Annotated in this window: 56 protein-coding genes and 1 riboswitch (1 of these 57 running past the window's edge); of the genes, 11 read left to right on the top strand and 45 right to left on the bottom strand. The window is 38.8% G+C overall.

Annotated features, from left to right (window positions below; all coding sequences use genetic code 11):
- The 9 genes from AU377_RS03240 to AU377_RS15825 form a co-directional block, all read right to left on the bottom strand.
- Positions 1–660: the 5' portion of a hypothetical protein gene (locus AU377_RS03240; protein ID WP_067404106.1), read on the bottom strand. The gene continues 3 nt to the left of window position 1, outside the view; 660 of the gene's 663 nt are visible here — the first part of the coding sequence; it begins with the start codon at positions 658–660; its stop codon lies beyond the left edge, outside the window.
- 15 nt (positions 661–675) lie between these two features.
- Positions 676–1,818, bottom strand: a complete 1,143-nt coding sequence (locus AU377_RS03235) for a PD-(D/E)XK nuclease family protein (protein ID WP_067404102.1) — start codon at positions 1,816–1,818, stop codon at positions 676–678.
- 559 nt (positions 1,819–2,377) lie between these two features.
- Positions 2,378–5,245, bottom strand: a complete 2,868-nt coding sequence (locus AU377_RS03230; protein WP_067404101.1) for an AAA family ATPase — start codon at positions 5,243–5,245, stop codon at positions 2,378–2,380.
- Positions 5,246–5,247: 2 nt separating this feature from the next.
- Positions 5,248–5,844 carry an ABC-three component system middle component 1 gene (locus AU377_RS03225; protein WP_067404099.1) on the bottom strand — a complete coding sequence of 199 codons (597 nt, stop codon included), beginning with the start codon at positions 5,842–5,844 and terminating at the stop codon, positions 5,248–5,250.
- Positions 5,813–7,249 carry a hypothetical protein gene (locus tag AU377_RS03220; protein ID WP_067404096.1) on the bottom strand — a complete coding sequence of 479 codons (1,437 nt, stop codon included), beginning with the start codon at positions 7,247–7,249 and terminating at the stop codon, positions 5,813–5,815. The genes AU377_RS03225 and AU377_RS03220 overlap by 32 nt, the downstream gene beginning before the upstream one ends.
- Positions 7,250–7,445: 196 nt before the next feature.
- Positions 7,446–8,255, bottom strand: coding sequence for a DUF3387 domain-containing protein (locus tag AU377_RS03215; RefSeq protein ID WP_256381691.1), 810 nt, complete (start codon positions 8,253–8,255; stop codon positions 7,446–7,448).
- A gap of 35 nt (positions 8,256–8,290) precedes the next feature.
- Positions 8,291–9,091 (bottom strand): hypothetical protein, encoded by an 801-nt coding sequence (locus AU377_RS03210; RefSeq protein ID WP_253724369.1) that lies wholly within the window; start codon positions 9,089–9,091, stop codon positions 8,291–8,293.
- Between the two features lie 28 nt (positions 9,092–9,119).
- Positions 9,120–9,263 carry a hypothetical protein gene (locus AU377_RS15435; RefSeq protein ID WP_156450366.1) on the bottom strand — a complete coding sequence of 48 codons (144 nt, stop codon included), beginning with the start codon at positions 9,261–9,263 and terminating at the stop codon, positions 9,120–9,122.
- Between the two features lie 257 nt (positions 9,264–9,520).
- Positions 9,521–9,652: a hypothetical protein gene (locus AU377_RS15825; RefSeq protein ID WP_256381689.1), complete on the bottom strand. Its 132-nt coding sequence runs from the start codon at positions 9,650–9,652 to the stop codon at positions 9,521–9,523.
- 84 nt (positions 9,653–9,736) lie between these two features.
- Here AU377_RS15825 and AU377_RS03205 point away from each other — a divergent pair, with 84 nt between their 5' ends.
- The 3 genes from AU377_RS03205 (at position 9,737) to AU377_RS03195 (ending at position 13,575) form a co-directional block, all read left to right on the top strand.
- The gene (locus AU377_RS03205) at positions 9,737–10,726 is read left to right on the top strand and encodes a hypothetical protein (protein ID WP_067404092.1); all 990 of its coding nucleotides are present in this window, start codon (positions 9,737–9,739) and stop codon (positions 10,724–10,726) included.
- 820 nt (positions 10,727–11,546) lie between these two features.
- On the top strand, positions 11,547–11,930 hold the full coding sequence (locus AU377_RS03200; RefSeq protein WP_067404089.1) for a hypothetical protein: 384 nt from the start codon (positions 11,547–11,549) through the stop codon (positions 11,928–11,930).
- 28 nt (positions 11,931–11,958) lie between these two features.
- Entirely contained in the window at positions 11,959–13,575 is a 1,617-nt protein-coding gene (locus AU377_RS03195; RefSeq protein WP_216635641.1) for a hypothetical protein, read from the top strand.
- A gap of 163 nt (positions 13,576–13,738) precedes the next feature.
- On the opposite strand, the gene proC is transcribed toward AU377_RS03195, so the two are convergent.
- Positions 13,739–14,551 (bottom strand): pyrroline-5-carboxylate reductase, encoded by an 813-nt coding sequence (proC, locus tag AU377_RS03190; protein WP_067404086.1) that lies wholly within the window; start codon positions 14,549–14,551, stop codon positions 13,739–13,741.
- 416 nt (positions 14,552–14,967) lie between these two features.
- Between proC and fabI the strand changes: the two genes are divergently transcribed.
- Positions 14,968–15,744 (top strand): enoyl-ACP reductase FabI, encoded by a 777-nt coding sequence (gene fabI / locus AU377_RS03185; RefSeq protein ID WP_067404080.1) that lies wholly within the window; start codon positions 14,968–14,970, stop codon positions 15,742–15,744.
- Between the two features lie 660 nt (positions 15,745–16,404).
- Here the strand turns inward: fabI and AU377_RS03180 are convergent.
- The 8 genes from AU377_RS03180 to AU377_RS03145 all read right to left on the bottom strand — a co-directional run bounded on the left by AU377_RS03180 (position 16,405) and on the right by AU377_RS03145 (position 26,629).
- A complete protein-coding gene (locus AU377_RS03180; protein ID WP_067404077.1) occupies positions 16,405–17,241 on the bottom strand; it encodes a YitT family protein in 837 nt (278 codons plus the stop codon).
- Positions 17,242–17,558: 317 nt separating this feature from the next.
- Positions 17,559–18,854 (bottom strand): hypothetical protein, encoded by a 1,296-nt coding sequence (locus AU377_RS03175; protein WP_067404074.1) that lies wholly within the window; start codon positions 18,852–18,854, stop codon positions 17,559–17,561.
- 140 nt (positions 18,855–18,994) lie between these two features.
- Positions 18,995–20,401 (bottom strand): M20 family metallopeptidase, encoded by a 1,407-nt coding sequence (locus AU377_RS03170; protein WP_082731907.1) that lies wholly within the window; start codon positions 20,399–20,401, stop codon positions 18,995–18,997.
- A 39-nt stretch (positions 20,402–20,440) separates the two neighbouring features.
- Positions 20,441–21,658 (bottom strand): MFS transporter, encoded by a 1,218-nt coding sequence (locus AU377_RS03165; protein ID WP_067404072.1) that lies wholly within the window; start codon positions 21,656–21,658, stop codon positions 20,441–20,443.
- A gap of 468 nt (positions 21,659–22,126) precedes the next feature.
- Positions 22,127–23,506: an amino acid permease gene (locus tag AU377_RS03160; protein ID WP_067404069.1), complete on the bottom strand. Its 1,380-nt coding sequence runs from the start codon at positions 23,504–23,506 to the stop codon at positions 22,127–22,129.
- 297 nt (positions 23,507–23,803) lie between these two features.
- Positions 23,804–23,900, bottom strand: a riboswitch (glycine riboswitch).
- A gap of 125 nt (positions 23,901–24,025) precedes the next feature.
- On the bottom strand, positions 24,026–24,535 hold the full coding sequence (locus AU377_RS03155) for a hypothetical protein (protein ID WP_067404063.1): 510 nt from the start codon (positions 24,533–24,535) through the stop codon (positions 24,026–24,028).
- 51 nt (positions 24,536–24,586) lie between these two features.
- Positions 24,587–25,840: a DnaB-like helicase C-terminal domain-containing protein gene (locus AU377_RS03150; RefSeq protein WP_067404061.1), complete on the bottom strand. Its 1,254-nt coding sequence runs from the start codon at positions 25,838–25,840 to the stop codon at positions 24,587–24,589.
- 3 nt (positions 25,841–25,843) lie between these two features.
- Positions 25,844–26,629 (bottom strand): conserved phage C-terminal domain-containing protein, encoded by a 786-nt coding sequence (locus AU377_RS03145; protein WP_067404058.1) that lies wholly within the window; start codon positions 26,627–26,629, stop codon positions 25,844–25,846.
- Positions 26,630–27,234: 605 nt separating this feature from the next.
- Here AU377_RS03145 and AU377_RS03140 point away from each other — a divergent pair.
- Positions 27,235–27,600 carry an SLAP domain-containing protein gene (locus tag AU377_RS03140; RefSeq protein ID WP_172794013.1) on the top strand — a complete coding sequence of 122 codons (366 nt, stop codon included), beginning with the start codon at positions 27,235–27,237 and terminating at the stop codon, positions 27,598–27,600.
- A gap of 72 nt (positions 27,601–27,672) precedes the next feature.
- On the opposite strand, the gene AU377_RS03135 is transcribed toward AU377_RS03140, so the two are convergent.
- On the bottom strand, positions 27,673–28,152 hold the full coding sequence (locus AU377_RS03135) for a CoxG family protein (RefSeq protein WP_253724368.1): 480 nt from the start codon (positions 28,150–28,152) through the stop codon (positions 27,673–27,675).
- 390 nt (positions 28,153–28,542) lie between these two features.
- Here AU377_RS03135 and AU377_RS03130 point away from each other — a divergent pair, with 390 nt between their 5' ends.
- Positions 28,543–29,385: a malate synthase gene (locus AU377_RS03130; RefSeq protein WP_067404047.1), complete on the top strand. Its 843-nt coding sequence runs from the start codon at positions 28,543–28,545 to the stop codon at positions 29,383–29,385.
- Between the two features lie 222 nt (positions 29,386–29,607).
- A complete protein-coding gene (locus AU377_RS03125) occupies positions 29,608–30,147 on the top strand; it encodes a hydrolase (protein WP_067404045.1) in 540 nt (179 codons plus the stop codon).
- Between the two features lie 58 nt (positions 30,148–30,205).
- Here AU377_RS03125 and AU377_RS03120 read toward each other — a convergent pair whose 3' ends face one another.
- The 3 genes from AU377_RS03120 to AU377_RS03110 form a co-directional block, all read right to left on the bottom strand.
- Entirely contained in the window at positions 30,206–30,406 is a 201-nt protein-coding gene (locus tag AU377_RS03120; protein WP_025783429.1) for a cold-shock protein, read from the bottom strand.
- A 162-nt stretch (positions 30,407–30,568) separates the two neighbouring features.
- Positions 30,569–31,189 carry a hypothetical protein gene (locus AU377_RS03115; protein ID WP_067404043.1) on the bottom strand — a complete coding sequence of 207 codons (621 nt, stop codon included), beginning with the start codon at positions 31,187–31,189 and terminating at the stop codon, positions 30,569–30,571.
- A 123-nt stretch (positions 31,190–31,312) separates the two neighbouring features.
- Positions 31,313–32,017 carry a CBS domain-containing protein gene (locus tag AU377_RS03110; RefSeq protein ID WP_172794012.1) on the bottom strand — a complete coding sequence of 235 codons (705 nt, stop codon included), beginning with the start codon at positions 32,015–32,017 and terminating at the stop codon, positions 31,313–31,315.
- Positions 32,018–32,669: 652 nt separating this feature from the next.
- On the opposite strand from AU377_RS03110, the gene AU377_RS03105 reads away from it, so the two are divergent.
- Complete coding sequence (locus AU377_RS03105; protein WP_067404036.1) at positions 32,670–33,815, top strand: YsnF/AvaK domain-containing protein; 1,146 nt, start codon at positions 32,670–32,672, stop codon at positions 33,813–33,815.
- 428 nt (positions 33,816–34,243) lie between these two features.
- Here the strand turns inward: AU377_RS03105 and AU377_RS03100 are convergent, their stop codons facing one another.
- The 8 genes from AU377_RS03100 to AU377_RS03065 all read right to left on the bottom strand — a co-directional run bounded on the left by AU377_RS03100 (position 34,244) and on the right by AU377_RS03065 (position 39,450).
- Positions 34,244–34,681, bottom strand: coding sequence for a cell wall hydrolase (locus AU377_RS03100; protein ID WP_067404034.1), 438 nt, complete (start codon positions 34,679–34,681; stop codon positions 34,244–34,246).
- Positions 34,682–34,928: 247 nt separating this feature from the next.
- A complete protein-coding gene (locus AU377_RS03095; protein ID WP_082731904.1) occupies positions 34,929–35,324 on the bottom strand; it encodes an SET domain-containing protein in 396 nt (131 codons plus the stop codon).
- Between the two features lie 296 nt (positions 35,325–35,620).
- Positions 35,621–35,920 (bottom strand): thiamine pyrophosphate-dependent enzyme, encoded by a 300-nt coding sequence (locus tag AU377_RS03090; protein ID WP_067404030.1) that lies wholly within the window; start codon positions 35,918–35,920, stop codon positions 35,621–35,623.
- Between the two features lie 200 nt (positions 35,921–36,120).
- Complete coding sequence (locus AU377_RS03085; protein WP_067404027.1) at positions 36,121–36,609, bottom strand: pyridoxamine 5'-phosphate oxidase family protein; 489 nt, start codon at positions 36,607–36,609, stop codon at positions 36,121–36,123.
- 188 nt (positions 36,610–36,797) lie between these two features.
- Positions 36,798–37,067 carry a hypothetical protein gene (locus tag AU377_RS03080; protein ID WP_067404025.1) on the bottom strand — a complete coding sequence of 90 codons (270 nt, stop codon included), beginning with the start codon at positions 37,065–37,067 and terminating at the stop codon, positions 36,798–36,800.
- Positions 37,068–37,443: 376 nt separating this feature from the next.
- Complete coding sequence (locus tag AU377_RS03075; protein ID WP_067404022.1) at positions 37,444–38,691, bottom strand: DUF4153 domain-containing protein; 1,248 nt, start codon at positions 38,689–38,691, stop codon at positions 37,444–37,446.
- Between the two features lie 49 nt (positions 38,692–38,740).
- On the bottom strand, positions 38,741–38,956 hold the full coding sequence (locus AU377_RS03070; RefSeq protein ID WP_017153334.1) for a helix-turn-helix transcriptional regulator: 216 nt from the start codon (positions 38,954–38,956) through the stop codon (positions 38,741–38,743).
- An 11-nt stretch (positions 38,957–38,967) separates the two neighbouring features.
- Complete coding sequence (locus AU377_RS03065; RefSeq protein WP_067404019.1) at positions 38,968–39,450, bottom strand: DUF2975 domain-containing protein; 483 nt, start codon at positions 39,448–39,450, stop codon at positions 38,968–38,970.
- A 354-nt stretch (positions 39,451–39,804) separates the two neighbouring features.
- Here AU377_RS03065 and AU377_RS03060 point away from each other — a divergent pair, with 354 nt between their 5' ends.
- Positions 39,805–40,302: a DUF1456 family protein gene (locus AU377_RS03060; RefSeq protein ID WP_067404016.1), complete on the top strand. Its 498-nt coding sequence runs from the start codon at positions 39,805–39,807 to the stop codon at positions 40,300–40,302.
- A gap of 683 nt (positions 40,303–40,985) precedes the next feature.
- The gene (arr, locus tag AU377_RS03055) at positions 40,986–41,402 is read left to right on the top strand and encodes an NAD(+)--rifampin ADP-ribosyltransferase (protein ID WP_067404014.1); all 417 of its coding nucleotides are present in this window, start codon (positions 40,986–40,988) and stop codon (positions 41,400–41,402) included.
- 124 nt (positions 41,403–41,526) lie between these two features.
- Here the strand turns inward: arr and AU377_RS03050 are convergent, their stop codons facing one another.
- The 3 genes from AU377_RS03050 to AU377_RS03040 form a co-directional block, all read right to left on the bottom strand.
- Positions 41,527–41,925 (bottom strand): staygreen family protein, encoded by a 399-nt coding sequence (locus tag AU377_RS03050; protein ID WP_253724370.1) that lies wholly within the window; start codon positions 41,923–41,925, stop codon positions 41,527–41,529.
- An 85-nt stretch (positions 41,926–42,010) separates the two neighbouring features.
- Positions 42,011–43,033 carry a DMT family transporter gene (locus AU377_RS03045; protein WP_067404010.1) on the bottom strand — a complete coding sequence of 341 codons (1,023 nt, stop codon included), beginning with the start codon at positions 43,031–43,033 and terminating at the stop codon, positions 42,011–42,013.
- Positions 43,034–43,631: 598 nt separating this feature from the next.
- Positions 43,632–44,177, bottom strand: coding sequence for a hypothetical protein (locus AU377_RS03040; protein WP_082731903.1), 546 nt, complete (start codon positions 44,175–44,177; stop codon positions 43,632–43,634).
- Between the two features lie 238 nt (positions 44,178–44,415).
- On the opposite strand from AU377_RS03040, the gene AU377_RS03035 reads away from it, so the two are divergent.
- Positions 44,416–45,606, top strand: coding sequence for a M14 family metallopeptidase (locus AU377_RS03035; protein WP_067404006.1), 1,191 nt, complete (start codon positions 44,416–44,418; stop codon positions 45,604–45,606).
- Positions 45,607–45,841: 235 nt separating this feature from the next.
- Here the strand turns inward: AU377_RS03035 and AU377_RS03030 are convergent, their stop codons facing one another.
- The 12 genes from AU377_RS03030 to AU377_RS02985 form a co-directional block, all read right to left on the bottom strand.
- The gene (locus AU377_RS03030) at positions 45,842–46,750 is read right to left on the bottom strand and encodes an RluA family pseudouridine synthase (protein ID WP_067404004.1); all 909 of its coding nucleotides are present in this window, start codon (positions 46,748–46,750) and stop codon (positions 45,842–45,844) included.
- A 236-nt stretch (positions 46,751–46,986) separates the two neighbouring features.
- A complete protein-coding gene (locus tag AU377_RS03025; RefSeq protein ID WP_067404002.1) occupies positions 46,987–48,375 on the bottom strand; it encodes an LAGLIDADG family homing endonuclease in 1,389 nt (462 codons plus the stop codon).
- Between the two features lie 295 nt (positions 48,376–48,670).
- A complete protein-coding gene (locus tag AU377_RS03020) occupies positions 48,671–49,213 on the bottom strand; it encodes a hypothetical protein (protein ID WP_067403993.1) in 543 nt (180 codons plus the stop codon).
- Between the two features lie 199 nt (positions 49,214–49,412).
- Positions 49,413–50,177, bottom strand: coding sequence for a hypothetical protein (locus tag AU377_RS03015; protein WP_067403986.1), 765 nt, complete (start codon positions 50,175–50,177; stop codon positions 49,413–49,415).
- Positions 50,178–50,573: 396 nt separating this feature from the next.
- Entirely contained in the window at positions 50,574–51,638 is a 1,065-nt protein-coding gene (locus tag AU377_RS03010; protein WP_067403981.1) for a DNA sulfur modification protein DndB, read from the bottom strand.
- Positions 51,631–52,716 carry a DNA sulfur modification protein DndB gene (locus tag AU377_RS03005; RefSeq protein WP_156450365.1) on the bottom strand — a complete coding sequence of 362 codons (1,086 nt, stop codon included), beginning with the start codon at positions 52,714–52,716 and terminating at the stop codon, positions 51,631–51,633. The genes AU377_RS03010 and AU377_RS03005 overlap by 8 nt, the downstream gene beginning before the upstream one ends.
- Before the next feature lie 615 nt (positions 52,717–53,331).
- A complete protein-coding gene (locus AU377_RS15205) occupies positions 53,332–53,583 on the bottom strand; it encodes a YgjP-like metallopeptidase domain-containing protein (protein WP_253724367.1) in 252 nt (83 codons plus the stop codon).
- 28 nt (positions 53,584–53,611) lie between these two features.
- On the bottom strand, positions 53,612–53,854 hold the full coding sequence (locus AU377_RS03000) for a DUF3006 family protein (RefSeq protein WP_067403978.1): 243 nt from the start codon (positions 53,852–53,854) through the stop codon (positions 53,612–53,614).
- Positions 53,854–55,464 (bottom strand): S-layer homology domain-containing protein, encoded by a 1,611-nt coding sequence (locus AU377_RS02995; RefSeq protein ID WP_305809676.1) that lies wholly within the window; start codon positions 55,462–55,464, stop codon positions 53,854–53,856. The genes AU377_RS03000 and AU377_RS02995 overlap by 1 nt, the downstream gene beginning before the upstream one ends.
- Before the next feature lie 351 nt (positions 55,465–55,815).
- Positions 55,816–55,944 carry a hypothetical protein gene (locus tag AU377_RS15820; RefSeq protein ID WP_256381688.1) on the bottom strand — a complete coding sequence of 43 codons (129 nt, stop codon included), beginning with the start codon at positions 55,942–55,944 and terminating at the stop codon, positions 55,816–55,818.
- 419 nt (positions 55,945–56,363) lie between these two features.
- Positions 56,364–56,687: a hypothetical protein gene (locus AU377_RS02990; RefSeq protein ID WP_067403972.1), complete on the bottom strand. Its 324-nt coding sequence runs from the start codon at positions 56,685–56,687 to the stop codon at positions 56,364–56,366.
- Between the two features lie 386 nt (positions 56,688–57,073).
- Positions 57,074–57,671, bottom strand: a 598-nt coding sequence (locus AU377_RS02985; protein WP_156450364.1) for a transposase, incomplete at its 5' end; no start/stop codon positions are given.

The following is a 57,671-nucleotide window of genomic DNA, read 5'->3' as shown; positions in this document are numbered from 1 at the left end:
GTCCATATCACTTAAAGTGTATGTCGTTTGGCGTAAAGCCGCAATTGCCCGCGCCATTCCTTCCCGCGCAGATCTATACTTCTGATCAGAAACCAACTGATCCATCGCCGTTTTCAGTTCTCCGGCATCTTCCATATTCTCAACAGAAACAGCCTGAGAATAAATCCGTGTAAAACTTCTTCCTTCTTCATAGGCCAGCGCCCGCACCGGGATTCCTTGTTCTTCTAGGCTCTTTAATAAACGAGTCCTTCCTATGTACGGTAGTGGTCCTACTTCAACAATTAGCCGAACCTTCAAATTCTGCCTCTCGAACCATGCAATGAGCGGATAACCGAGCCAATACTTTTCTGTCACTTTGTATGCAGAAGGCAGCTCCGTCCACTCCTGCTCTACAAAGCTCGGGATACTCGGATGATTATTGTAATAGCCAGGAGAAAGGCGTTGTTCATTGACATACGCAGCAAATGCCTGTTCTAATGGGGACTGATCCTTTATTATGAAAGGTTCAACTAACGGAATGCTATCAGCGTTGTCCCCCATCTTCACAGCCTCGTTACTTAATCGCAATAAGGACTGGAAGGAGTCTTTGCGGTATAGCCGCAGCATGGATTCAACCAACGCATCAATATCCTCCCAAGAAGTCGGATGATCGGTATCCATATAGATTCTCGTATACTACCGGCCTTCTTCAAAAGCCTGCTCCTTCACATCGACCCCTCTTACCTTCAACGCCTGTAAAAGTCGGACGCGATTTTCATGATGTAAAGGTCCAACTTCCATCTTCAGTTTCAACCGCTCGTCCGCTTGTTCGAACCAAGCGATCAGCCCCTTATTCATCCACCAATTCTTGCGCAAGTCATCCTTGTCAAACTGCTCATCCCACGTCTGCTCAATGAAGTGCGGCACACGGAAATGCGGCGTATATAACTGTTCCGGCCATTCCAACTTCCGGGCAAACCGAATGAAAGCCTCCCGTAAGAAGCTATTGCCAACTTTCACGATGAAATCGATCGTTTCTTTATATTGACTGTAAATAGGCAGTAATTGATTCGCAAAGCTTTTCCCCCTCCCTACCTTTCCTTTTCCAACGTTAGAAAGGAGTTCAACAGCTTCCTTATGATTTGTATACAGCGCCATCCCCTTCTCATTCAGTTCATCATTTTGAACCAACTGATCCTCCAAAATGTCGATGTAATAAGAAATGAAGGAGTGCACGTCTGGATGCATATACGCTTGGTTTGCAGCCGGCATATTTTTGAGGATGTCCAATACATCCGAATAGCCCAGCATCAGATAGTCCTCATGCGTAGGCTCCTCATCCTGCAACGTCAAAAATACCGGGATGATTTTATATCCTTCATATGTCGTTCGAACAAACTCGATATATTCTTCTAGCTGCCCTTCGGATTCATTGGACCAAAACTTGTTTTCAATTAAAATCGCAACTTGATGCAAGCGGGAGACAGCCAACAAATCGATCCGCTTCCTGTTCGGTTTCGCCACCTCTTTAGACACAACGAGATCGTGATAAGCATGACGGCTCAACTGAAGGACATCATAATTGGCAAGCTTGTCCTCATCCTCAAAATTCGCGGGATTCACAAAGACCTTCGCAATAAGCTTCTTTATAAAATACGCACCCAAATCATGATTCTGCTTTGGATCGATCAACCAGGCCAACACATTGGAATGACGAATTTCATAATTATCAACTTGAAGAACTTTGAATGGATTGAAACGATTAAAATGGTTATGTAAATAGGTGAAATCCTGAGAATCCTCAATGAGGGAGAGGATTTGTTGTTGGTAGTTTGGCATGGCGCTTCCCTCCTGAATTTTAAAAGACACTGTAGCCTCATAGTAGCATGGTTTTTCTTTTCACTAACTTTCTGGACAGCAGTCCCACTATCTCCTGAAAGTAGCGGGCATTCGCCAGCTATTTTCACGCCATAAACAAAAAGATAAACAGGCGAAGAAAACGTGTCGTTTTTCTTCACCTGTTTTATTTTGGGGACTTATTAAACAGCCCCTTCGACATTTATTGAAGCTCAATAAAATCGTAATATGGAGACAACAGGAGTCGAACTGTCGTCTCTTCAAAACATTATAATAGTAGTGTTTACAAGGGTTTCAAGCTAGTATTAAAATTGTTTGACTACGTTTGATAAAAATTAGGTTGCGGAGGCAAGGTGTTTTCTTTAATAAACCTAGAGTTTGAGCAACTCAAGTTATTCAAAAAACTTTATTGTAAGGCTACATTTCCACCTCCAACCTAACCCCACACTCCACATGGGCAGGATGGTAATGGCAGATGAAAACAGATGTGGCAGTGTTTACCTAACTTTATTCCCAAAAAAATTCAAAAGGTGAATCTTTTTTATGATTTATTAGATAAATTATACACAGGACCAACATCACTATACTCGTTAAACAATATTGTACCGTTATTATAAAACCTAAATTTCTTTTTCATCAATCTATATATTTTTTCATCATGTGTGGATAAAACAAACTGCTTTTTTAATTCATTAAATACCCCTTCGCTTGCAAATCCCCTTATAATATCTATAAAGGAGAAAACATTTAAATCATCCATACTCTGTATGGGGTCATCCATTAGTATGGTACTTAAATTTGTACACTGTTGTCTTAACGCCATGGCTAAAAATATACTAATAGCCACTACATTAATTTGTGCAGAACTAAATGTATATGCAGGATTGATTTCTTTTCCATCCGCATCTCGGAGAACCTTTAAAGTTAAAACCTTGTTATTATTTCGGTTATTTTCAAGGCCAAACTTTATTTTTCTGTAAAATGGATGGGGGTAAATACGATTAAAAATATTATTGATGAATTGTTCATTCCCATCTAATAATTTTTGGTTCATCTCCCCAACAACCCCACTGACGGAATTGTTCAACCCATCAAGTTGGCTAATAATAAAATTTAAGTTACTTATTTCTTCATCTTTCTCTTTTAGATCCTTATACAAAGATCTTACTTTACGTTGATTATTATCATTCTCGATATGAGTGTTAATCCTTAGCAATTCCTCTTCCACATATTTATATTTTGATAACTCTGTTTGTTTTACATCCTTTTCTAACTTAATTTCTTTAATATACCCTTCTATGGTTTTAGAAATATTGTCGCCTTTTATTCGATAATTTAGTAATAACCTTTCGAAGTTAGTAGCCTTTTCTCTCAATTTTGATAGTTTTGATTCGGCTACTTCCATATCCATGTTGTCTAAATCAATATTGTCTTTATAATTATCTAGTTGCCCATTTAATCTATTGAGTTGCTTTTGAATTGTAATATCGATTTTATCAAAATCAGCTTCATTTAAATTCAAGTCGGATTTGACAATATCATTTAATTCTTTACTTTTAAGAGTTATTTCATTTAGTTTTTTTTCAAGGACTAGCTTTTCACTAGAATAACCTTTCCGTTGAATTTCCAATTTCTCCATTTTTGTTTCTAGTAATATCATAGTCCCTTTTACTACTTCCAGGGTTTTCCCAAATGATATTTTTCCATTTTCAAATAGTTCACCCAAACTTAAATCTATATTGTGTATCTGACTTTTTATATTATCGATATCATTAAGTTTTTTGGTTATTAGTTCATTTTCCGAGGTTAACTGAGCATCAATCTTTGATAGTAGTTGACCAGTTCCATGTTCAGTTGCACAAACCGGACATTTCTCTACATTGTTACTTTCATTAAGTTTTTCTAAAAGAAAACTCCTCGCTGACTGTAAAAGGCTTTTCTTTTCCTCCTCCATATTACTTAAACTATCCAATTCACCATTAATTTCATTTAGGGTTGTGGTTAAATCATTTTTCTTCTTTATTAGCCGATTAGTAGCTTGCACAACCTGATTCAATACTAGTGTGATATCGCTTAACTCACGCGCAATAGAGACATTCCGACTTTCGTTGGAGGTATTTGTAATATATCCTTCTAAAACTTTGTCTACATTTGTAAATGTAACATAAAAGCTCTCTGTTAAATTGGTGATATTCATTTCCCCGATATTATCAATATTCCGAATCCCTTTTTGCTTATTTAGTAAAATATCGTAATAGTTCCCCAATAAGTTATATTCACTGCCAACATATTCCCTTTCTTGGGCGGCGGATCCTTCGTTTTCGGTAGTTAATCGTATATCATCATTTAGCTTTTTTCTTAAATCAGAAAATGTTATAAATGACTTTAATTCGTTGGAAAGAAAAGTAATCCTTTTAATCTTCTTTATTAAGGGGATGCTTTTCTCCAAATGTTCAATCACCCTTAAATTTAACAAATACTCCCCTTGACCTTCATTCAATTCATACATTTCTTTTTGTTTATTTTCTACTAAATTAATTTCATTTTGAATTTTCCTTTTTGATGTTAATATATTTTCAAGCAGGGTATTTGTATATTCCCTGACATCATCATCCTGCGCAACCTTCAAATTCATATTCAAGTTATTTTTGGCATATAACTCATTGATATACTCCAATAAATTATTGCTGTTACCAATATTTATACCCTTTTCCGCTGAAATATGATTCTCTATACTTCTAATTTCCACCTTCAAAAGTTCAGACTCATTTCTTACTTTGGATAAATTCGAATCCAAATCTTTCTTTATTACCCCGAATTCTGATCCATACTTTAAGAACCTATGGGTACCAATTAAAGATGATATCTGATTATAACGCTCTGGTCCTTTTAAGCCATTTACAAAAGTTTTTAACTTATCCTGGGTTAAAACATGATATTGAGAAAATACATCCTTAAAGTCTACTTTATTTTTCCATTCATCTTTTATTAAAATTTCATTTAAGAAATCATCTGCCTGTTGCCCTTCTAATAACCCAACATCTTCTACATACACAGATAGGCTTGATTTGCCCGAACCGTAATCTGTATCTCGCCCCACAAAATTAGTGGCTTTGCGGGTTAAAGTATAGTTTTTAACATCATTACCGAACTCAATTTTCACCTCGGCTGGCGCTTCATAAGGTTGAAAATTTATAAAATGGCTTTTTCCCTTTTCTTCATTTGGTTCCTCGAATCGAAATAACCTTCCTGTAAAACCCCATTCTATTGCATCGAAAAATGATGTTTTCCCCATTCCATTGGGTCCAGCAAGGATTAGTAAATCATTACTTTTTATATTAAAAAGAGCCTGCTGTCTATATCCCCTAAAATGGTCGATACTAATTTTATTTAGTCTTAACTCAGACATAGTTAATCTATCCTTTCTTTTTCCTTCTGTTCTAGCAGCCTTTTTATTAACTCCTCTTTTTGCCCCGGAAGGTCATTTAACAAGTCTAGGGTTAAAACGTTGTTTTCCAAACCACTTTTATTATTTAGCTCTTTTAGAAAAGTAGCGTCATTAAATACATCCGTTATATCTCCCAACCTAAAATAATCCCTAGAAAAGGGCAACTTATTGTTAAGCGCAGCAATAATATCGGAATTACTGCTCATATCTATTATCAACTTTTTACAGCAGAATTTATCCTGTTCTATCAAATCAAAAGTATATTTATCCAAATTCTCATTACCTAAATAAATAACAACAAAATACATATCCCAGCGAATATCGCTATTGGCATATTTCTCTTGTTGTAGATATAATGCTATGTCCTCATCCTGCGATCTTTCCCATTCTAATATTACGTCGCTAATACTTGTAAAAACCTTACAAATAAATATATACTTTTTCGCCTCTTCATCAATATAATAACAATCGCATTTCTTTAGCATATCATCATCGACTCTATACAAACCGAAACCTTCAAAGTATTTGTCAATCTCCAAGTAAAGCTTTTCGATGTCCAACGGTGTTCCCCCTTATATTTTCTGTTAATTTTTCCTCAAGCTCCTGTACAGAGCTTAATGTTTTAAAACTAAAAGAGTTTTGACAGTGATAAGTAAACTTGAATCTATTTTTTAAATTTGTGAACTCCTCTTTATAATTCTCGGATCCTATATCAACAATTTGGTCAATGATATATTCGTAATCTATTTGCGCTCCGCCCCCTCCTAAAATGCAGGTTTTAGGTGCGCTGTTACCAACAATAACGGTAGTTATTTCCCCTAGGTCATCTGTAATATTATTGAAGTACTTCAACAATTGCAAAACCACCAAATCATACTCCTCATTGCCTTCTGAAAATATTAATGAAACTATTTCATCGGATGCTATTTTGATTGCCCTTCCTTTTTCCGATGAAAGTTCAAGGTTTGGTCTTACGAATGACATCACTATCACCTTAATTACAATATCCGTTAATAAAGGAAGGTTTTCCTCAAAAGTTAACATTCCCCTATCGGCAAATCTATTTTTAAATGGAACTTGGATTGCTTTGATAAACTGAGTGAATTTATCTTCGCCGATATCATATAATTGTTCAAGAATATCATCTGTTCTGTTAACTAGTTTTCTCTTTATCTCGGGACTCCGTATGTATTCCATGTTTAACACAGTTTCATTTACATGATTAAGAAAATCCGAATAACTCATTCTGTTTTTCTTCATAACTTCTTCCCTTAGTTTTACTATCTCATCCTCACTTGTAACGACATGTAAACTAAAAAAACGCTTGGCAATTGATGGGTTTTCATCCACCATTACATTTAATTCCTCCGGGGTAAGTCTTTTCACTTTTATTTTTTTAAGTACGGCAACCAGTTCATCCTTAATTCCTTCATAAGTCAGTTTTGCATTTTTGAAGGTTTCATATCCCTCAATTACTTCGTTTATCCATTTCTCCAAGTCCTCTTCATGTTCAATATTTGTATTAAATGCACTAAGGAAAAGGGAGGTCCTTTGATTAAATCCACTTGCCGCTACTAGTAAGTAAGTAAAGTTGTCAATATCCGAAATTAGATTGTTGTCAAGAAGGTAATACAGCGAAAACTTAATTATTTCCCGCACAGCATCGGGCTTATTAATGGGGGTTTTATAATTTTTACATTGTATTAATCCTGCACTTTTTCCCTTGTAATGCAAAACACAATCTCTACCTTGTTCACCAACGCCTTGCATTAATGTAATATCATCGAAATTCCCCAAATGTTTTTTATCCCTAATTTCCCTTTGGTAAATTAAAAACAATAGGATCTCAAATATTCTGTCGTCTAACTCTGTATAGGGATAAGAATTATAAGCTGGTGGCTTTATAGAATGCTCTTGGTTCATAATTTGTTTTTCTACAAATGCCGGATCTACCATCTGGTACATTTTATCACCACAAATCCTTTTAAATTTTTGTTTTATTAAATCAAGTTTTCTTTATATAGAATAAATAGCATTTACAAATTTGACATAGAAATTATTTCCGCATGGCAGTTTTCCCCTAGTCATTTTTCCAGTAGTTCTAATTCAAAGCACAGCCATTGAAAGAGGGCAGATCGCCCCCCTTTTTTAATTATAACAATTACACCCTATACTTCTTAAAATTCTCTGCCTGCTCAAATATCTCCTTAAATATTTCATCCTTGGGAACAGGGGGATAATCGTTCTCTGCAAGCGTCAGAATAAGATCTACTTTTAATTCCGCTTTAATATCATCTCGGCTAGACCAGTCTGTATATCTTGCTTTGTCCGCGATAATCGCTTTAATTTCCCGTGATAATTTAATAAGTTTTTCGTGTGGGTACTCAAATTGGTGTTTTTCAGAAATTGCTTTCAGTATGTCGTAAAAGGCTTTTTCCTCATAATCAATTCCCAAGTCTTTAAAGGAATCCCGCTCTTTAACCAGCTCTGAAAACAAATCGGCAAATTGTTCCGCAACGTCATCCAACACATCACTTTGCAAGGTTTGAAAGTCCTTTCTTTCATTATAGTAGTCTACCAACTCCTTGAATCTCTTTGAAAAGTCTACACCTTGCATTCTATTGGTCTTCTTATATTCCTCTATTGCCTTTGACAATAACTTTTGTAGAAGCTTAATCTTGGTATTCGGCAGTTTGATTTTATCAATTTTGGCTAAATACTCATCACTGAAGAGATCCGCATTATTTTTTGGATCGTTCTTATCCAGCTTGAATACTTCCTCCACACCTTCACTAATCAGTGCTTCTTCCATCATTTGTCTCACTTTTTCATTCATTTGGGCGGTATCTGGAGCATCACCTTTGGTCAGTTTATGAATGATGGATCTAATGGCTAGGTAGTAGTGAATATAATCCCTTTCCATTTGGCTTATATCATCACTTGATACACATGTGTAGAGTGCTTTTAACAGACATGCAATGATAAAGCGACTATACCTACTTTAATCTAAAGGAGCGGATGTTCATCCCTCTCCTCATGTATTTCAACAGCTGTTTTTTTATTCTTTGAAGGTTCTTCTACATCTTTAGTAATCTGCCAAACTATCAATCCGGAAATGACCCCGCCTATAATTGCCCCTAGAATTGCTACAATCAGCGGAAACCAAAAAGTCTGCTTAAACTCCTTTTTTTGCCGAATAGTCTCTTTTTCTTCTTTTGTGTAATCTTCTATAAAATCTTTATAACTTTGAGAATTAAGCATAGCCTGTCTTAACCCTTCAAAAGAGCGATTTGATTCTTTACGTAGTTCCTCTTGTACCTTGGGGGATATATTAAAATTATTAGCAAGGTCTTGTCTACTGCCAGCATTTTCATTCAATCCTTTAGTAGAATCAGTTTTCAAATAATATAGCATCACCGTAACAAATGTATGGCCGATATAAATTTCAACTGGTTTACAGGTTGGATTATTTATAGCTATTAATGACATGCCGAACCATTGAGGGTCTAGTGTAGTAGAAATATGACCCAGTCCTTTTGTCACTAACGAAACTTTAGAATGATAAGTACCACCTATTCTTCGAGAGACCCATATAGATTCTTCAGTATAAACACATACTGTGTCCTGTGGTGGTACAACTATCTTGTCACCTTCTACGGCTGACTTTTTGTCCGACACTCTCCAAGCATATTTACTCGCAGTTAAGTTTATCGAACTGCCTTTTATCTTAGTAATGTCTAAAGGGTAAATCATTATATTTTCCCCATCTACAAGTTCCTTCTTAACATCTATATCGCTTAACAGCATAAGTTCACAGCCCCCCTACAAATCTATTTCAAAAGTATTCATGAACCAAAGTAATTAAAGGATTTGCTTTAGAAATTGTATTTCTAATCTTTGTGAGACTTCCCCCTATGTTTTTCTCTAATTCTGATATATCCGTAAAAGGCAATACATCTAATGAATCATTTAAAAACATCTCTCCATCTCCTTTTCCCAACTGAAATGTGTTGTTTGTAAAAAGAGTGAACAGGTTTATGATGTCCCTCCTTTAACCGCCCATAATCGGTGTTATGGGCGGTTATTTTTCCACTCATCATAGAGCGGCGGCTACTTTTACTATTTCAAATTAATGATTCTACAAATGTCGTTTGAATATTAACTAGCATTCAACCCTTAAAAATCTAAGTGGAACGTTAATTCTAAGTTTCAAAATAACTTATTGATTCCATTGTCTTATAATTCCACATTTACCGCAAGACTATATTCCCAATAGTATGGCATATTGCGGATGAGTTGTGCATGACCATTTTTGAACGTCGTTTCTATTAAAAAGAACTCTCCAATAGAATCCTTTACGCTGATCATCTAAAAAACCAACCCCCTCCCAACTTCCCATAAAATATGATATGGTCAAATTACAAGACAACCCATTTTCAGGAGGGATCTACTTTGTACAAAATAACCGACACCCATGCAGTAAAAATAGACAAGACGACTTTCGCCAGTTTAAATTACCGGGAAAGCGATATTGAGGAATTACTTAGAAAAAATATAGACATGATCTGTGATGAAGAAGAATCAATGCTGATTGTGGGGAAACAAGTGCGAAATGCCAACCATGGGATCAGTGATTTGACAGCAATTGATCACGAAGGAAATATTGTACTAATTGAAATCAAAAGAGATCGAAAAGATATCGAGGGGCGTAAAGAAGCGTTTGAATTCCAGGCAATCCGTTACGCAGCAAGCTATGCAACGATTGAAGATATAGAAGACTTGGTCAATAAAATTTACGCTCCCTATATCGAAAAATATGATAAAAGTGAGCTTGAGAGCAGTCCCCTTACGAGCGCGGAATTAGCTACCCGAAAGGTAATGGAATTTCTCCACGAAAATGGGACAGAGAGCACTAATTTTAACAAGAAGCAGAAAATCATTTTAGTGGCTGCTGATTATGATGAGCAGACTCTATCAGCAGTGGCATGGCTAAACAGCAACAATGTTGATATTAGCTGTTACAAACTGACTCCGTATACAATTAACGATGACATTTTTATAAGTACTGAGAAGGTGTTACCGGTAAACACCTATCACGACTTCTACGTGAATTTATTGGAGACACCATTGAAATCGAGCTCACAGAAGAAAAAGAGTACTCGAAGAAATCTTCCTAAAATCAGCGAGATGCTCCAATGGGGAGTTGTCAAGGCTGGCGATATTATTGTCGCCAAAGGGAAGAAAGATGAAGGGATATTGCTGGCTAATGGGAATGCACAAGTTAACGGTGAAGAGCTTTCTATGCAAAAATGGTTGAAGGAAGTCTTTGATTGGTCCAGTGTACAGACCTATATGTTTGCTGTTCATAAAGAAACCAACAAGACCCTTTCCCAAATACGGGCAGAATACATAGAGAAAGAGAATCTGAAGAGTTTTTTATAATCGTTTCTTTCTTACGCCAACAGTTAAAGAAAAGGTCTTCCACCGGGTGTTGTAACCGTGGAAGACCTTTTACTTATTTCATATCGATTGCTGCTTGGAATGGCGAGCCAATTAGATTTCGATAGTTTCTTTCCACTCGCATCAACACCGGATCCCCCGCCCTGGCATAACCCAAATCAGACGGAGTAGCGACGACTTTGTTACGGTGGAACTATAAAATATTCATAGCGCTCGTTTCATCAAAAGTAAAAAGTTTCTTCATTATAAAACGCATTCGTCACTTTTCATTCATTTCTTGATCCCGAACAAACGCGATCCATTATAATACAACCCTAGTCGTACACTTGAAACGTTAATAGATCAAAGCTTAATAATGTATCGTTAGGGTATACTCAAAAAGAACAAAAGTAGTGTTAAAATTCACCTTGGGTATCACCCATTACTATTTGCTAAACTTTTTAGGTTACATTAAACGCCTACTGAATATCCATTTGAAAATTGGAGGACTGCATAAGTTCTAAATGATGGCCTTTTGCATTTTCTCCAGTTCAAATAGCAACTGCCTCTAAGCTATGGGAAATTGAAGAGCCTAGTCAAATCTCTAGGTACCCTAATAGACTGAGCAAGGGAGGCGATTACCGTGAAAAAAGCATGGTTGTTCATGTTATTGACTTCGTTACTTATTTTAGGAGCCTGCGATTAAGATCCCGGAACTGGCGGAGGTCTTAAAGAAAATCCGGAAGAAAAAATCGAAGAAAAAGAAAAAACGAAAGAGGAGAAAAAAGTTACTCCGCCTAGCGTGGAAGATGAGATTAGCACTATGCTTGAAACAAATACAGATTTCCTGCCATTTGTTGAAAAGTACTACTCCCTTCCGGAAACTGAGCAAATAAAAATATACGAGAAAAGCGTGCATGGAAAATCGGTTTTGAATTGGTCGGGTGTTGTAGTCGATATTTTCGGAAATCAAATCATCATCTATGCTGGTGATCCAGTTCTCTATAACAATGAAGATTGGGGTACCATCACTCTCGTAAGACCAGAACTCGTGCCTTATTCACTCGTTGTTTCAATGCAAGAAAACGAACAGATTGCAGAGGTTAATCCGGGTGATGTCGTATCAATCACTGGGCAAATTGCTGTACAAGGAAGTGAACAGGAGCAATCAGTTTGGGTATTAGAAAAAGGGTTAATAATTCAGTAGATATTTGGGAATTTAAGGAGTGAAAAATATGTACAATAATTATAGGCTATATTCAAATTCCTACTATCTTTATCCCTCACTTGCTCACTCACATCCTACGTACAATGCTTTTCATGGGTATCCTAATCCATACGGGCACTACAGACCCGTATATAATCAAGAAGGCTCTACGATTTATGGAGGTCTCAATACATTTATATCTACATTGAACAAAAGAGGATATATTGTTCAAGAAGGAAAATTAAATTATGTAGATATTCTACAATTAGCCAGTGAAGGAAAAGTTCCTTCGTGTTTCGGAAATAATGCAAATGCGCCATACGCGGTTTTAACCTTGCCGCCGGCTCCCAACCAGGATCCATCTCAAGGACAAGATCCTCCCATCGTATATAATCCGAATAACCCCAATAATTACCCAGAAAACATAAACGCTATCATACCAGGCGCAACGTTTAAACTGAGGCCTGATGAGGCGATTGTACTGATTGGCCAGACACCTCCACCTGCCTATTATTTTAGCTTTAGAAGCTACCTTGGATTAACAGAAAATAAACCACTAAAAGACTATAGTGATGCTGTTACAGCAGGTAACGATCAGACTGGTTTTTACCACATGCTCTTTGCAAGTCTAGGTGATTCATTGAGTAATCGGGGAATATGGACGGAACAAACGCCTCAAGGTTTGAGCGGGTCCCCTTTTAACAGCTCCACCATTATCATTAGTACAGCTGACAGATCTGTTAATCAACAAGTCCGTGATGCCCTAGGAGTTGCCGGATATAGCTCCAACATTATGAATAATGACAACATACCGTTGGAACTGGTCAACATGGGACTAGAGAAAGGAAAGGATACCTTTTTGTTTGTGATGAGAGCTCAATTATGGGCACAACAGGAAATTGGCGATGCCTATATCCAGAATGTCGATAAATTTTTCAAGGTATTACGCATTACGCCTAACATTCCCCTTGCGAATCGAAACCCATGGCCGATCCCAACCCTTAAATTTAGGGAAACAAATACGACTGAATATCAAGTTTTGCCTCATGCGCGAAAGGATCTTGATCATTTACGCAATGAGATTATTCAAAAATATGGAGGCTCAGAATATGACCACGTTGACTTGAATACAGATAAATGGGTTATGGAAGGTTTTCAAGGAATTATGCAGGACGTGACTTGTCTAGGGGATAATAATGATGCGCTCTATTTAAGAACAGACAATTTCCAATTAAAAACCGATGATGATTTTGTCATCATATATGGGGTAAATCATGAAAAAACTGGAAAAGCAACATTATGCCAGGCTAGTTTCTATGGTGCAGAGTTATTAAATGGCGTTGTCGGAACTTTCAATAGCGTTGAGTTTCCTCATTCTGCTTCTGAATTTTTCCCTGAAAGCTATGAGAACACTAACGACTATTATGTATTCAAAATGGGAAGAAAGATTGATCAAGATCGTGTTGTTGTTGTACCGTACAGTGAAGGCAACCCCTTAGGAAGTGCATATGGTGTTGATAATAATCAAGATGCCTTTATAGGTTTTAGGATTTACCAAGACAAAGAAACAGGGGTTGGCCCAGACCTCTACGATATTATCTGGGATCACGCCATCTTATTTACGAAAAAAGAAAAAAATCTTTAAGATTTTGTAATCGATTATTTTTTCTTACGCTAACATTAGTAGAAAAGGTCTTCCACCGGATATTGTCCCCATGGAAGACCTTTTGTTTCGTTCCGATCAATTGCTAATTCGAATCGCTAGCAAAATAGATGTCACTCATTATTCCATTAAATAGACGAACCCATCACTTCTCATTCATCTCTTTATCCCGATTAATCGTCGCATCAATTCCCTTTACGATTGTCCCTGTAAAAGCTTCCTCTTCTAAAGCTAACAGTCCAGCTACCGTTGTGCCTCCCGGCGAACAAACGCGGTCAATTAATGTCCACGGGTTCTCCCCACTCTCTAAGATCATTTGCGCACTCCCTAGAACAGCTTGTGCAGCAAACTGTGTCGCCAGCTCTTTTGGTAAACCATGTTTTACGCCGGCTCTTGCCAGGCTATCTATAAAAAGATAGGCATAGGCAGGAGAACTGCCGGCTAAGGCTGTAAAGTTGGAAAAGTGGCTTTCCTCTACAACCCAAGCCTTCCCAACGGATTCAAACAGTCGAACAACATAATCTAATTGCTGCTCGGTCACATACTCATTTCCACATACCGCAGCTGCCCCTAGACCAATTGTTGCGTTCACATTCGGCATCACCCGAACAATCGCTAATGGGTCAGACACATTGAGATAGCCAGAAATTTTAGCTAATGGTGTGCCCGCCGCAATTGAAACGATTAATGGCTTTCGCTCTAAAATGATACTTTTGGATTCTACGAGTACTTTTTCAATGATATCCGGTTTGACTGATAAAACAACGACATCCACTTCCTGAAGCAATTGTTTAGTCGAGTTGCAAACTTGTCCGCCAATTTCTTGACCAAGCGCTTTGACCTTATCTGACAGTACATCAAACAGGTATACTTTTTCCCCTTCTACAAAATGGTTTGTTACCATACCGCGGGCGATGGCAGTCGCCATATTTCCAGTTCCAATAAACCCAATTTTCATTATGATTCTCCTTCAGACCGTCATAATTTTTCAGGCCAAATTGATGAATTGCAAAGAGGTACTATGCTCTTGTGAAGACTTTCACACAAAAATACATAAAATAGCTATTCGTGAATGAATCTGGTCTTATTATACAGAAGTTAAACGGGGCTATCAAATGTTCCAGGGATATGCGTAAAGTACTTTAAGCTAAAATATAAAAGAACGGAAATCAGAAAAACAAAACCACTCTTTACAGTTGGTTTTTCAATGATAATGTTTTACTCTCGACTTCGACTAAGATTTCAATTAATATTAAACTGAAAACCCGAATAAATTCTCTAATTGACCTTTTTCTATTTCCGATGATAAAAGGAAAGTTCTTCAATTAAGAATCATTCAATGGATAACAAATAAAGACAAGCGAGGTACGATGCATGAACAATCTATTAACAGGTAAAAACTTCATTATTATGGGTGTGGCGAACAAACGAAGCATTGCTTGGGGAATCGCTAAAGCGCTAAACGGAGCAGGTGCTAATTTAATCTTCACTTATCAAGGTGAACGTCTCAAAAAAGAAGTAGAACGACTCGTCCCTGAATTAAATCAAGAAAATACATTACTCGTAGAATGTGATGTAACAAGCGATGAAAGCATTGAAGATGCTTTTGGAACGATCGCAGCACAATACCCGGTTGTGGATGGGTTAGCACACTGTATCGCTTTCGCGAAAACAGAAGAACTGACAGGCGAATACGCAAATACGAGCCGCGATGGTTTTAAACTTGCACACGACATTAGTGCATACTCTTTAGTGGCTGTTTCTAAAGCTGTCAAACCACTTCTAAAAGAAGGCGGCTCAATCCTTACAATGACTTATCTAGGCGGAGAACGCGTTGTGAAAAACTACAACATCATGGGTGTTGCGAAAGCTTCCCTCGATGCAAGTGTTAAATACCTCGCGAATGACCTTGGGCAGTACAACATTCGTGTGAATTCTATTTCTGCTGGACCGATCCGCACGCTTGCCGCGAAAGGCATCGCTGGCTTTAATGAAAACCTCAAAGTGATTGAAGAGAAAGCACCTTTAAGAAGAACGACGAACCCAGAAGAAGTCGGTAAAGCTGCGATCTTCTTACTGAGCGACCTTGCGAGCGGTGTTACAGGTGAAAACCTGCATGTTGACTCTGGCTACCATATCATCGGTTATTAATATCTTGTTTCTTTATCAACACAAAGAGAGAGGCGGCACTGCCGCTTCTCTCTTTGTTATATAGTCGAACTTTATAACAGATTAAACTCATTCGCCCCCATCATGCAAATGTTCAATAGTGCCAGGCTATTTATTTTTAAAACGGTGAGTGATTGTGCGGGAATTTATGAAGTTTAAAGTTACAATAAGTTGCGTGGGATGCTAATTAAATATGCACTATCAAGGTTTAATTTTTAATTGAAAATCGAATAGATACTTTTGAATCATTCGTGAAGTGTATACTGGGAGTGATTGCCTCTCCGGATGAAGAGACTGGCGGATTTGAGATCGCCTCTCTCCTAACTCAAGGCGTGATTAAGGGAGATGCGTGTCTAATTGGTGAACCATCGCATCCTGATGAGGTTTAAGGGTTTTTACCATCCGAAAAACGCCCCCTGGATAATTGGAGTTGAAGAAATTGAAACCGGGGCCTTATCATTTGTTTTTTGAAGTCAAATGAAAAAATGGAACCCGATTCTGAAATAATATGAAATTGTTCAGAACCGGGTCGCCTGTATTATTATCAGATCCTTTCGGTAATAAATAAGGAAAGAGAAAAATCTCACCTGGTCAGAACTTTAGTGTCTGCAATAATATATTGAAGCAGTTTAACAACGCTGCTTAATTGGCCAGCTTCATAAAACCTTCTCCAAAAACATCGCGTACGTCATGGATGGCGACAAATGCGCCTGCATCTGCATCCTTAACAATTTGCTTTAACCTTACAACTTCCCGGTTACTAATGATAATATAAAGAATGTCCTTTTTTTCTTTTGTGAAATAGCCATGGCCTGAATAAACCGTCACACCTCTGCCCATCACCTCGTTTACTTGCATAGCAATTTGATCTGCATTGCTGGAAATGATCGTTACAGCTTTTCTCGAATTCAACCCTTCAATGAGAAACTCCATCACTTTTGTAGCGATATAGAGCATAATGATGGTCAGCATCAGTTTTTCGGCACCAATAATAAAATAAGAAAAGAATACGACAATTAAGTCAAAAAATAGCAAAGCATAACTGATACTCCAACCAAAATACTTATTTGCAATACTGGCAAGAATCGCAGAGCCGGCAGTCGTGCCGCCCACTCGAATGATCAGTCCAATTCCGACACCTATAAATACACCGCCAAAAATGGTATTGACGACGATTTCATTCGATGAAACGCTCCAGTCCTTTGTAAAATGCAAAAACAAAGAATTGAATAGGACGGCAATAATCGTATAAACTGTTGTGTTCTTACTTAAAAAATTATAACCTACAATAAGCAAAATACCATTCAGAACTAAATTCACTAGTCCCGGTGACCATTCATAAAGATAGTACGCGATAATCGTCAATCCCGTAACCCCACCCTCGCCTAATTCGTTTGGGATTACAAAAAGATTAATTGCTAGTGCGAAAATAAAAGAACCGACTAGTAAAAAAAGAAAATCAACAACTCTCCTTTTCATAGTGCACCACCTTTCTTCAAAAATAATACTTGGTTTTAAAACAATTCGATCGTTGTGTGAGAACCCAAGTTAAACGTTAAGGGCATCATTCAGTTTAATTCTGAAATGGTAAATCCGCAACCCCGATATCTCTCCACTCATTAGCTGTTTCCCAAGTTTGCATACAACGAAGCGAGTGATACCAATTGCGGTTTGTACCATTCATAGGCGTATTTTGCCTAGACAATGGACGCTTTTTCCTTTGAATTTGAAACGTGCGGAGTAACCAAAAACGGCACCAATTTCTAACGCGATCCATTAGAACGTGGTGCCGCTGATCATGTCAGCTGGTACACTTTCACCGGTCTTCCCCTCGAATAATGTGATTCTTCCCCGACGCATACAGCTAGATCCACTTTGCACAAATCGGAAACGATCCGCTGGGCATTCCGCTCACTCATGTTCAAGTGTATTGCCAAATCCTTCGTTGTGAAATGGGCCCAATCCATTTTCCGAATGAGCGACTCAATTCGTTTAAATGTCTTAACGCTGATTTTTCCTTCTTGTAGTTTCTTCACGAATTCATGATCGTCCGTACGGTAGGAATAAACGAGCTCTTCACCCTTCCCCGCTGCATCAATCATCGTGCCGTCTTCTTGAATAATGACAATTTCCTGCTTCCCTTTATCCTTCGACTCCCGAATGGCACGGTTTGCATTTACCTCAGCCGTAAAGGCGGTTTGGCCAAAACCAATTCCGACAGCAACAGTCGAGTCCGCTTCAAGCGAGAGATAATTCACTTTTTCCTTCAATGTCCCGATTTCCCGCTCCACTGCTCCTCTTGTACTAAAGATCGCATACCGCCCATCTCCTTGTTCAATTAGCAAGCCATCCAATGTTTCACACAGTTGGATAAATGTTTTCTTTAAATGCAGCTCCAGATATTCCAGTTGATAGGATTCCTTCATTTTTTCCTTTATGGCATCATACTCCACGATTTCAATCATGTTGAAACTGATTTGTGTGTCTTTGTAGTATGATGTCTTAATCTTTTCGAAGAACATCCGGATCGTCTGGTAGATTTCATTGCGTGAAGGTGATAGCCAATATGCCGGTACACCTGCCTCCCGCAAGCTTTCATAGACAGTCGGATAGCACGTTAACGCCACTTCAATTTCATTCCGTTTCCACAACCCGTAATGAAAATCCAATAATTCCTCCGCCTCAATCTCCACATCAAATTCTTTAATAAATGCCTTCCCCAGCTCCTTTTCCAACTGGGTAAATTCTTCATCAAAATGAAACGACGAAACCATATCTATGCTAACCCGTTCCGGAATTTTACCAATCTCATTGGAAAGATTCAAGATTCCCTTATAAATACTCAACTCGCTTGAATCGATAAATACAAACGCTTCGTTCATCCCCGTCGCATTGACTGCAATTTGATATGGGATATAGCCTGAAAACAGCCAAAAATCCACCGGTCTGTCCGGATTCAATACGAAGTCTTTTACTTCGTTCGTTTTCGAATAAATATACGGAACGAACTCTAACTCCTTTTCAATCTCTCTTGCCAACGTAAGAATCCTGTCGACCGACTGACTCGGACCAACCACCGCTACTTTGTACATGACATTACCTACTTTCTCAACGCCGATAAGCCCATTTTACTAGTAATCTTAAAATGGAGGAAATTCTTTTGCAACTTCGCCCGAAACAATATAACAAAAAGTATCGGGAGTGTGTCCTCACGATACTTTTGTCAAATAAATTATTTTACTGAATCAGGAATTAAAGAATGATACGTTTTGCCACCCAAACGTTCCTGCAACTCGGCTTTCGCCTGTTCAATGATCGTCGGGTTTTCCATAACTTGCAGCGCGGTGGACGCGATTACTTTCGCTGCCTGCAGCATTCCTTTATGCGCAATCGGCGTCGCTCCTTGCGAGACGACCTGCCATGTATGGAGCGGCGTGCCGAGAGCAAAACAAGTTGTGAGACATTGCATCGTTGGCACGACCCAGCTGACATCTCCTACATCCGTTGAGCCTGATAAAATGGCTTCCGTAGAGGAATGGGGCGGAATCAGATCGGCAATAACCTTTTCCTTCAGCTTTTTCACTGTTTCCCGGTCCCGTCCTGCATATGCATTGTTCAGATCTTCCTCTGACAATGTATTTTGGATCTTCTTCGCAAATTCCATATCCGTTTCATCATAGGAAGGAACCCCGACATTCACTAAGTTTTCATACATCACATCAGCAAGGACAGAATTAGGGATCAGATTGGACGCAGTTCCCACAAATTCAACGTCAAACGTCGTCCCCGTCATCAATGCAGCTCCGCGTGCAATGTCATGAACCCTTTCGTAAAGCGATTCTACTTCATCTTTTTCTGCTGCCCGGATCAAATAGACGACTTCGGCATTCGCCTGAACCACGTTCGGCGAAGTGCCACCTGTATCCGTAACCGCATAATGGATTCGTGCGTCCGGCACCATATGCTCCCGTAAATAATTGACACCGACATTCATTAACTCTACTGCGTCAAGCGCACTTCTACCTAAATGAGGCGTTGCTGCTGCGTGGGCGCTCTTCCCTTTGAACTTGAAGCGCGCAGAGTAATTGGCAAGTGTTTTCACATTCATGAGTCCTGGTACATCCCAAGGGTGCCACGAGAACGCGACATCTACATCGTCAAACAGACCAGCCCGCGACATGAAGGCTTTACCAGATCCATTTTCCTCTGCAGGGCAACCATAATAACGGACCGTCCCTTGCAAACCATTCTGTTCCATATACTCTTTAACGGCGACAGCAGCTGCAAAGGCGCCTGTCCCAAGAAGATTATGGCCGCAGCCATGTCCATTTCCATTCTCAACGACCGGATCATGATGGGAAAGTCCTTTTTTCTGACTGAGACCTGGCAAAGCGTCAAATTCACCTAAAATCGCAACGACCGGCTTCCCCGTCCCAAAACTCCCGACAAAAGCGGTGCTAAGACCCGCGACTCCCCGCTCGACATGAAACCCTTCTTCTTCTAACGCCCCAATTAAGTAGGCGGATGATTGATGTTCTTCGAAATACAATTCGGGTACTTCCCATATTTTATCGCTTAACGCAATGAATTTATCCTTTTTTTGTTCAATCAAACTTGAAATCGTTTTCATTAATTCCATCATTTATCTCTCCTTATCTACACGGGTTGCCGTTAGCGTTTATGCGTTAGCTTGAAGTAGATCGCCCTTCCGGAAATTCAACGTCAAAAGTGAAATCATACAGATGATGGCGAAAATGATCAGCATCCAAAAAGCCGCATTATACGAACCGTTAAATGTCTGCACAATAAACCCAATAGCAAGCGGGGTAATAAAACCGGCTAGCTGACCTCCTGTGTTCGCAACACCCATGCTTGTCCCTGTAACAGAGGATGGAAGCCTTTTCAAAATAATTGCTGGCAACAGAAGCATGACAAAGGAAATAAAGATAATCACAATCGTCTGGTATGCAATGAACATTGTTACACTTGGCGCATTGTACATGAGATAGAGAAGGATACCGACAACAATACAAGACATTGCGCCAACCACTTTTTCCTTGCCAAGCGGAAGTTTGTCGATGACATATCCTGCTAAATACATTGCGAAAATCATTGCTAAACCTGGAATTGTTTGCACCCATCCAAGTGAAATCAAGTCAAGTCCTCTCACATTCACGAGGTACGTCGGCAACCATGTCGCCAAGCCCCAGTTAATGGCATAAATGCTGTAATAGGCGATAAACAGATTCAACATGAGTGGTGTTTTTATTATTTGTTTAAAAATTCCTTGCTGGGAATCCCCCGCCGGTTTCATCTCCTCATCTTTGAGATCAGCAGGCAGTTTGATGAAGACCCAGAAGAGGATCGTGATAAGAATTCCAATACCACCGAGAATCAAGAACGATGTACGCCAACCTATTGTTGTTAGCATATAGGCGGAAAGAAGTGGTACGATTAACGCCACAATCCCTCCCGACGATAACATGACCGACATGGCCCAAGCTCTTTTATCCGTTGGAAACGTTTGCGAAATCAATTTCGAGCTTGCCGGCTGGAATCCACCTTCCCCGATTCCGAATAAGAAACGGATGATGATCATCGAACCCAATGACCACACTGCCCCAGTCAAAGCTGTAAAGATTGACCACATTAGAACGGAGGCGATCAGGACCCTTCTTGACCCCAATCTATCAGCCAACCAGCCCCCGGGAATTTGCATAAGCGCGTACCCTGCAAAAAAACTACTAAGAATCAATCCCGTACTGGTCGGATTTAATTGTAAATCCTTTGTTATGGACAGTACTGCGTAGTTAATAAAATAACGATCGAAATTCCCAATCGCCCATCCAATGAAAAGTAATAACAAAATCATGTTTCTTTGTTTCACAGCAACCATAGGGAAACCTCCTCTTTCAAAACTTCTTTTTTCATTTTACGTATATTTAACGAAATATGCGCTATATTATCTACTATAAATAATATTTAAAAGTTGTGCAATACTTTTCGAGTCCCCGCATTCTAAAAGTTCACTCCTTTCCTTCTCTATAAGTTGTCCAAAAAAGAAGCTCCTTTGTGAACGGATGCTTTCAGCTTTCCATTTTTAGATACGATCCATTCCACAACAATAAAAAAGAACTCTAGCTGAAATTGCTTTGGGCTCTACAAGATTGATAGTTAGATTCTGTTAAACGTTGAGGGCATCATCCAGTTTAATTCCGAAGATGATAATATTCATCTTCATGGACCTTTGTTAACAAAAAAAGACAGCCTAATGCGCGAACATCAGGCTGTCTGTCACAGCAGATCCCTTACATCATCTATTCTATTGGGTATTCAGTGTTGCGTTAGAACTTCGCTCCCTCAATTAGCTTTTCGCCGCTTCTGGCTGTTCAACTTGATTCATTTTCACTTTCTGTGCCTTATAAAGGCCGATCAGTATAACAAACCAGGCAGGTGTGACGAACAAGGCAATACGCGTATCTTCCGCAAGCGAAAGCACAACAAGAACGAACGCTAGGAAAAGAAGGATGGCGTAATTCGCAACCGGGTAAAGCGGCATTTTGAATTTGTTTGCTTTCGCCAACTCCGGTCTTGTTTTACGATATTTCATATGGCAGATAACCGTAATTCCCCAAATAAAGATGAAGCAGACAGTGGAAATACTTGTAATGAGTGTAAATACGCCTTCCGGCATGACATAGTTCAAAATAACGGCAATTAAAATGACGATGGTTGAAAAGAACAATGCGTTGGAAGGTACTTTGCGTTTATCCAGTTTTGCCAATCTTGCAGGTGCATTTTTGTCTTTCGCAAGTGAATACATCATTCTGCTTGTACTAAAGATGGCACTATTACATGCCGAAGCTGCGGATGTTAGGACGACAAAATTGACGATCCCAGCGGCTGCCACGATGCCAACACCTACGAAGACTTGAACAAATGGGCTTTCCGCAGGTTTGACTGCCGTCCACGGATAAATACTCATGATAACAATCAGTGCGCCGATATAGAAAACAATAATCCGAATAGGGATATTATTGATCGCTTTTGGAATAACCTTTTCCGGATCCTTTGTTTCGCCGGCCATAAGACCAACCAATTCAATACCGACAAAAGCAAATACAACCATCTGGAATGAGAGAACGAATCCTTTCATCCCATTTGGGAACATTCCCCCGTGGCTCCATAGATTCGTAAAACTAGATGGACCTTCACTCGTTGAAAAACCTTTAATGATCATGAAAGTACCAATGACGATTAATCCCAAAATCGCAATCACTTTAATTAATGCGAACCAGAATTCCATTTCGCCAAACAGTTTTACAGTAGCAAGGTTCATCATTAACAAAACGACGAGTGCTATTAACCCCGGCATCCACTGTGGCACTTCCGGAAACCAATACTGGGCATAAAGACCAACAGCTGTAATATCAGCCATTGCGATTGAAATCCAGCAAAACCAGTAGGTCCATCCAGTGATAAAGGCTGCCATATTGCCTAAATAATCTTGGACAAAGTCAACGAAAGAATGATAATTCAAATTGGATAAAAGCAGCTCTCCAAGTGATCGCATAATTAAAAAGCAAATAATACCCGTAATTGTGTAGGCAAATAATATAGAAGGGCCTGCCAGATGAATAGATTTTCCAGCTCCTAGAAACAATCCGGTTCCGATTGCGCCCCCAATCGCGATGAGTTGTACGTGTCGATTTTTCAGTCCTCGTTCCAATTGTTGTACGGCCATAAACTTTCCACTCCTTAAATTCTAGGTGTCTGGTATTGAGTGTTCTGTAGTTATTTCGCAATTCCATCATTTCTCGATAAAGCGCTTACATTTCAATTTTTTCCAAATCCCTAACAAACTGCTGATCAATTTTAAAAAATGAATCTTTGCATGAGTTAGGGGACTATTCCCCTCCCTTTGTATTTCACACCAACAAAAGGACAGGGGTAATACAGGTGTTGTGTTCACCTATACTTCCTCTGTCCTTTTACCTGAGAGTATAACTCCTTTGGTGGCACATGGCGCTCTCCAGAGGCGCGTCCTATTATGGTCCTTTTACCTGAGAGATTAATTCTTTTCAGAACTTGCTCCTTCGGTGCTAAACAATTCGTTTAGTCTCTCCCGTAATATTCATCCGCATCTATTTAATTAATTTATATAATACACCTAGAAAGGTATTTTTTCTAGTTTTTTTTTAGAATTTAGCTATTATTGTAACCTCGAGTGAAACTATGTAAAATTGTGTCAAAATACGGTAACTCATTTTCTATCTGACCGTTTCCTAAACAAAGCACAAAGCGGTCCCCCCCTTCTTAACACCCGCTCCCCCGCCCTGGCATAACCCAAATAATACGGATAGGCGACGACTTTAGTACGGTGAAAGTATAAAATGTCCGCAGCACTCGTTTCATCGAAGTGAAAAAGCTTTTTCATTAAATGTGAGGCATTCGTCAATCGTTTCGGCGTTTCCCGAAATAGGTCTTGGTGGAGTGCATGGGCCTCCAAGATATTTTCGCTGTAATAAAATGAAAATAGATCCGGTTCTTTCATTTCGGCGACATATAGTTTGATCTTGCCAATCTGTAACTTGTTTTCTTCGACCATCGCCGAAATGGCTTCGACGTCGTAGTCGATGACTTCAAGCTGTTCGGCATCATCATCCAGTTGGACCTTTCCATTCACAACCGCCCAAAAAATCCGGTGTGCCAGCTGAATCATGTCTGTTTCAATGGCGAATTGAAGCACTTCTTTTACGAATACTCTATTCATGCCATCCCTCCCTTTCGTCTAGGCTCCAGGCGCCTTGTGCTTTAGCGATGTTCAACCGATATAACGTAGAACACCTGTCTCCTTCACATAACTGACCGTAATTGTTCCCGTGGGGCCGTTACGATTTTTTGCGATCTGGATTTCTAACAGGTCCGGCGCTTTGGAGTTTTTGTTATAGTAGTCGTCGCGGTATAGAAAACCGATCACATCCGCGTCTTGTTCAATATTGCCTGAGTCACGCAGGTCACTCATGACAGGGCGTTTGTTATCACGATTTTCGACACTGCGATTCAGTTGGGACAGACAAACGACAGGACAGTCAAATTCTTTTGCCATTTGTTTTAAATCGTTGCTAATTTGACCGATCATTTCGGTGCGGTTGTAGCTTTTTCCACCGTCATGGATAATTTGCAAATAGTCGATGAAAATAATTGGCTTTAGCTTTGGCCCTGTATGCATCATTTTCCTCGTTGCGGCACGCATTTGCGATACGGTCAGTCCGGCGCGATCGTCAATATGAATGTTCGCTTCATTTAGCCTCGTGAGTGTCGGGAGCCAGTCCGATTTTTGTTTGTCTGTAAAGTGCTTGTAAGGGTTTCGCATTCGCAGCCGGCTATAGCCGCCCGTTACAGCGACGAGCCGGTTAATCATCGCAGGCTTGCTCATCTCCAATGAAAAAATAATTGGCCGATAACCGGCGTATCCCGCATGGAGCGCAAAATGGTTCAATGTGTCCGTCTTTCCCATCGATGGACGTGCCGCGATGACGGTTAATTCGGCGGGTTGGAAACCATCAAGTAATTCATCCAATTCTTTTAATCCTGTCGGAACGCCAGGTACGTGCGCTGTCTCTTCATAAGGCCTTTCACTCATTTGGACTAAATCCATTTGGATGCTTGTATCACACCCGCCGTTCCCTTCCTGTTCCAACTCTTCAAACGCTCGTTGGATCGTTCCGATTTCCCAATCCCCTTCTTGCGCTTGGAAAAGAATTTTGTTTTTTTCACGCTTCTTCCATGCTTCGCGCATCATATCCACATAATGATCGAACTTCACCGGGTTTGCGTATTTTTCTAATTCGGCCACGTAATTCACGCCGCCAAGTGCGGCAGGTTCCATCATCGTGAGCAGCATCACGTAATCGAGGGGGCGTTTCTTTGCCAGTAACGCCTGCATGCAGCTAAAAATATTTTTGTGAATTTGATTGATGAAAAAATCTTGCTTCACGCCGCTATCTGCGATTAAATACTGTTCCGCAAGCATTGTTCCTAACACACTTTTTTCGGTCTGCTCAAAACGTCTCATCCCCTATACCTCCCCTTTGCTGTAATCCAATTTAAACGGCTCTGGCGGACTGTATTCCAAGGGTTCACTACCCCTTAACTCCCTTGATTGCTCCAAGTAGTTTTCAAAATTCGTCGCGTTGAATAACGTGGAAGGACGTAAATACTTCTGCCAATAAGGATCATCCCGCCATTCTTCCGCCTTCGCATCAATCACCTTTTTAAAATCTGCTACCGTATATCCTTCACTAAAACGCCCCCTTACCAACCGTGCTGTCGCTTTCGAAGTGGCTCTGAATTGCTTGTTTGCTTTGGTATTCAAATAATCAATAACAGACACAACGTCGAGATCGTTCTCGACTGTATATTTTTTATTTCCTTTATTCTTTTTAGTGATTGTTAGGGGCATGTTGCCTTCTGTAGAAAAAGCATCTTGCATTTCCTCTTCGGCTAATTGTGCAGTCGCCGGCATTGCATCTTGCACCATCAGAAGTTGCAGCTTTTCATAATTGATGCGGTACCATTTCGTCTTGTCCATTTTCATCCGATTGTACGAATCGGTCGAAAGGATGTAACCGCTTTTTTCAAGCCTGCGAATCGCCCGTTTAATCGTATCGACGGACCAAAATGGACATTCTTCGTTTTTCCACTCTTCGTATGTTTTGCAAATCCACTTATGTCCATCCCGGACACTGGTCGAGATGAGCAATCTAAAATGCAGTTGTTGGAGTAAAATTGCTTCATTTAATCCGACTTGCACAGCAAGCGATGGCAGCACTTGAAGCGGTGACTCTTGAATTAATAAATGCATGGCTATTCCCCCTTCGTTGAATACAATTCTTCTTTACTAGATCGACCATGCAGAAAGTGTTTTTGGAAGATCGTACGGCGTTTTTGCCAAGATGCACGATGCAGTCACACATTATATAGACCGCGCATTCGAAAAGGTGGACAACGTAGTTGCATTTGTTTTTCAGTAAGTTTCAACCCGCAACAGACACAACGTTGAAATCGCTCTCGACTATCTATTTTTAATTCTTTTATTCTTTTAAGTTATTGCTAGGGGCATGTTGCCCTCGGTAGAGGAAGCATCTTGCATTTCCTCTTCGACTGATTATGCAGTCATCGGCATTGCATCTTGCACCATCAGAAGCTGCTGCTTTTCATAATTGATGCGGCACCCTTTTGTGTTGTCCAATTTCATCCAGTTAGACGAATCGATTGAGTGAGTTTGCGGGGGGTGAATATAAAATTTATAGGTTGGTTCGGTTGCGTGTAAGTTATTTGTATATGTACTGGCAAGGTTTATTTTAATTCCATACAATGCATGTTTTGCAGTGCGATTCAGAAAATAAAAAAGGATCTTCATTAATGTGTTATGATAAATCTATTGAAAAATTCACGGGAGATGATGGGGTGCAAAAACTCTATTTTGAACCTGCATGGGATCGAACCATTTCCCCTGCCGATCGCGAAAAAGTGATAAATCATTTTCAAAAACAAACAAAACAGCCGCAAGACGGCGTCCAGTTTTCATTTTTATGGAAAGCCCTCAATTATAAAGGTGAACAGCTGATCACTGTCCTGATTCACAATTATGAAGACATGAATTTCCACTTACAACATACAGCCATTGCCTACTTTGAACAAGGCAAACAACAGGCCAATGCAACGTTCAGCCTGCCTTGTGAAATTCCCGGCAATACTTCCATGCCATGGACGTTTATCTTTTCCAAAACAAATGAAACAACTGATTGTCCGCAGTATACGATTGAGAATTAAATAAAAATACCTGCCAGCTATACAGATCTGTATAGTTGGCAGGCATTTTGCAATTTTATTTAGTTGTAAAAACTAAGCTAGCACCTTGTCCCCTTTAATTTGACGCGCAATTTTCTCAGTTAGGCGCGATGTTACTTTCGGCAGCACCATTTTTAGAACTGGTGATAACACAGCACCTGATAAGCCGCCCGCATTGACCTCAATTGTTCCTGTCATCGTTGTGTGTTCTGCTTTTTCTTCGGCAGTAAACGTCCCGCTACCTGTGAAATTATCCGTCAACCCTTTTATTTCAAAACGAATTGTCGATGGTGCTTGAAATTCAGTAATGTCCAGCTCCATTTTCACCGTCTTTGTGAGGCCTTTGAAATTCCCTTCAAATGTCCAAACCGACTTTTGTTCGTCAATTTGTTCGTGCTCCTTATAAGCTGGAACCATCGTTGCCCAGTTTTCAATTTGACTCACATATTCCCATACGTTCTCTACCGATGCTGGAATGTTTACAGAATGCGATGCGATTGCCATATGCTTCACTACTTTCTTTTCTAGTTTCAATTGGGTGCCAATTGAATAGATTCACCAAGTAGTATTATACCGCAACTGCCTATTTTGAAGAAACACCTAAATGGATCTGCCGTTTCTTTCGTCCCTTCTAATTACTTTTACATTAAATAACATAATAATATACAACAGTCAAACCATGCTTGTCAACCCCGAAAATTGCAATATTTTAGATTATATGGTATTATAAAGTTATAACAGTTTTAAGATGGCACTCGGTAGACGTACGCAATTTCTTCTGGACAGAATTTGAGTGCGGTTTTTTTATTCAAAAACTTATTTTCAACCAATTCGGTCAAATGGATTTTATGGAAAGTAGGCTAATTGGAAAACAATAGGTGTCCACATAAACACCTAAATATTGTATGCGAGGAGAATCGGTTAATGAATTTAATTAATGAAGAAATAACCCATAAAGTTTTTGGTGAAGGTAATATCGTGGGTCAGGAAGATTCGATCATCACCGTTGATTTTAATGAGGGTATTAAAAAATTCGTTTATCCTGATGCATTTGGAACTTTTATCACACTGAACGACCGGAATACTGCAAAGTCTTTGAAAAGCATTATTTTGAAAAAGGAAATGGAAGAAGAAGCACTTGAAAAGAAACGTGAAGAAGTAAAAATGCGGCAGGCACTTGAACAGCAGCGCAAAGAGATCCTAAAAAATCGCAGCATTCATGAAAGCTCACAAATTGTTTTATGGCTAGAGGAAGAAGAGCAACAAAGTGTATTTGTCGACTGGCAAGTATTTACCGGCAAGGTTCAAAGCGGAAAAAATAAAGGTCAGCCAAACAACGCAGCTCGTTTGCGTCCGAACAGCGCGGCCCTCCTCACCGCAAGAGAATCGGATCAGGCAGAAACTGAAAGACGGATTCTTGGCCTCTATATGGTAAATGAAACGTTTTCCGGAAACCTCAGCAATGATGGAATGATCCCGTCTCATGCAGAATTCAGAATCGAGCTCACGGATCAAGAAGCAGAAAAAATGCTTTTCTGGAATTATTATAGTAATAAGAGCCACCCTCATCGAACGACATGGAATTCCGGTAAATACCGTTATTTTGATAATATTTGGACTGCTCAAATCTTAAAAGATCTCATTGCCTTAAAAACGGATGAAGAGCAAATCAAAGAAGCTACAAACTTTCTGGAATACTTCTGTGAAGTGAATGCCCTTGACATGGAGAACATCCCGGAGGCAAACGGCGCTTTAAAACAATCATAATCAGTTAACATGCAGAGTACCAAGTTCCTAAGCAATTTAAATTTGCTTGGAACCTGGCACTTTTATTTTTTAGGGCCATTAAATACAAGTGATAATAGGTACCAGGTACCCATTTGATGGGGTCTTAGATTGCACCGCTTCCACTGGTGAAATATGGTATGATTGAATAAAGAACATTCAAACAACTTCACCGGAAGTTTATGAAAGGGGCTTGGGAGTCAGATGTTCACAAAAGATCAAACAGTGTTTGTGCTAGTAGACGTACAAGGAAAATTAGCTAGGATCGTACATGACAGTGAAGCGTTCATCGACAATTTAGGGAAACTGATTAATTGTTTACGGGTGCTGGACGTTCCAATCATCTGGCTTGAACAATATCCAGATGGATTGGGGCCGACTGTAGAAGAAATTTCCAAGCAATTAGAAGGGCTTGAACCGATTCCTAAAATGACGTTTAGTGCTTGTAAAACTGTGGCATTTATGAACGCACTGAAAGCAACGGAGAGGCAGAAAATCCTCATTGCGGGCATCGAAACGCATATATGTGTCTACCAAACGGCTGCCGAGTTAAAAGAATTGAACTATGATGTACAAGTCGTTGAAGATGCGGTATCTTCCCGCACACTAGCAAATAAACAGCTTGGACTTGAGAAAATGAAAGCGCTAGGCATTTTTGGAACAAGTGTTGAAATGGCCATCTATGAATTATTGGAAACTGCAGATGCGAAAGAATTTAAGCAAATATTGAAGATTATAAAATAGGTTCATTTGTAGGCAAATAAAAAAAGACCCTATACGTAGGGTCTTTTTCCGACGATTATTAAGCTTTTTGAACGTTTGTAGCTTGTAGGCCGCGTTGTCCTTGTTCAATTTCAAATGTTACACTTTGACCTTCGTCTAAAGATTTGAAACCTTCACTTTGGATTGCTGAGAAATGTACGAATACGTCCTCGCCTGCTTCACGCTCGATGAATCCAAAACCTTTTTCTGCATTGAACCACTTAACTGTACCTTGTTCCATAATTATTGCCTCCTAGTGCAGATCTCCGCACAATATGTTACTATCCTTGCTCAAATACCTTAGACGAAAAACAAAATCCATTTTTAATCTGAAATAGAACAAAAATAATTCTTCTTAAGAATAACAGATAGAGGATGAAATAGCAATACATTAGCTAAATGATTATTGTACCGTAATCGATTTTCGTAAGGACGCCAAAAGTGGATACATCCCATCCCCGCCCACTTCCGGATATTGATACGTAATAACGAGTACATGTTCATCCACCTCATAAGCAATAAATCCTTTTACGGGATAGCCAAAAAACTGCATTTTTCCCCTTAACCCATTTTCTTCTAGCGGTAGGCTTTCCAATTCAAAACTTTCTTCGTACCCTTCTGTTTCAAATCCTTCTTGTAAGTCCGATACAACCTCTTCAAGATTTGTGCGTTCTAGCATTTCTATGATGATTTGATAACCATCATTGTCAGAGGAATAAGTAATTTGATTTTGTTTTACTTCGGGGACACCGAATGATTCGTCTACTTGATAAGCAATATGATAGGGCTGGATTTGATAATTAATAACTTTCACTTCCTGATCCGCACCTTCAATTTTTCTAATGACTGTTTCGGCAGCGCCTGTATGAAGCACCAGGTTAGCTTCATTGTCTTCTAAAGCCTTCTCTTCCTTTTCGTCGGGAACCTCTTCATTGGCATTTTTTACAGGATCACGTGTCTGATCACAACCAAACAAAATCATACCCAAAATGAATATTAACCCGATAGAACATACTTTTTTCAAAGCATTTCCCTCCTGATGTTAGTGATTGCTTGACAGTGCGCATTCAAGGCATGCGGTATTTTTATCCGCAACTAACGGAAGATCGTGTTCAATCATCAGTTTGAATCAATTATACATTGAAGCTTATTTTATTTTCAGCAAATCAAAAGGTCTAAGGACTCCAATCAATTCCCCATCAGATTGTGCGTTATCTGTAATGAGCAATGCTTCCAAACGTACACCTTTGGAAATTGCCCGTTTGAAATAGTCTTCGGCTTCATACACAGATAGATCTTTGTCGACAAATTCATACGACTCTTTACGATTCTCATAATTATAAACATCAGAAAGCGTCGGCATCTCCCGAGGTATGACGTCTTCCGTCGACTGACCGGCCAACCAATAGGTTATGCCAGCAGCTGTCATCAAGCCTTTGAATTTCCCATTCTCATAAATAGGGACTTGAGTAAACTTCGTATCGGACATCAGTTTCAAGGCAGCAGTCAAAGGATCCCCTGCTTGCAATGTATGCACTTTACAGCCGAAAAGCGCACCTACAGTAAGGGGATTACCTAGTTTCTGTTCAATAAGTTCGATACGCTCCACAATTTCATCATGGGGTTCAGCAATGACGTAGTCGACGTCTGTTCGGCTATGGACAATCGCATTACGCAAATCTCCAAACTCTCGTAAATCATCTTCGTATTTGCGAACAACGGAGTTTGTAATCTTCACCTTATCAATTAGGCGATAAAACGGAGAATAGTCACTGCTATCCGCTTTATCAGCAAGTATTTTTTCAATCCGGTTATATGCGACAATAAAACGTTCCGAATTTTTCACAGTCATCAGTTCATACATCTCCTTTGAAAGAAGTATACCCATTATTATTTCATCCACAAACTACTAATTGTTCCTGTCCCACTTTTATTTCATTCACGCATATGAAAATCTTTAAAGATCACGGATTGCTTGGCAATCTGATCTTATTTAACTAAACTGTCCCGTAAGTTGAACAAGAAAAAAGTAGAGGCTGGGACATAACTAGCTTCAAATAAAGAAAAAGTGAAGTCTGTTTCAGCACAACATCCATTCATAAGAGTGCTCTCCTGCCCCACTACTTTTGTTTACTCAGTTTTTCTGGACTACTGCAGGATCATTATTTCCTCTATATCTGTATAAAGACTATTACTATTAAGTGTCTCAGGTAATTCAGTAACATTTTATATTCCCTCTATCCCAGGACTGTTTCTACTAGAGCCATTTTTCATTTGACTGCAGGCCGGTCCACGTTTTTCTACTCTTTATAAGCGGTAGTTGTCTATTTTTCATGTCAATTTTAGCTTTAGAAATGGATAGGTAATAGTTAAAGAAATTGTAAATTGTTGTATTATTTAATCTTTAAATGTTTCAAGTGAAGTTCTCTCGGGTAGAAATCTACTACATGTGAATGTTAGTTACTTTTCATATGGAATCGATTTTGGAGGAGGATCAACTAAGTATGGAAAAAAGAATTGTTGGAAGCTTCCATTCAGATGAAGACGTCTTGTATGCAATTGAAGGATTGAAACGTCAAGGGTATCGTGAAACAGATATGATGGTCATCGCAGAAAATAGAAGTGCTATTCCATTAGTCACTTCCCGCACCGGAGTCCTTGTAGAGGCAGATCGACAAGTGAGTACCTTAGTAGGCGCTATGATGAACAGCTATTTTTCCATGTGGTCAGCGGGAATGGGCGGCGCGCAGGCTACTACCCTGTCCAGCAGGCTAATTGAAAGGGGCCTGCCAGACTATACAGCAAAACAGTGCGAAGAGGAAATCAATAAGGGCAAAATACTGTTGCTAGTTGATGCGAATACAACTTACGACGGTCCTGTCTATCAAACACACTATGAAACTGAAAACTCAAAAGCAGTCCGACTCCATGAAGAACAGCTTGATATTACAAAAGAACGTGTCCAAGTTGGAGAATTACAGCTCCGTAAAGAAGTAGTGGAAGAACAGAGAACCGTTCACGTTCCGTTACTTCGAGAAGAAGTCTATGTAGAGCGCCGTCCTGTCATAGATGGAAAGTTTGATGGCAGCCCGTTTACAGAGGATGAAATTATTCGCATCCCCATTACGGAAGAAAGAATAGAAGTGACGAAAAGACCCGTAATTGTTGAAGAAGTTATTGTAGGCAAGAGAAAAATTCAAGAAACCAAACAGGTACAGGATATCGTTCGAAAAGAAGAAGCTCGGATTGAGCGCTCCGTCCCTTCAGCAATGGTAACAGGGAAACTAGCTCACCAAGCCACAGTAGAGTACGTAGAAGATCCGACAGATAGCCTGGATATTTTGATCGTGGAAGGCAATCCCGATATTGAAAACATACTAGCGGAGGTTGAAAAGGAAGAAACCCGCGAAAAACGCGCAGGTTCCCTCGCTGTACAAGGAGAGAAAAACAAACCAGAATCAGCTGTCAGTAAAAAGGACGAGGCAAGCGGGACACTAACAGATTCTCCTGTTCGTAAAGAAAGTAAAAGTGCTGCACCCAGTTCAACAGCTACTGTAAAAAAGGAAGAAGCGATCCACAACAAAGAAAATTCCTCAAGCGATGAGGATGATAATAAAAGTAATAAAAATCAAGTGAAAAAGAAAAAATAATTATTCTCGGTAATAGATTTGGAGAGGCTATGCGATTCTTAGATAGTGTACAAAGGTGGCTGACTTCAAAGAGCACTAGAAGGTGACCTCTTGAAGTCAGCCGCTTTCGCTCTTCTTGCGATAGGTCATTGACATTGGCTGGAGTGAAGAATGTGTAGTGCATTGATAACATCGGCCGTGATCGCAGTGATTGTATTCTATACCCATCAAAAAAAGGTACCGCCCATTCCCTTTTCTACGGGATGAATGGGCGGTACTGTTCTTATATTGTGTTAATTCATCATATTTATTCTTTCATTTCAGGTGCCTATACGCAGTGCATTGATAACAATTCAAACACACAGTAAAAAATCACCACATAGCGTTCGTATCAGTAAGAAGGCGAAGCTTCAATAAAACACCAGCATGACTATTAGCTCCTAGACAACCTAGCTATAAACACTTGGACATGTTCCCCCTACTGGTTCATAAAAACAATGATTTTTAAATTGACCGGTAAATGGTTGACCGTACCACGTTGGCGGACAGGGCCCGAATGGATTAAAATACCAAAGGGCATATTTCGCTGGATGTTGTCGCCAATGATCCAAATTCTGTTTAGCCAATCTTTTTTCAGTAGATCTTGCCCTTTGATAAAATAAATTCCCTTTTTGAACAGCTTCAAAGGAATAATTGTTGCCTTGTACTTGAAAAATGACATCGTTAATTGTTCGTATATCTCTAAAGTCTAAACAATCTGCTACCGCACGATTCACAATGACATTACCAACATATAACATCCCTTGTTTTCCTTCACCTTCAGCTTCTGCCCGCATCATTCTTGCCATTAAATCAACATCTGCATCTCGGTATTTAACTCTCGCCATTTATCCACCCCAAATATATCGTATGAAAAAAAGCCTGCAGGAATGTCATTTTTAAAAAAATAAGAATGCATATTCGTGATCCCCCACCAAATCACGGATTTGGAAGGTATGAATGGTCTAGTTTAGTTCAAAAAGAAAGCGGCTATAAAATATGAACTGCACCGCCAATTGTTAGAATATGTCCAACAATTGGGGTGCAGTTCAAATGAATCGGCTGTTTTTCTTTTTGCAATAACGTTCGTGTTGTCTATCCTTCTGACTTCTGATCAAACCACAACAGTTCTTTGTCATCTACGTCACCATTATAATTGATCAAAATTTCTTCACCAGCTTTAATATCTTTATGCGCATAAAAGTCAAACGTATGCTTTTCAAAACTGATCTCATACGTTGCATTCGGTTCATAGGAATGGTTGAACAACATCCCATATCCAAGGAGGATCGCGGAATGATTGCTGCCATACTCAAAAGCATAATCGGCGATTAGCGTTTGCTCAATGTGCGAATGTTGCTCGTTCGGATACGCAATAACTGGCGCTTCGTGTACCATCGTTCCTTTGGTAATATCACACGTCGCAAATACACCTCTATTAAATTCTCCCTCACTGAGCGAAGATATTTTCACTTCAATCATGTTGCTCACCTACTCATCTATAAAATATACTTTCTCACTATAACACGAATCTGTTCATTAAGCTGAAAGAGAGTTTGCCTTGCAACAACCAGGCGAGCACATGATTGGAAGGTTGAACTACCCACCACTTAAAATGTTCCGTGTTTTGAATTGTCAATTAAGGTATCACAAATTAAAGATATTTTTAAAAAGGAAATTAAAAAGAGAACCCACAGAAATGTTGGAGTAACTAAATTTATAATTATAAAACTGTCCGCAGCCTCATTAAAAAATGTGGTGACCGACCATTCGATCACCACATCTTTTTATTTTGTTTCCGGGAAGAACACCTGAGCTGTGCGGATGTCCACCAGCGTGGGCGCATTCGTATGGAGTGCTTCTTCCAGCACCGCTTCGAGCTCGGTATCTGAGGCGGCGCGTAATCCAATCCAACCGCAAGCTTCTGCCAATTTCACAAAATCAGGATTGGTTAAATCGATCCCAACCTCTTTCTTATTTGCAGCTTTGATTTTGTCTCTCTCCATTTGCAGGCTCCCATTATTTAAAACAATGACTGTGATATTGAGTTCATAGCGGGTAGCTGTCAATAAATCAGCAAGCACCATTTGAAGTCCCCGTCCCCCACTACCCCATAGATCCGTTGTACGCCAAACAAAGACAGTTGATCCAGCATCAATTCAGCAACTGTTCGCGCTGTTTTTCCCAAGACATATGAACCTCCTTGATAGATCTCTCTACAAATGGATCAATATAACCCAAACATAGCAAAATGGATTGTCCTTGAACCAGACAACCCTTTTTGCTGTTATTGATTCAATTGAATCGTTTCATTTATATCTGTTGATTGAGCACTTTGCCCGGTCATGCGTTTATAGAAATAGGCGATTTTCTTCGTGAAATTACCGGTTTCCCAATATTCGGCTGCTTCCGCTTTAACCTTGATCAAGACAACGTTCGGATCATCATAAGAAGTTTGCATGATTTTCTCATACATTTTGCTCCACAATTCCTTTTTCTTCTCTACATCATTGACGATTTCTGCTCTTCCACGGACGGACACATAGGATTTACCCGCATAAGCTACATTTACGGCCTGATCATGTGAAATTTCTTCATATTTATTCGTTTCTTTTTTAGTGAAAAACCATAAGTCCCCATCAAACTCTACTTCTTGTGTTTTCATCGGACGAGAAACAAGCCCTTCTTCAGTCACCGTCGTTAGCATGGCTGTGTCTACGTCTTTGATTAACTCTCGTAATGTTTCCATTTCTTCTTGGTTCATCCCGTTAGACATTTCCATCACCTCATCGTTGTTTATAGAGGTAATGTACCCTTTACACTAACTTTTAATCAAAGGCGGCGGATTGTTCAACTACGCCGCTCCGTTAGTTGAACAAGAAAAAGAAACCGTCTAAACAGCTCAATGATCTTCAAGTAAATCCCCCAGTTAGTTCAACAAGGGGAGACAATGATTTAACAATTCTATTCAAATAAATTAGTCGAAAAAATACCAACGACAATTAACAAAGATATGCTCCAAAACAGTAAACTTACAAAACGGTTATTGAGTGCATAAATTGTCAGTGCTAAAGAAGGTAAGTATATAGCAATAGCTAGGACCATCATAGGATTAAGTAACGTCCCTTGAAGCCAGTGTTCATTTAACTCATAATTCATTTTAATTAATAAAGCAGCTAATACACTTAAAATAATAGCAATAATTCCACTTAAAGATCGTTTTGCTACTCTCATCATTCTTCACCTCAATTACTACTTTACTATCCTGCTTCTTTTGTTAAATGCTTCTTTTAATGATTTTATCACTAAAATTTATATAAATCTGAAGATTCTTTTCGGAAATAGGAAATCCTGAATACAAAGCATTTAGGAGTAATTCAATTGTTGTTATTGGATGTTGCTAACTCATACGAAGCAGACAAAAGAATTGAAGGATTTTCCTCACAGACACTGAGAGCATACTCTCTTCAAATGCAATTACTAATTAAATATTTTAGTAATGAAACTAAGCCAAAACTATGCAGCTCTGTATAAAGATCTGCATCATTTTGGCTCTAAAGGTTTCATACGTTATAGAAGATTAGCTGATCGTTACATGAATGAGGCCTTTCTAATTAAAAATTAAAGGGAAAACAAATGTAACAAAAGCTGCCCAAAGTCCGTAGACTGGCAAATACTTAGTTACCGCATCTTGAATCGTTGAAGGTCCGGTTTTGTTTTGTAAAAAACGCATATAGGAGATCATAATCCAAATTAGATTTGCCCAGATCAGTATGTTTACACCTAAAACAGCAAGTCTGTTGGGGGTAATCCCATAAGAAGAAAGTCTGAATGCTATAGCTGACAATGCCACGCTGTCAATGATCAGCGCAAGTACAATTAGAGCAAAATTTATGTAATCTGAAATGTTCTTTTTCTTGTCTTTGTCGCTTTCGGTAATGGAAAATATGGTAACGGCCAATACACCAAGGAGTATTCCGTTGAAAGCGATTAGGAAATCGCGGTCCAAGAATGGATTTTTTCCAACCCATATAACCGTTATCAGATAGACCAACAATGTGACCAGGACAAGAGGACTAAAAATTTTAGCTAGATAGGGTGTAATATTCTTAGCTAGTTTAAGATTCATAGATACCAGGTATGCAGCCACAATAGCGAGAGCGGCAGCACCAAATAAAACGACATTACTAAAATAGAAGTCTTCTATATCCAAGCCAACAAAGCTAAATAACTGCATCGTTAATGCTGCTAGTACCATTCCGCTAACTGCCATGCTGGCGTAGAGAATACAATATTCCACATTAAATTTAAGATAGGCTAATCTTGTACTACCTTTTGAATATTCATTTCCTGTAAACGCAAGCCCTACCAATACCCATAAGAATATGGGAAGGTGTAAATAAGCAAGGATCATACTGTCTTTATCATTTAATGGCAGCATATTAAGATAAAACCCAGAAACTAGGAATAACGCTGCAAGGGAATAAATCACACTTTTTTTCGGCGTATTATTGTATACAAAATAAGCAGCAATAAAGGGAATGATACCAAAAGCCAAGTTAATTGGAGCAATTGCTCCCTGTTCGACAAAATGGAAAATGATCCTGGTGCTGATCCCGGCCAGAATGGTTAAAATGCCCATGAATAAGAAACCTTTCTGAAGCATGGAAGGTTTCCCCGTATTTGCTGTCTCCTTGAAATGCAATCTTTCATACCAAACGCCAAGAACCGCAGAATCAGGATTTTGTTCCCATGCGTGTGAGAATGACTTTTTAAAAGCTTTGGGGTCTTTTCTATACATCCTCTCCAGCTCATGATGGTTAGCAATATTTTCAATAATAAAATTGTTACTGTCCATAGTTATACCTCCCCTAATCATTCTACTATTAAGTTTTCCACCACAATGTTTAACTGTCTTCGTCACTTTTGTATTCTAAAATATCTCCAGGCTGACATTCTAAAGCCTTACAAATTGCCTCTAAAGTAGATAATCGAATCGCTTTTGCCTTTCCATTTTTCAATATAGAAAGGTTCGCCATTGTGATTCCAACCTTCTCCGAAAGTTCTGTTACGCTCATTTTCCTTTTTGCCAACATCACATCAATATTGATGATAATCGCCATTGTTATTCACCTCAGACCGTTAAATCATTTTCTGATTTTATATCAATTGCTTCTTGTAAAAGTTTTTGGAGAACAGCCGCAAAGACTGCGATCACCATCGAAGCGAAAGGAACGACCAATCCGACAAAGACAACTCCTGGTGCGTCGTCTGCTTCCGCAAAGATATAGAAGAGCGGCCAAACGAGCACATGCAAAATACTGATTGTGATTGCACAGTGTTTGATTTTCTTTAAAGAGTTTACAGATAAACCGGAAAAGGCTTTATTTTTGTCAATATAGCGCAAGAGTTTGAAAGCCTGATACAAAGCAAAGTAAAAAGGTATGGCCGATACATCAAAAACGATGAAAACGAGATATTTTATAAAAGCAAACTCTGGAAGCAATTTTGCTGCAAGATTCGCCATCTCAGGCACCAAAAAGATGCACAGAGCAAGAACTGGGACTCCTAAAAGAAGTACAGCAATTTTTAAAAACAACGTTGTTACTTTTTCCATAAAAAGCACCTCACTTATTTATTCTGTTTTTAATCTTATTACAATTTTTATCGATTTACAATAAATATTTATTAAATCGAACAATATATTTGTTGTTTAAGTTTTGATTTTAAGCAAAAATAAAAAGCATCTCCATTGAAAGAAATGCTTGATAACTATACAAAATAACGGACTGAACCCATTTTAAGAGACCTTTTTGTTCGTTTTTGCAATAGATTGCATTTGGATTACCGGGAATTTTATGTGCTACTATGAGGTATACATCAATAAAACAAATAATAGTAACACACAAAAAGGCAATAATAAGGAAGATGTCGTTTTGTAATGACTGCACGATAAACGGGAGGCCTATAAATGAATAACAATGATATTTTAATTCGATTGCGATATGCTTTAGATTTAAAAGACACAGAGATGATAGACATATTTAAACTCGGTGGCATTGAAGTAACAAAAGAGGAAGTCCGACTGTTGCTTACAAAATCAAAAGATGATGAAACTGAAAATGAATTGCAAATGAAATGTACGAATAGTATGTTGGATTCTTTTTTAAATGGCTTTATTATTTATAAAAGAGGGAAACAAGATCCAAAACCAGGACAACCTAAACAGCCAGCACAGCCACTCATCACCAATGAGAATGTGAATAATATCCTTTTAAAGAAATTAAAAATAGCGCTCGAGTTAACAAGCGAGGATATGCTTGATATCTTAGATGAAGCAGGAATCATTGTAACAAAAGGCGAATTAAGCGCTGTATTGCGAAAAGAAGGGCACAAAAATTATAAACCGTGCCTAGATCGATACGCTAGGAACTTCTTAAAAGGATTAGCTCTAAAATATAGAGGCTAATGAAAGGTGCCTGGTACTGATGCAATTTCGAATTGTGTTTGTACCAGGCCCTTTGATTGCATAGAAAAAGAGGGAACCTGTGTGGCTCTCTTTCTCGTTTTAAGATGCCGGCCTCTAATACGATACTGGTTGCCATTGATTTTGTCATCACCCATGAATTTGTACGCCATACGCCATACCCCACTCGCCCTCAACTCCGCCTGCTTTGCAACCGTCGATCGCAATAATCAATCTAATCCATAAATTTTTTTCATCCTCTACAAAAACGCACCAAAGTATACTAATTCATTGTGCGGGGGGTGAATGAAAGCTGAAGAACAGTTAAGTTGCGCGCAAAGTATGTAATCCGTGCACTAGCGAGGTTATTTCTAATTGTGATCAGTACACATTATGTGATAGAAGTTGCAAAAAAAATCCCAAACATGAAACAATTGATCGGTTTCATGTTTGGGATTTTTTAGGGATTTTTTAGATGAAGACAAATTCTTACTCCATTTAAGGTGCTTAAAACAGCGCATGATCTGGATATTGTTTCAGACAGGCATCTTTTAACTTTTACGTTCAATATCCTTCTCTCTACTTACAGTATACTGCTTTTTATCAAACATTAATAGACTACTCTTTTTGCAATGCCTCCCCTATACTGTTATACACAAACCTAAAAATAGAAGAGGTGTTTCAGTATGATTGACAAAAAAGATGTCTTAGATCACGGTCCTTTTTTTCACGGCACGAAAGCAGAACTACACATTGGTGAGTTATTAGAACCCCAACACTTATCCAATTACCAAGATAAAAAATCGAACCATATCTATTTCACCGCAACATTAAATGCTGCTAAATGGGGTGCTGAATTAGCAAAATCTGACGCAAAAGAAAGAATTTATATTGTCGAGCCATTAGGTGATTTTGAAAATGATCCGAACGTAACGGACAAAAGATTTCCTGGAAACCCAACACGTTCTTACAGGTCTAAATCTCCTTTGAAAATAATCGCTGAATTAGGTTCATGGGAAAGACATTCCGATGAAGAAATCAATCATATGCTTACCTCTTTACAAAAGCTGCGTGAACAAGGAAAATTTGTAATTTACGATTAATCCTTTTTTGCACGTTGCTCAAACCTGTTAACCTTTCAATAGCCCGACAAAAAAAGCGAATGTAAAGTGCCTGCGCGCGGCGCATGATAAATACGGTTTCGCACAGGCATCTTTTATTATGGTTTTAGGAGGAACTGGTAATAGACTGGAAAGTCCCCCAATATTCCTGTCTTGCAAACTGTGGATCAGCGGATATAAAGGTAACGATGATGGGCGCCTGCTCCAACTGAGGATGCGCTTCAAAAAAAGCCCGATCTCCGTACCTGATTGCCTGTAGCGCAAGCGGTAGTTCACGTCTAAAAACTTCATTTCGTTTTGCCGTAACAGACGGTGTAAACTGTCCAGGATTTACATATAAATAAACATAAAAAAGATAGGAATCCCTATTTGCTTTCCACTCAGCCAACACTTCATCTCTCGTAGGATTCGTCTTCTCCCAGGCATAATTCATTCCGGTGGTTAAAAATAATTCTCCTGTTACATCAGAGTGAAAATGGTGCCTGTGTAAAAAACTACTTTTCACTAGTCGCAAAAAATGCCCACCCGGTTAAAAGGTGGACATTTTTTGATTTACATTGAGGTTAGTTTTAACTACTGAACGCTCAATATTATGTTGAAGACTTAACACCTCTCAGTTTATTCAAGAGTCCATTTTGGTAAGCAACCGCCCCAAGGACGACGATAATACCAAGGACTTGAATAAATGATGGGATCTCGCCGAAAAGAAGGACGGCAATGATCGCGACGGTAGAAATCGGACTAAGCAACAAGAGTCCAGCAACGATTGTGGAATTCAATCGAACGGAACCGTATTGAACGAATGTCCATGCCATTGCTTGTCCCGCTACCGCTAACACAATCATCCAGAACCAGTTCATGGCAGTAATCGGATCACCGAGCGTGGTTTCCGGATTCAATGGAAGCGCGCCGTTGACCATCATGCCGTGCGTCAGATCAAAGCCACGGTGAGAGAAGAACAACATGACAACTGCTGGAGCGACTAGCTGGGCAAGACTCGCCCAAAGCATTGGCTGGATGAACTGTCCCTTATTGACTTTAGTCGCTTTTCGGCTAGTATAGAGGTAGATCCCGTAGCAGATACCGGATATACTACCTTCAATTGTCCCAAGAACGGCAATATTCATCCCGTGAATGGTAGTCGGACCTTCCGACGCACCACCGCCGCCAATGATACCGCCAGACAAAACAACGCCTAGTATCATAATGGGTGCAATAATGAAGAAACTTTTTGGCACCCTTTCTTTATCGATAATAAATGCAAGTGCAGGTAAAATGATAATTTGTAGATTTAGTAAAATCGAGGCGATACCCGACCCGACGTAATAGATGGAATAATTCCAAGCCGTAAAGTCAATGCCAAGAAACAGACCCGCGACAATGGAAAGAATGACCCCTTTTTTATTGAGGGCACCCAGTTTTTTTGCTTCCCGAATGGCAAACGGGAGTAGAGCCAATGCGCCTATCGAACAACGAAGGATAACAGATGTTGCCGGGTCGAAATTCGATTGTTTTACCCAAGGGGCAGTAAATGCAAGAAAGATAATACCAATGATGAGGATCAAGTAGGCTCGACCATTTGATCCACTAGTAGTAACGCCATTATTAACCATATGTTTCATCTCCAAGTAAAATAGAATGTATTGCTGAGTTAAAGCTGAGTTGAAACTGAGTTAAAACTAACCACTTGGATATGTTAACAGAAATAAATAGATTTGTGTTATCCAATTTTTTTTCAATTTGGATGGTAGTTTCCTTTTATGGAAACTACTTTGACAATACCCTATAATTGCATACGCCAAAACAAGAAACCGTTTGTTGTAAGCTTTGTAGATTCTTGGGTTGTATGTTCATACGTTTAATTGAATTATCATACAATTATTTTACTTAGGTACCGTTCACAAGATTTGAAAAATCCCCTGCGAGGAAAGGGCTCCCCAACAGGGATCCTTAGCGTGTTAGGTACATGAAAAACTATTTAGTAAATTCACTACAACCGCATATTGAAAAAAGAGAAGTCAACCCTAGCGATCTTTCGGTTGACTTCTCTTTTGATTTAAGGTACCTGTGCGCGGCGTATTTAAAAAATCACCCAATAGTGTTACAGACGACATTTTATTTTCACCCATACAATTGTAGTGTATTATCTGAATACTGTTTTACACAGGTACCTTTCACTCAATTAACACCCTAGCAATCTTAATAGTCACGTTATTGACTGTTTTTTTCTGCTGTTGATGGATTAATGATAATGTCATTAATTTCTTCTCGTAATACATCTTTAAACACAGAAGCTGCTACCGCATTAAAGTTATTGTAGAGATCAGATAGATCGTCATTAAAAAATTGGATGACACGCTTTGAAAATACTGGATAAACAGCTTCTGTTCCTGGTGTAAAACGTTCCACTACAGCAAATTCAAAATAGCGATTTGTATTGAATGCCTCTTCAAATACTTTCACAATTCTTTGTGGAGTAAGCCCACTTTCTTCCAACGGGTCGACAACCGCCCCATCATAAATCACCGCCACATAAACGGGTACATTTCCAAAATTTTTTTCAAGTTCTAAAATAGTGGCCAACGCCCGAGCTTTTTTTCGCTCCTGGACAATGATAGGGATTAGATATCCAGCATCATGGGGTAGTCCAATTAACTGAACGACTGAGACTAAAGGGTCATTATCAATTGAATTTTTCAATTCATTAAAATAAGTAACCCAAGGTGGGCTTAACTGAGGCAGGGCTGATTCATTCATTTGTATTCCTTCTTTCCATTCTACTTTTGGCAGTACTACGGTATTGAGTACTACTCTTACTTTTTATATTATGTGGTTTAGTTGATAGGGCTTGGTCGTTTTCACCCCACCACTCTTAATAATTTCAGTTTGTTTTATTTCTACTTCACAGTGGGAACTGCTGCTAATCCGTCATATATATAAATGATGTCCCAGTATGAATGATTACTAAGTATTTGCAACGATGAGGAGGAACGACATGGACATATTTGTGAGACCTGGAGATTCGCTTTGGAATTTCAGCCGGCTGTTCAAGATACCCCTTCAATTGATTATCGATTCCAACCGAAACATCAACCCACAAGTACTTACGGTAGGTCAACGAATTCAAATACCTGGATTCGTTGCTGTCAATTATAAAATTCAAGCAGGAGACTCTTTCTGGTTGATTGCCCAAAGACGAAATCTTCCTTTGTATACACTTCTTCTTGTCAATCCTAATCTTGACCCAAATCGCCTGCAAGTTGGACAGACGATTAAAATTCCCCAAAGGATCACCTGGAGACTTATAAACGGGAAACGAAATTATGATTACGACATCATGATGAATGATATTAGAAGGTTGCTAGCCGTTTATCCATTTTTGCAAACCTCTCCTATCGGAAATTCCGTTTTAAAACGAGAAATACCAGAAATTGTGGTGGGTCGTGGAACGAAACGAGTTCATTATAATGGTTCATTTCATGCAAATGAATGGATTACGACCCCTATCGTTTTGACCTTTCTAAATGATTATTTGCTTTCCGTAACGAACCAAACTCCGATCCGCGGTCTTTCCACATTCCCTTTGTACCAGCAAACGACATTATCCATTGTTCCGATGGTTAACCCAGACGGAGTAAATTTGGTGCTAAAGGGTCCGCCTGCAAATGAACCATGGCGAAGCAGAGTTGTTGAATGGAATAAGGGTAGCTTGGACTTTTCGGGGTGGAAAGCTAATATAAGGGGTGTGGATCTGAATGATCAATTCCCTGCAAATTGGGATTTGGAAAGAGCCCGTAATCCGAAGAATCCGGGTCCAAGAGATTACGGAGGTGAAAGGCCTTTGTCCGAACCTGAGGCAATTGCGATGGCGGATCTGACAAGAAGACGGGATTTTGCAAGAGTACTCGCTTTTCATACACAGGGAGAAGTCATTTATTGGGGGTACGAGAACCTTGAACCCCCTGAGTCTAAGGTTCTTGTGAACGAGTTCAGTAGGGTCAGCGGATACGAACCAGTTCAAACAATTGAAAGCTACGCTGGATATAAGGATTGGTTTATTCAGGAATGGCGGAGACCTGGATTCACAGTTGAACTTGGTTCAGGAACCAATCCGCTTCCATTAAACCAGTTTGATGAAATCTATCAAGAGGCGTTAGGGATTTTTCTAGCAGGGTTGTATGTATGATTGATTAATTAACAAAACTCGGAATTGTTACCCACTAGCGTTGCATTCGATATGGTGAAGACGTTGCCATTGTAGACTCGATAAACAAAGAACATTATTTAAAGAAGAACTAAGATTTCCCCCAAAAATTTAAGTGAATTGTGGCAGAGTCTCTTTTTTGTTTCACGGGGATGGAAAAAGTTTACTTTTATAGATTATATAGGAACCTATGCAACACTAGTGGGCACCTCATACTTTATTTTGATTTCGCGTAAAATATCTTTGGCGCATCGGCTTCGAAACGCACGAGCTCTCCCGTTCCTGGGTGTGTCAGCACTAAACGAGTAGCATGAAGGCCTAGCCGTTTAATGGGATTGCCTGTTGCTCCATATCGCTTATCCCCCACAACTGGATGTCCGAGGTCTTCCATATGGACACGGATTTGATTTTTACGACCTGTTTCAAGCTCCACTTCTAATAAGCTGAATTGCTTATTAGCTTGTAGTGTTTTGTAATGCGTTACGGCATGCTGTCCACCGTTGTCTGTTGGATTTGAATAGACTTTAAACGTTTTACTATCCTTCAACCATGATGCAATCTTGCCTGCCTTTTTGCGCACGGTACCTTCGACAAGCGCGATATAGACGCGCTCCTTCACTACTTTATTCCAATTGGCCTGGAGGGCTTCCTTCACTTCTTCACTTTTGGCAAACAGCATAATGCCAGACGTATCCCTATCAAGACGATGCACAATAAATATCCGCTTATTCGGATTGCCATTGCTGACGTAATCCCGTACTTGGCGATACGCCGTCAGTTCCTTTTCATTTTTTGATGCGACGGACAGCAAACCTGCGTCTTTATTGATAACAATAATGTCATCATCTTCATGTAAAATACTGACACCAACTAGCGTGTTGCCTTTTATAGCTACTTGATTTTTAACAATTTCAACGGCTTGTCCAGGCTGAAGTAGATGATTATGTTGTTTCACCATTTTCCCATCTACAGTCACTTGCCCACGTGTCAATATAGATTTCACCGCATTACGCCCACTACCCGCCATCATTTTCAATAAGAAGGGTAGTAGCTCCGATGATTCTTTTACTGTGTAAACGGATGTATGCGCTTTTTTGTTTACTGAATTTCTACATTCTTTTTGCATATTAAAAACTCCTGACTTAATTTAATTTAAGGTGCCTGTGTGCCGCTCATTTATAACAATTCAAAAACACGCATGAAAACACATTAAAAAAATCATTGTCAATAGCGTTATATACGACATTTCATTTTCGCCTCTGCAATTGTAGTGTATTGACAGAATAGTTTCTCGCACAGGCACACAACACTAATTCTATCCACTATAATAGGAAGAAAATCGTTTACCGACTTCTATTTTATTTAAAAAAGCCGGGGCTGTGCACTCTCCCCCTCTTCTTTTGCCTTTAGCAATTCAAGCGCTTGATAGTACTTATGCTGCTTCCGATTCAAGTAAATAGCGGCATCCTGATAGAAGAAATTTAGTATGGCTTTTGCATCTTGGCCATAATAATAGATGGTTTTAACAGTTGAATCTTGTTTGCTATACAGTTTGCGGATCGGAATTCCAAGCAAGTCGTCAAGTTTTTGCATGTAGTCTAAAAGGAATTGCTCATTACCCACCATGTTGATGCTGATCGTCGTTTCATTTCTGACATGAACTCCCCCATCACCATCAAAATACCCTCTCATGTAATGGCGCATGAGGTCTTCCGGCAAGAAAGTCGAAAATTGAAGCGTATGCGATTTCCTCGGAGTAATATCTTTTTCGATTAAGTCATTGGCCATTTTAGTGCAGGATACTGTGACACGAACAGAAGGATACGCTTTCCCTTTGCTCTTAGCAATGCGTTCTTTAACCATTGTATTTTCCCCACCAATGGCAGCAACAAATTTTTCTACATGATCCTTATCTATTGCAGATAGACCTAGCTCTACAGTTTTGGAGGTCTTTCCTTCAACCACACACCCGTCTGCTGCTAGGAATCCAAGCCAATAAGCTTTTTCTTCCGTGTCAATAGATTCAAAATAATTTTCATCATAAGCATGTTTCTGTAGAGGATTGCGGATTTCTACACCTTGTTGTTTTAAGTGCTTAGACAAAGTGACTCTGCTCACATCATGCTTTTCTTCAAGATCGGTTATAGTGATGCTTTGATCCCCTTGATATTCAGCGATCGCCAATTCAATCCGATCTTGTATTTCTCTGAGATGATTATCCTTTTCGACTCCCCTTTTCTCCAGCTCCATCGAGATCATTTCTCTCGTATACCCCGACTTTACAGCCAATTGATTGATCGAGATGTCCGTTTCTACATATAGCGCAATCACTTCATTCAGTGTCATTCCAGTTCGCTCTTCCCGCTTTTTAGAATAGGTTTCCTTGATGCGGTTCCCCTGTCCCTCGTACCGCCCTAATTCAAAATTACGTTTTGTGTTGATTGAGCGGAAACGTGCCAGACACTCAGGGCTGCAAAACTTCTTGAAATGTTTTACGTCTTTTGGATTGTGCTGCTTTTTCTGAGTTACCGGGAATTTATTTTCACAAAGATAGCATGTATTGATATATTCCACGGTTTCTTTCTTCGGTCGATTCTTATTTCTACTAGCTGTATTTTTCGACTGCGCTGCAGACCTGCATTCTTTAGAACAATATTTTATAAATCTTTTTTTATTTTCCGGATCTTGATTTGATGGTTGTTTGACCTCAAACTTTTCTGAGCAGCCATAACAGGTATTCATATAAGCCATATACTACGCTCACCTTTCAATATATACCTATTCAATTGACCAAACATCTTGGGGTTTTCGGGTATGTCATCAATTTCTTCCTCTATGCCTATCTATCGCAACGTGGTTGCTTATGGTAAATGGTTTAGTATTTTTTACAAGTACGCAATAATTGTGGGGGGTCTTTAACGTTATTTATAAGGGGTGAATTGTTATAAGTGTATATTACACAGGCACCATTCACAATTATTTTTAAGTACAAAAAACACTCCCAGGCTAGAGAGTGTTTACTTGACTGCAATAGGATAATTAGAATTTATTTTAAACGATTTTCTATTTCCAAAGTCGGGAAGTAATCGCCATACTCGTTCGTTTCTTTTTCCGATCTATTCATGCTGATCGTACCGACACCAACAAATTCGATCGTCAACGTCTCCCAACCTTCATGATCTAACAATTCATCCGATAATTGGCTGTATCTATTGACAGCTATATCTTCTGCAGAAAACATATTGTCTGGAGCCATTTCAATAACAGCTTTGATTTCTCCATTTCCGACAGAAACTCCATTCAACTTATCGTCTTTACCTACGCCTGTGTATTCAATAAGTTCAGTAGCCTCTTCAACTGTCATACCTTGCGATTCTTCCTTGGTAGGTTCTTCTGCAACTGGTTCCTCTTTAGGTTCTTCCTTAACAGGCGTTTCATCCGCTACAGGTTCTTCTTCCTTCACTTCCTCCTGCTCAGGCGCTTCTTCCTTGACTGCCGCATCATCTTCGACAACAGCCGGCTCTTTTGTGTCATCGGCACAGGCAACTAATAACATAGCAGCCATTAATAATATAAATAGTTTTTTCATGTTGACCTCCTCCACAACTTAAAAAATGGTACCTGTATAAGAAACTATTCGGACAAGACACTACAATTGCATAAAAAATTGTAATGATCACATTTATTAACCATTTTACGGATATTCATACAACGGATTAAATTGTTATAAATGTATATCACATAGGAACCATTTACTATTTTCTGCCAAAAGCCTCCCACAAATAATATTAATTCACTACTACCTTTTCAACTTTAACTAATTGTAAATCTCTTGAAAAATCTGCATCACTTTTCAAGAATTCTTCTTCAAAGTCAATGTTGTCAGGACCGGAAAATGCTACGTATATTAAACCACTATTCCCGGTGTAAAAGCTAACTAACCGTAAGCCCAATTGTTTTGCAACTGTTTCTGCCATTTTAGAAAGCGTAAAATCCGGAAAAGTTTTATTGATAGACTTGAACCTTGCATCATAATAGACTTCATTTACAATATTACTTTTCGAATCCCCCGAGAATGCTGCCGTTTTTAATGAATCCATAACCTCTGAAGTAATGTCAGGATTACTAGTATCGTTTGCTAGTGCATCCTCGAATTTATAAAGCATTTTAAACACATTGTTAAAACTACTATCCATGGAAGAACGTGTATCTTTGATTTCATTTTTTATTTGATTAATCTCATTAACACTTTTTCTTATATCTTTTTTTATTTCATTAATTTCATTAATACTTCCACCTATCTCACGAAGGGTTTGTTGGGCTATAGTTGATTGTTGGGAAGTTTGCTCTCCTTTTACTATGGAATAAAATATAGCTATTACTGCCAGGAATAAGGAGCTTAACCCCACTCCAAAGGATATCCTATCGAGTAATTCAGAGGTTGAATTAATCCTTACTGACCAACTTAAGATCAAGAGAAATAGAAGGATGCATATCCAATATATATAATCTTTTCTTTCAATCTTTTCAAATATAATCTTCATATTCTTCATTAAAATGCTCCCCTTTATTTACTTTCCAGTTAGTCATTAATATCAATATTTTCTTTCATTCCAGTCAATTCCCTAATAGTATTTTCAATTCATGAAGTATTTTCACAGTTGTTAATATGTTTTTAGACCTCCACCATTGTAAGCAAAAGGAGGCCCTTGATTTTCAATAAACGGACAAGGGAACCTCGTTAATTAAAACACCATAAACAATTAAACCTTTTCTTGAAAACATTGGTAAAAAAAGACCCTTTCCACCGAAGTAAAAAGAGCCTTAAAACGTTGATATATTAATGTTTTAAGAACTGCGGTGCACGGTGATTGGTGGCAGTCACTCCTACAATTCTTCGCACCTTGTCCTTGCAAAACACAGCAGGATTTTTCTTATTTTTATTATTACTAAGACAACCTTTTTACGATAATATCTTTAAGATCTAATGTACTTGTTTCTATAAATGATTGGTATTCATATTGACTATTTTTTCTACCTGTCATCATATATGGATGCCAATCTCTATTTTTCACTGACCAGTTTATATTACTCAGCTGCTCGACCTCTTCTTCCCATGTTTCTAACCACTTGACCTCGTTCTCATTCTCGATGATTATTGCTTCGTGTATATATAGGGCTATAGCATTTTGCAAAGGTTCATGCCCTAACACAGAGCTTAATACATTCCCTGGGCTCGCTGGAAAAACCAAAAATAAAGTATCAAAGAGCTTGTTTAAGAATGAGAAAATTTCGTCATATTGCTCTTTAATTTGTCTTTCATTTTTTTGGCTAGGTGACTCTTTCCCAAAAATAATCAAATTAATAAATCTTTTGAGCCTCACACTAGTAATAAATGTATCGTTATTTGGTCGGACAATACGACTCTTATTAAATTCAACTTTAGCTACCTGTAAAGAAGTAGAGCTATGAAACAACTCTCTTACTAATATATTGTAAATGTCTCTTGTATCAAAATTGGTAACTAAGGATCTTGAAACTCTTTTTGCATTAGTATTAATATCAGTGAAAAGCTTCTTTTCATCTTCTTCAGACAAACCAAAGTAAACCTGCACTGTTAAGTAGCTGTTCAAAATATTTTCCTTTTTCAGAGTATCTATATTGGACTTAGTTAAAAAGCTCTCTATCCCCTTGATTCGATGCTGTCCGTCTATAACGATTAGCCTTTGATTTGACGGAATTGTTAAAGTTGATGTTTCCATATCATAGTATGAACTTGGATCGCCCCTAAACGATAAGACAATGGAGGGAAAGAATATCCCTATAGAACTGTCAATGGAATCTAAGTATTTTACTAATTTAGGCAACCGATGATATCCTAAATCCCTATTTACTTCTCTATCTATAGAATAGATCTCTAGGATATCTTTTATCTTAAGTTGAGTTGACATTAAACCTTTGTCTCTTTTATTAACTAAAGTATCTATAGTGCCTATAGCAGTTATATCAGACATAAGATTCCCCCCTTAACCCTTCGAATTTTCCGACCAAAAATTCCGAGAAGTCTCTTACAGTTCTACCAGTTGAGCCAAAATTGTACTTTTTCGTTCTTTTATTGTATTTGGCAGAGAGTGCCTTAAATTCATCATTTTTATGAGACCAATCAACCTTTGAAACTATGTTTTTAAATAAATCTTCCATTCCCACTTCCGGATATTTCTTTTGAGCTTCATAAATAAATTTAGCAATAGCAACTATAATGTTAGAACTCATAATAATATATTTATCTCTATTAAGGGCATCGAGTGGTGCATATTTTCTTAATAGTGAAATAAAGCTTTCCGTTCTTCTTTTGAATAAATGATAATTTTGAGTGTTTATATCTACTCTACTTCGACGGCTATATACCCCGCTATTCACAGCTTTCGCTACCGAATATAAAGTTGATGCTGTCATTAACTTTGTTCTAGTTGTTTTTGCTCTACACTCGATTAAATCTTCTTGCGGTAAATTTTCTACCACATCTTGAACTAGCTTTCCAAACAAATCATCTTTCTTGTACATTACTAACAATGTATTATTAACTTGAGATGATTTAGTATTGATATCCGTAAATAATTGCCTTTCCTGTTCCAAACTTAAGTCAGCAAATATCTGTATAGTCATAGGAAAGTTTAAAAGTGATTGATAGATTTCATCTTTGCCACCGCTTGCTTCAATTCTTTTTTTCAAATATTCGAATGCCTTTATTCTATGTTGTCCATCTAAAATAACAAGTCTTTCATCCATATTTAATTTATATTCATGTCTCACATCATTATATTCTCCCTTTCCTCTCGCTGAAAAAATTAATGGGGAAAAATATATGTCATTTCCGTCAAGTCCGTATTGGATGTACTGTCCTATACTTGCTACTTTATTCTCGTCAAGTTCTCTTTGTACCCTTCTATCTATTTCTAAAAACTTCAATATATCGTTAACTTTACATTGAACCGTGATCACTTCTTGGTTAAATTGTTTTCTTTTAATTCCGTTCAAAGTTATATAATTCTTTTTTGTTCCGCTCGTTAAAAATGATAGATCAATAGTCACTTTTTTGTCCCCCTCCTACCTTTTAATTAATTATATAATCTATATTAGGTAAATACCACCTTATCTGGTGAATAATTTCTTTGAACTTAACTTTTTATTTCTTATTTTGACGCTAATTTTGTCTTTGTACATAGGCTTTTAATAAAAATAACTTGGCTATATGTGAATTGGTAGGTATCTAGTAACCCATTGTGTGTGCTCAACTTGGTAAGCCTAAACTATAAAAAATAAACATAATTTTTTGTTGTGTTTCACACAATAATCGTAGTTTCTGATTTTGATCGAAGTACGACTATGTTTATTTATTTATTTATTTATTTATTTATTTATTTGCCATACATGTTCTGAAATAATTTTCAGGTAAGGCAGGTGAGGTCGAATTTTTCCACGTTTTACCGAATTAGAACGTTTAGGTGCCTATCGAAACTTTTTTGGAAATCGATTCTGTTACTTTTAGTTGTTTCTGTGATTCATAAACGATTGGCATTCGTTGACCAATTCCCACCTTAAACTAAGTAAACATACAAAAAAGGCAGTCTCCTAACTCAAATATATATAGGAACTGCCTTTTGTTGTGTTTATCTGGTTGTTTTATCTTGGCTGCTTACAGTTCTTTCACAATCTCTTCGTCCAAAATTGCCTTCCTTTTTTCCGGTCAGGCATAAGGGCATCGAGCATGTTGTAGAAGCTGTCGCTGTGGTTGTTGTATTTAAAGTGGATCATTTCGTTCAAGATGACGTATTCAATACAGTGTTTTGGAGTTTTGATTAGCTTCAAATTAAGTAAAATGGTGTTTGATTCGACTAAAGCGGAACCCCAACATGCCTTAATTCCAGTATGCTTCTTTTCGAATAATGAAACAACCACCTTCTCATTTGAGTTGGTGGCTGTTTCATTACAAATTTTTCTTCTTTAATTTCTGAAGTAAGTTATTTACTTTTTCAAGCGCAACTTCCGTTTCCTCTTTTAACACCTTGATTTCATACCCAAATTCAGGTTTACTAATTTCCACAATATCACCTTGCGCAATATTCACATTCACTTCATCAACCGGGATCAACAGTTGATTGACCTCGTCCGGATATTCCAGAAACACATAAAGTCCGTCATCGATCCGATCCAGTGTATATTTTTTCATCACTCACACGCCCATCCGTCTTTATCTCTATCGTGCTTTGATGCATATGCAGGATGTCCAACCTTAACACCGTTTGGATAATACTTTCGCATTGCCGTGCAATTTTGAAATGACGTAGGTGCGCCAGGTATCACATATGTCCCCGAACCTGGATTAGGTTGTGGCTTTGGTGCAGGTGCTGGCTTCGGAGCTGGTGCCGGTTTAGGAGCTGGCGTTGGCGTTGGCGCAGGAACCGGTGTCGGATCAATCCATGGTTTCGCGGATACCCCATGTACGGATCCGTTTGTAGTCACTGTAATGTCACCAGAGACAGCGGTAGAATAAATTTTTGAGTTTACAGCTTTCAGCCTATTCACCACGTCGCTATGCGGATGTCCATAAGAATTGTCTTTTCCATATGACAAGATTGTTCCGATCGGTTTCACTTCGTTGATAAACGTCGCAGAACTACTTGTGTTAGAACCATGATGTCCCGCTTTTAAATAAGTACTTTTCACGTTGTATTGAGACATGATTTTACTTTCAAGCGCAGCGTCCGCATCGCCTGTTAATAAAAAGCTTACGGAACCGTATATGATTTTAGTTACAATTGACGCGTCATTTGTATCTGACGCACTCTCATCAGCATGTAGTACGGTTGCAGAGATCGCCGAGTCTAAATCGATTTTATCACTAGTTTTTGCAACTTTAAATGGAATGTTTTTCTCGTCAATCAATGTAAGCATCTCAATATAGGTTTGTGTAGTATGTGCTTTTCCGGAATCAATAAATTGATTAACTTTAAAGTTTTGAAGTACCGGAATCAATCCGCCAATATGATCTGCATCCGGATGAGTGGCAACCACTATATCCAATGTGGAAACTCCTTTAGCCTTTAGGAAGTTAACCACTTTTGTTCCTGCAGATTTAGTTCCCCCGTCGATTAACATATTTTTACCATTTGGAGACTGTAACAATATAGAATCGCCTTGTCCAACATCAATGAAGTGAACTTTCATTTCTTTCGCAATAGAAGAATTACCTAGTTGCATTCCTCGTGCAATAAATGCTGAAATTTGACCACGTGTCAATTTGTCTGCCGGGCGAAAAGTATTATCGGAAAAACCTTTGGTAATTCTAGCGTGAATGATCTTTCTGACAGAAGTGTATGAAGCCATTGACGGCGACATGTCCTTGAAGTTCGTATTTGATTCAGTTGTTAACTTAAATCCTTTTGCTAGGAAAATTGCCATTTGTCCACGATCGACAATTTCATTTGGTCGGAACGTTCCGTCTGTATAACCTGATAAAATTCCAGCTTTAACTGCCGAATCAATATAACCAGAGGCATTATGACTTGCGGGTACATCTTTAAACTTTGTAGCACGTTTAGTACCGTCTAACCCAACTGCTTTTGATACCATTACGGCCACTTCAGCGCGTGTTACTTTTTCGTCTACGCCATACTTGCTTGCTGGATTAATGACACCCCTGTCCAATAAATATTGGATTTCATTGTAAAATCCGTGACGCTCTGGTACATCAGTAAATTGTGCTGCATCGGCTCTTTGCACTGGCAATAATGAAAGTACCAACAAAAAGATCAATGCTACTAAAGAAAATCTTTTCAATATTATCCTCTCCTTCAAAATTTATCATAAGTCAAATAAAGAAATAATAATAGAGAGATTACACATCCTTTTTTTGACAAAATACTACAAAAAGACCGCTCCGTAATGGGGAAACTATTAAAATACGAAAAGACTGCCTACATCGCAAGTGGCCTTTTTTTATTTTTGTAGATATTCATTTAATAATTCTTCCGTTCAATCTTGCAACCGAGCATTTAAGTACTTCATTTGATCTTGATAGCTACTATGAACAAAAGTAAATTCTGTAAACTTGTCATCATTATCGCCGCTAAGAACTTGCATTTTGTGTTTTCTTCATAAATAAATAGGTTATTTTCACGCTGATCTTTTCTAACAGCTTTTAATGCGGATTCGACCATCTTCAAACGTTTTCCAATCACGTTCTAAGAAGCCGACGATCTTATGGTAGTAAATTGCATTATCAAATTGCTGTAAAGCTTCCACCGGCATCAACATCACACAACATCTCTCTCGTGAACGAAGATAGGAGCAAGAGCTAAATTATTTTCAAGCTTAAAAGTTCTTTGGGAATCTCTTAAATAATAATCCCTAAAAGATGACTCATCCAGCCGTAGAACTTTAATTCCCCGTTTGTATATCAAGTCATCCTTCGTCATATATATCATATCCGAGATAATTCTATGATTTTCTGACTCAACTAATTTTTTACGTACATTCGTTCCCTACTTTTCTTTATTATATAGAATGAACGATCATATGTGAAGCAAATAAAAAACGACCACCGAATTTGGTGATCGTCTTATTATGTGTAAAGTTCAAGGCCGTCACTATAACTTTAGGATATCCGCTTATAGCAACAGAATCTTTGAATCCCGAAGGAATATAAAGAGAAGCTGTACGACCTAATGCCGATCCATTCAAATAAACTCAATATGTATTTCCACTTCTTCATCAATTCCGCAATTACGACAAATCACATACGCATCTACAGGATTACCGTACTCGATACGTATTAATTTGAGCCTTCCTTCATAGCAGTGCATACACCTACATTTGCGAGTTTCTTTTTTCAAAAACTCTAATAGATCCATACTGCCGTCATATTTCACATTGATCTTGTACATGGAATAAATGCATTCATCACAGATCGGCAGATCCCCTTCTTCCATTACCCCCACATCAGATTTGCTGAAATGCTCATTACAATTCAAGCATCTAACTTCATTCTTTTCAAATAACATTGTCATTCCCCTCCCTCTATAAATGTTGATGTATCAACGGTTTAACCCGTTGTAAGGGTGTCAAAAAATATTTTTTCGACACGTTTATTAACTGTGCTTTGACAATATGCGAATCTTCAAACAGACGCTGATGCGCTACGCGGTCACCGTTGGATAATACTGGAAACGGTGATCGTGAAATATACGATGCACTATGGATCTCCGCATTGCTTATGATGACGTACCCTCCCATGTCTCTTGGCGTCTAAGCACCCACATTCCTTCGTTCGGTCTAGTCATAAGGCGGAGGCTGGCGAAGCTCCTATAGGGACTCATTGGTCGTATGGTTAAAATAATGCCGGCTTCTCCGTGTCATCCAATTGTCTAGTCATTCACTTGGAATGTACTTAAGCAGCTCTTTCGAGCTTGGGAATATCCCTCATCATTTGCTCCGTGTTAAAAGCCATATGTTTCGTACAAATTGCGTGCAGTACCTTGAGTAGTTTTCCACAGAGAACTACAATCGACTGTTTCTTGCGTAATGGATTCACTTGTCTGGTTGTGTAATATTCATGCAGTTGGCGAAATGCCACATTATGCCGGATCATCGGCACCATAACCCGAAAGAGCAGCGCACGAAGCTGGCGTCTTCCTCTTTTGGAAATACGTTTTTGTCCTTTATGCTGTCCGGAAGAATTTTCCCTTAGTGTCAATCCCGCTAGTTTAAGTAGTTGGCGTGGATGATTGTAATGGGCAAAGCTACCGATTTCGGACAGTAAATCAATAATCGTTGCGTCCCCAAGACCGGGGACAGTTTGCAGATATTCGTATTCCACTGTTGTCTGAATCAGTTCCGTTAGCTTTTCCCGAAGGGACTCAAGCTCTTTTTCAATCTGGCGAAAACGTTGGACAAGTGTGGTGATTTCAATCCGGGCCATCGTCTGTCCTTCTGTTACGCCAATGGAGATGCCTGCGTAATCAATAAGCTGTTTCGTTTTTGGCATC

Origin of the sequence: Sporosarcina sp. HYO08 (assembly GCF_001563475.1) — a bacterium.
Classification (GTDB): domain Bacteria; phylum Bacillota; class Bacilli; order Bacillales_A; family Planococcaceae; genus Sporosarcina.
This window is presented reverse-complemented; position numbering and strand designations above follow the sequence as displayed.

Bases quoted from the DNA above. Each gene is read 5' to 3' on its own strand.
- AU377_RS03160 (WP_067404069.1), bottom strand. From the start codon at position 23,506: ATGGCCGTACAACAATTGGAACGAGGACTGAAAAATCGACACGTACAA.
- AU377_RS03210 (WP_253724369.1), bottom strand. From the start codon at position 9,091: ATGCTGTTAAGCGATATAGATGTTAAGAAGGAACTTGTAGATGGGGAA.
- AU377_RS03040 (WP_082731903.1), bottom strand. From the start codon at position 44,177: ATGAATGAATCAGCCCTGCCTCAGTTAAGCCCACCTTGGGTTACTTAT.
- AU377_RS03180 (WP_067404077.1), bottom strand. From the start codon at position 17,241: ATGAAAAGGAGAGTTGTTGATTTTCTTTTTTTACTAGTCGGTTCTTTT.
- AU377_RS03175 (WP_067404074.1), bottom strand. From the start codon at position 18,854: ATGTACAAAGTAGCGGTGGTTGGTCCGAGTCAGTCGGTCGACAGGATT.
- AU377_RS03110 (WP_172794012.1), bottom strand. From the start codon at position 32,017: ATGACTGTGAAAAATTCGGAACGTTTTATTGTCGCATATAACCGGATT.
- AU377_RS03145 (WP_067404058.1), bottom strand. From the start codon at position 26,629: ATGCATTTATTAATTCAAGAGTCACCGCTTCAAGTGCTGCCATCGCTT.
- AU377_RS03220 (WP_067404096.1), bottom strand. From the start codon at position 7,249: ATGTACCAGATGGTAGATCCGGCATTTGTAGAAAAACAAATTATGAAC.
- AU377_RS03100 (WP_067404034.1), bottom strand. From the start codon at position 34,681: ATGGCGAGAGTTAAATACCGAGATGCAGATGTTGATTTAATGGCAAGA.
- AU377_RS03035 (WP_067404006.1), top strand. From the start codon at position 44,416: ATGGACATATTTGTGAGACCTGGAGATTCGCTTTGGAATTTCAGCCGG.
- AU377_RS15825 (WP_256381689.1), bottom strand. From the start codon at position 9,652: ATGATCAGCGTAAAGGATTCTATTGGAGAGTTCTTTTTAATAGAAACG.
- AU377_RS03195 (WP_216635641.1), top strand. From the start codon at position 11,959: ATGTACAATAATTATAGGCTATATTCAAATTCCTACTATCTTTATCCC.
- AU377_RS03170 (WP_082731907.1), bottom strand. From the start codon at position 20,401: ATGGAATTAATGAAAACGATTTCAAGTTTGATTGAACAAAAAAAGGAT.
- AU377_RS03080 (WP_067404025.1), bottom strand. From the start codon at position 37,067: ATGAGAGTAGCAAAACGATCTTTAAGTGGAATTATTGCTATTATTTTA.
- fabI (WP_067404080.1), top strand. From the start codon at position 14,968: ATGAACAATCTATTAACAGGTAAAAACTTCATTATTATGGGTGTGGCG.
- AU377_RS03015 (WP_067403986.1), bottom strand. From the start codon at position 50,177: ATGAAGAATATGAAGATTATATTTGAAAAGATTGAAAGAAAAGATTAT.
- AU377_RS03070 (WP_017153334.1), bottom strand. From the start codon at position 38,956: ATGGCGATTATCATCAATATTGATGTGATGTTGGCAAAAAGGAAAATG.
- AU377_RS03020 (WP_067403993.1), bottom strand. From the start codon at position 49,213: ATGAAAAAACTATTTATATTATTAATGGCTGCTATGTTATTAGTTGCC.
- AU377_RS03230 (WP_067404101.1), bottom strand. From the start codon at position 5,245: ATGTCTGAGTTAAGACTAAATAAAATTAGTATCGACCATTTTAGGGGA.
- proC (WP_067404086.1), bottom strand. From the start codon at position 14,551: ATGAAAATTGGGTTTATTGGAACTGGAAATATGGCGACTGCCATCGCC.
- AU377_RS03235 (WP_067404102.1), bottom strand. From the start codon at position 1,818: ATGCCAAACTACCAACAACAAATCCTCTCCCTCATTGAGGATTCTCAG.
- AU377_RS03125 (WP_067404045.1), top strand. From the start codon at position 29,608: ATGTTCACAAAAGATCAAACAGTGTTTGTGCTAGTAGACGTACAAGGA.
- AU377_RS03200 (WP_067404089.1), top strand. From the start codon at position 11,547: ATGCTTGAAACAAATACAGATTTCCTGCCATTTGTTGAAAAGTACTAC.
- AU377_RS03120 (WP_025783429.1), bottom strand. From the start codon at position 30,406: ATGGAACAAGGTACAGTTAAGTGGTTCAATGCAGAAAAAGGTTTTGGA.
- AU377_RS03090 (WP_067404030.1), bottom strand. From the start codon at position 35,920: ATGGTGCTTGCTGATTTATTGACAGCTACCCGCTATGAACTCAATATC.
- AU377_RS03075 (WP_067404022.1), bottom strand. From the start codon at position 38,691: ATGGACAGTAACAATTTTATTATTGAAAATATTGCTAACCATCATGAG.
- AU377_RS03065 (WP_067404019.1), bottom strand. From the start codon at position 39,450: ATGGAAAAAGTAACAACGTTGTTTTTAAAAATTGCTGTACTTCTTTTA.
- AU377_RS15435 (WP_156450366.1), bottom strand. From the start codon at position 9,263: ATGTTTTTAAATGATTCATTAGATGTATTGCCTTTTACGGATATATCA.
- AU377_RS03030 (WP_067404004.1), bottom strand. From the start codon at position 46,750: ATGCAAAAAGAATGTAGAAATTCAGTAAACAAAAAAGCGCATACATCC.
- arr (WP_067404014.1), top strand. From the start codon at position 40,986: ATGATTGACAAAAAAGATGTCTTAGATCACGGTCCTTTTTTTCACGGC.
- AU377_RS03025 (WP_067404002.1), bottom strand. From the start codon at position 48,375: ATGGCTTATATGAATACCTGTTATGGCTGCTCAGAAAAGTTTGAGGTC.
- AU377_RS03130 (WP_067404047.1), top strand. From the start codon at position 28,543: ATGAATTTAATTAATGAAGAAATAACCCATAAAGTTTTTGGTGAAGGT.
- AU377_RS03010 (WP_067403981.1), bottom strand. From the start codon at position 51,638: ATGTCTGATATAACTGCTATAGGCACTATAGATACTTTAGTTAATAAA.
- AU377_RS03165 (WP_067404072.1), bottom strand. From the start codon at position 21,658: ATGGTTGCTGTGAAACAAAGAAACATGATTTTGTTATTACTTTTCATT.
- AU377_RS03060 (WP_067404016.1), top strand. From the start codon at position 39,805: ATGAATAACAATGATATTTTAATTCGATTGCGATATGCTTTAGATTTA.
- AU377_RS03105 (WP_067404036.1), top strand. From the start codon at position 32,670: ATGGAAAAAAGAATTGTTGGAAGCTTCCATTCAGATGAAGACGTCTTG.
- AU377_RS03045 (WP_067404010.1), bottom strand. From the start codon at position 43,033: ATGGTTAATAATGGCGTTACTACTAGTGGATCAAATGGTCGAGCCTAC.
- AU377_RS03000 (WP_067403978.1), bottom strand. From the start codon at position 53,854: ATGAAAAAATATACACTGGATCGGATCGATGACGGACTTTATGTGTTT.
- AU377_RS03150 (WP_067404061.1), bottom strand. From the start codon at position 25,840: ATGAGACGTTTTGAGCAGACCGAAAAAAGTGTGTTAGGAACAATGCTT.
- AU377_RS02990 (WP_067403972.1), bottom strand. From the start codon at position 56,687: ATGTTATTTGAAAAGAATGAAGTTAGATGCTTGAATTGTAATGAGCAT.
- AU377_RS03085 (WP_067404027.1), bottom strand. From the start codon at position 36,609: ATGTCTAACGGGATGAACCAAGAAGAAATGGAAACATTACGAGAGTTA.
- AU377_RS03155 (WP_067404063.1), bottom strand. From the start codon at position 24,535: ATGAATAGAGTATTCGTAAAAGAAGTGCTTCAATTCGCCATTGAAACA.